61 protein-coding genes (1 of these 61 running past the window's edge) are annotated in these 57,671 nt (G+C 42.0%); 20 read left to right on the top strand and 41 right to left on the bottom strand.

Going from position 1 to position 57,671, the window contains the following annotated elements; genetic code table 11:
• The 19 genes from GO495_RS21890 to GO495_RS21800 form a co-directional block, all read right to left on the bottom strand.
• On the bottom strand, positions 1-964 hold the 5' portion of the coding sequence (locus GO495_RS21890; protein ID WP_157301871.1) for an XrtY-associated glycosyltransferase XYAG1. It extends 173 nt beyond the left edge of the window; the window shows 964 of its 1,137 coding nt (coding positions 1-964); the start codon lies at positions 962-964; the stop codon falls past the left edge of the window.
• A 2-nt stretch (positions 965-966) separates the two neighbouring features.
• Positions 967-2,043, bottom strand: coding sequence for an acyltransferase family protein (locus GO495_RS21885; protein WP_157301870.1), 1,077 nt, complete (start codon positions 2,041-2,043; stop codon positions 967-969).
• A complete protein-coding gene (locus tag GO495_RS21880) occupies positions 2,040-3,125 on the bottom strand; it encodes a glycosyltransferase (RefSeq protein WP_157301869.1) in 1,086 nt (361 codons plus the stop codon). The genes GO495_RS21885 and GO495_RS21880 overlap by 4 nt, the downstream gene beginning before the upstream one ends.
• Before the next feature lie 10 nt (positions 3,126-3,135).
• The gene (locus GO495_RS21875) at positions 3,136-4,119 is read right to left on the bottom strand and encodes an acyltransferase (RefSeq protein ID WP_157301868.1); all 984 of its coding nucleotides are present in this window, start codon (positions 4,117-4,119) and stop codon (positions 3,136-3,138) included.
• Positions 4,088-5,467: a hypothetical protein gene (locus GO495_RS21870; protein ID WP_157301867.1), complete on the bottom strand. Its 1,380-nt coding sequence runs from the start codon at positions 5,465-5,467 to the stop codon at positions 4,088-4,090. The genes GO495_RS21875 and GO495_RS21870 overlap by 32 nt, the downstream gene beginning before the upstream one ends.
• On the bottom strand, positions 5,460-6,599 hold the full coding sequence (locus GO495_RS21865; protein WP_157301866.1) for a glycosyltransferase: 1,140 nt from the start codon (positions 6,597-6,599) through the stop codon (positions 5,460-5,462). The genes GO495_RS21870 and GO495_RS21865 overlap by 8 nt, the downstream gene beginning before the upstream one ends.
• Positions 6,559-7,827: a hypothetical protein gene (locus GO495_RS21860; protein WP_157301865.1), complete on the bottom strand. Its 1,269-nt coding sequence runs from the start codon at positions 7,825-7,827 to the stop codon at positions 6,559-6,561. Before GO495_RS21860 ends, GO495_RS21865 begins: the two co-directional genes overlap by 41 nt.
• Positions 7,814-9,058 carry a glycosyltransferase gene (locus tag GO495_RS21855; RefSeq protein WP_157301864.1) on the bottom strand — a complete coding sequence of 415 codons (1,245 nt, stop codon included), beginning with the start codon at positions 9,056-9,058 and terminating at the stop codon, positions 7,814-7,816. The genes GO495_RS21860 and GO495_RS21855 overlap by 14 nt, the downstream gene beginning before the upstream one ends.
• Before the next feature lie 5 nt (positions 9,059-9,063).
• The gene (locus tag GO495_RS21850; protein ID WP_157301863.1) at positions 9,064-10,554 is read right to left on the bottom strand and encodes an oligosaccharide flippase family protein; all 1,491 of its coding nucleotides are present in this window, start codon (positions 10,552-10,554) and stop codon (positions 9,064-9,066) included.
• A gap of 11 nt (positions 10,555-10,565) precedes the next feature.
• Positions 10,566-11,570, bottom strand: a complete 1,005-nt coding sequence (locus tag GO495_RS21845; RefSeq protein WP_157301862.1) for a polysaccharide pyruvyl transferase family protein — start codon at positions 11,568-11,570, stop codon at positions 10,566-10,568.
• A gap of 13 nt (positions 11,571-11,583) precedes the next feature.
• Positions 11,584-12,765: an acyltransferase family protein gene (locus GO495_RS21840; RefSeq protein WP_170302705.1), complete on the bottom strand. Its 1,182-nt coding sequence runs from the start codon at positions 12,763-12,765 to the stop codon at positions 11,584-11,586.
• Positions 12,765-13,862 (bottom strand): GDP-mannose 4,6-dehydratase, encoded by a 1,098-nt coding sequence (gmd, locus tag GO495_RS21835; RefSeq protein WP_157301860.1) that lies wholly within the window; start codon positions 13,860-13,862, stop codon positions 12,765-12,767. The genes GO495_RS21840 and gmd overlap by 1 nt, the downstream gene beginning before the upstream one ends.
• Positions 13,863-13,895: 33 nt before the next feature.
• On the bottom strand, positions 13,896-15,245 hold the full coding sequence (locus GO495_RS21830) for a UDP-glucose dehydrogenase family protein (protein WP_157301859.1): 1,350 nt from the start codon (positions 15,243-15,245) through the stop codon (positions 13,896-13,898).
• A 9-nt stretch (positions 15,246-15,254) separates the two neighbouring features.
• Complete coding sequence (gene fcl / locus GO495_RS21825; RefSeq protein WP_157301858.1) at positions 15,255-16,196, bottom strand: GDP-L-fucose synthase; 942 nt, start codon at positions 16,194-16,196, stop codon at positions 15,255-15,257.
• 9 nt (positions 16,197-16,205) lie between these two features.
• Complete coding sequence (locus tag GO495_RS21820) at positions 16,206-17,225, bottom strand: mannose-1-phosphate guanylyltransferase (protein WP_157301857.1); 1,020 nt, start codon at positions 17,223-17,225, stop codon at positions 16,206-16,208.
• Positions 17,226-17,261: 36 nt separating this feature from the next.
• The gene (locus GO495_RS21815) at positions 17,262-17,798 is read right to left on the bottom strand and encodes a UpxY family transcription antiterminator (protein ID WP_157301856.1); all 537 of its coding nucleotides are present in this window, start codon (positions 17,796-17,798) and stop codon (positions 17,262-17,264) included.
• A gap of 167 nt (positions 17,799-17,965) precedes the next feature.
• Complete coding sequence (locus GO495_RS21810; RefSeq protein WP_157301855.1) at positions 17,966-20,350, bottom strand: GumC family protein; 2,385 nt, start codon at positions 20,348-20,350, stop codon at positions 17,966-17,968.
• Positions 20,351-20,398: 48 nt separating this feature from the next.
• Positions 20,399-21,070, bottom strand: a complete 672-nt coding sequence (locus GO495_RS21805; RefSeq protein WP_240915294.1) for a polysaccharide biosynthesis/export family protein — start codon at positions 21,068-21,070, stop codon at positions 20,399-20,401.
• A gap of 292 nt (positions 21,071-21,362) precedes the next feature.
• The gene (locus tag GO495_RS21800) at positions 21,363-22,043 is read right to left on the bottom strand and encodes a response regulator (protein WP_157301854.1); all 681 of its coding nucleotides are present in this window, start codon (positions 22,041-22,043) and stop codon (positions 21,363-21,365) included.
• Positions 22,044-22,478: 435 nt separating this feature from the next.
• Here GO495_RS21800 and GO495_RS21795 point away from each other — a divergent pair, with 435 nt between their 5' ends.
• On the top strand, positions 22,479-23,216 hold the full coding sequence (locus tag GO495_RS21795; protein ID WP_157301853.1) for a sensor histidine kinase: 738 nt from the start codon (positions 22,479-22,481) through the stop codon (positions 23,214-23,216).
• A gap of 10 nt (positions 23,217-23,226) precedes the next feature.
• Positions 23,227-23,592 (top strand): response regulator, encoded by a 366-nt coding sequence (locus GO495_RS21790; RefSeq protein ID WP_157301852.1) that lies wholly within the window; start codon positions 23,227-23,229, stop codon positions 23,590-23,592.
• On the opposite strand, the gene GO495_RS21785 is transcribed toward GO495_RS21790, so the two are convergent.
• Positions 23,585-25,144: a T9SS type B sorting domain-containing protein gene (locus GO495_RS21785; RefSeq protein WP_170302704.1), complete on the bottom strand. Its 1,560-nt coding sequence runs from the start codon at positions 25,142-25,144 to the stop codon at positions 23,585-23,587. The two genes, GO495_RS21790 and GO495_RS21785, sit on opposite strands and share 8 nt — an antisense overlap.
• A gap of 402 nt (positions 25,145-25,546) precedes the next feature.
• On the opposite strand from GO495_RS21785, the gene GO495_RS21780 reads away from it, so the two are divergent.
• Positions 25,547-26,305: a hypothetical protein gene (locus tag GO495_RS21780; protein WP_157301850.1), complete on the top strand. Its 759-nt coding sequence runs from the start codon at positions 25,547-25,549 to the stop codon at positions 26,303-26,305.
• 54 nt (positions 26,306-26,359) lie between these two features.
• Here the strand turns inward: GO495_RS21780 and GO495_RS21775 are convergent, their stop codons facing one another.
• Both GO495_RS21775 and GO495_RS21770 read right to left on the bottom strand, forming a co-directional pair.
• The gene (locus GO495_RS21775; RefSeq protein WP_157301849.1) at positions 26,360-26,998 is read right to left on the bottom strand and encodes a class I SAM-dependent methyltransferase; all 639 of its coding nucleotides are present in this window, start codon (positions 26,996-26,998) and stop codon (positions 26,360-26,362) included.
• Between the two features lie 161 nt (positions 26,999-27,159).
• Positions 27,160-28,143, bottom strand: coding sequence for an acyl transferase (locus GO495_RS21770; protein WP_157301848.1), 984 nt, complete (start codon positions 28,141-28,143; stop codon positions 27,160-27,162).
• A gap of 150 nt (positions 28,144-28,293) precedes the next feature.
• Here GO495_RS21770 and GO495_RS21765 point away from each other — a divergent pair, with 150 nt between their 5' ends.
• The 5 genes from GO495_RS21765 to bioB all read left to right on the top strand — a co-directional run bounded on the left by GO495_RS21765 (position 28,294) and on the right by bioB (position 33,404).
• The gene (locus GO495_RS21765) at positions 28,294-28,734 is read left to right on the top strand and encodes a hypothetical protein (protein ID WP_157301847.1); all 441 of its coding nucleotides are present in this window, start codon (positions 28,294-28,296) and stop codon (positions 28,732-28,734) included.
• An 84-nt stretch (positions 28,735-28,818) separates the two neighbouring features.
• Positions 28,819-30,357, top strand: coding sequence for an acyl-CoA carboxylase subunit beta (locus GO495_RS21760; RefSeq protein ID WP_157301846.1), 1,539 nt, complete (start codon positions 28,819-28,821; stop codon positions 30,355-30,357).
• 3 nt (positions 30,358-30,360) lie between these two features.
• Positions 30,361-31,239 carry a UbiA prenyltransferase family protein gene (locus GO495_RS21755; RefSeq protein WP_157301845.1) on the top strand — a complete coding sequence of 293 codons (879 nt, stop codon included), beginning with the start codon at positions 30,361-30,363 and terminating at the stop codon, positions 31,237-31,239.
• Positions 31,232-32,332 (top strand): M42 family metallopeptidase, encoded by a 1,101-nt coding sequence (locus tag GO495_RS21750; RefSeq protein WP_157301844.1) that lies wholly within the window; start codon positions 31,232-31,234, stop codon positions 32,330-32,332. The genes GO495_RS21755 and GO495_RS21750 overlap by 8 nt, the downstream gene beginning before the upstream one ends.
• A 70-nt stretch (positions 32,333-32,402) precedes the next feature.
• Positions 32,403-33,404 (top strand): biotin synthase BioB, encoded by a 1,002-nt coding sequence (gene bioB, locus GO495_RS21745; protein WP_157301843.1) that lies wholly within the window; start codon positions 32,403-32,405, stop codon positions 33,402-33,404.
• Between the two features lie 468 nt (positions 33,405-33,872).
• Here the strand turns inward: bioB and GO495_RS21740 are convergent, their stop codons facing one another.
• From GO495_RS21740 to ytxJ, 8 genes are all read right to left on the bottom strand, one after another.
• Positions 33,873-34,661, bottom strand: a complete 789-nt coding sequence (locus GO495_RS21740; protein ID WP_157301842.1) for an ABC transporter ATP-binding protein — start codon at positions 34,659-34,661, stop codon at positions 33,873-33,875.
• On the bottom strand, positions 34,658-35,431 hold the full coding sequence (locus GO495_RS21735; protein ID WP_157301841.1) for an ABC transporter permease: 774 nt from the start codon (positions 35,429-35,431) through the stop codon (positions 34,658-34,660). The genes GO495_RS21740 and GO495_RS21735 overlap by 4 nt, the downstream gene beginning before the upstream one ends.
• Positions 35,432-35,487: 56 nt before the next feature.
• Positions 35,488-37,254 carry an OmpA family protein gene (locus GO495_RS32095; RefSeq protein WP_205691302.1) on the bottom strand — a complete coding sequence of 589 codons (1,767 nt, stop codon included), beginning with the start codon at positions 37,252-37,254 and terminating at the stop codon, positions 35,488-35,490.
• A 38-nt stretch (positions 37,255-37,292) separates the two neighbouring features.
• On the bottom strand, positions 37,293-38,270 hold the full coding sequence (locus GO495_RS21725) for a hypothetical protein (RefSeq protein ID WP_157301840.1): 978 nt from the start codon (positions 38,268-38,270) through the stop codon (positions 37,293-37,295).
• 12 nt (positions 38,271-38,282) lie between these two features.
• Positions 38,283-38,891, bottom strand: coding sequence for a hypothetical protein (locus GO495_RS21720; RefSeq protein ID WP_157301839.1), 609 nt, complete (start codon positions 38,889-38,891; stop codon positions 38,283-38,285).
• Between the two features lie 458 nt (positions 38,892-39,349).
• Entirely contained in the window at positions 39,350-39,763 is a 414-nt protein-coding gene (aroQ, locus tag GO495_RS21715; protein ID WP_157301838.1) for a type II 3-dehydroquinate dehydratase, read from the bottom strand.
• Between the two features lie 9 nt (positions 39,764-39,772).
• The gene (locus tag GO495_RS21710; protein WP_157301837.1) at positions 39,773-40,336 is read right to left on the bottom strand and encodes a UbiX family flavin prenyltransferase; all 564 of its coding nucleotides are present in this window, start codon (positions 40,334-40,336) and stop codon (positions 39,773-39,775) included.
• A gap of 93 nt (positions 40,337-40,429) precedes the next feature.
• Positions 40,430-40,759 (bottom strand): bacillithiol system redox-active protein YtxJ, encoded by a 330-nt coding sequence (gene ytxJ / locus GO495_RS21705; protein WP_157301836.1) that lies wholly within the window; start codon positions 40,757-40,759, stop codon positions 40,430-40,432.
• A 325-nt stretch (positions 40,760-41,084) separates the two neighbouring features.
• On the opposite strand from ytxJ, the gene GO495_RS21700 reads away from it, so the two are divergent.
• From GO495_RS21700 to GO495_RS21680, 5 genes are all read left to right on the top strand, one after another.
• The gene (locus GO495_RS21700) at positions 41,085-42,437 is read left to right on the top strand and encodes a UDP-N-acetylmuramate--L-alanine ligase (RefSeq protein WP_157301835.1); all 1,353 of its coding nucleotides are present in this window, start codon (positions 41,085-41,087) and stop codon (positions 42,435-42,437) included.
• A 9-nt stretch (positions 42,438-42,446) separates the two neighbouring features.
• The gene (locus tag GO495_RS21695; protein WP_157301834.1) at positions 42,447-43,220 is read left to right on the top strand and encodes a 3'-5' exonuclease; all 774 of its coding nucleotides are present in this window, start codon (positions 42,447-42,449) and stop codon (positions 43,218-43,220) included.
• A gap of 68 nt (positions 43,221-43,288) precedes the next feature.
• Positions 43,289-44,035, top strand: coding sequence for a polyprenol monophosphomannose synthase (locus tag GO495_RS21690; protein ID WP_157301833.1), 747 nt, complete (start codon positions 43,289-43,291; stop codon positions 44,033-44,035).
• A gap of 2 nt (positions 44,036-44,037) precedes the next feature.
• A complete protein-coding gene (locus tag GO495_RS21685) occupies positions 44,038-44,916 on the top strand; it encodes a DMT family transporter (RefSeq protein ID WP_157301832.1) in 879 nt (292 codons plus the stop codon).
• An 18-nt stretch (positions 44,917-44,934) separates the two neighbouring features.
• The gene (locus GO495_RS21680) at positions 44,935-45,534 is read left to right on the top strand and encodes a GNAT family N-acetyltransferase (RefSeq protein WP_157301831.1); all 600 of its coding nucleotides are present in this window, start codon (positions 44,935-44,937) and stop codon (positions 45,532-45,534) included.
• Between the two features lie 46 nt (positions 45,535-45,580).
• Here GO495_RS21680 and GO495_RS21675 read toward each other — a convergent pair whose 3' ends face one another.
• The 3 genes from GO495_RS21675 to GO495_RS32455 form a co-directional block, all read right to left on the bottom strand.
• Positions 45,581-46,843 (bottom strand): MFS transporter, encoded by a 1,263-nt coding sequence (locus GO495_RS21675; RefSeq protein ID WP_157301830.1) that lies wholly within the window; start codon positions 46,841-46,843, stop codon positions 45,581-45,583.
• A gap of 48 nt (positions 46,844-46,891) precedes the next feature.
• The gene (locus tag GO495_RS21670) at positions 46,892-47,125 is read right to left on the bottom strand and encodes a hypothetical protein (RefSeq protein WP_157301829.1); all 234 of its coding nucleotides are present in this window, start codon (positions 47,123-47,125) and stop codon (positions 46,892-46,894) included.
• A gap of 172 nt (positions 47,126-47,297) precedes the next feature.
• Complete coding sequence (locus GO495_RS32455) at positions 47,298-47,432, bottom strand: hypothetical protein (protein WP_276611834.1); 135 nt, start codon at positions 47,430-47,432, stop codon at positions 47,298-47,300.
• A gap of 293 nt (positions 47,433-47,725) precedes the next feature.
• Here GO495_RS32455 and GO495_RS21665 point away from each other — a divergent pair, with 293 nt between their 5' ends.
• The gene (locus GO495_RS21665; RefSeq protein WP_157301828.1) at positions 47,726-48,535 is read left to right on the top strand and encodes an acetolactate decarboxylase; all 810 of its coding nucleotides are present in this window, start codon (positions 47,726-47,728) and stop codon (positions 48,533-48,535) included.
• A gap of 118 nt (positions 48,536-48,653) precedes the next feature.
• Here the strand turns inward: GO495_RS21665 and GO495_RS21660 are convergent, their stop codons facing one another.
• Positions 48,654-49,493: an alpha/beta fold hydrolase gene (locus tag GO495_RS21660; protein ID WP_157301827.1), complete on the bottom strand. Its 840-nt coding sequence runs from the start codon at positions 49,491-49,493 to the stop codon at positions 48,654-48,656.
• A gap of 85 nt (positions 49,494-49,578) precedes the next feature.
• Here GO495_RS21660 and GO495_RS21655 point away from each other — a divergent pair, with 85 nt between their 5' ends.
• From GO495_RS21655 to GO495_RS21640, 4 genes are read left to right on the top strand one after another with little or no spacing between them, the layout of a single operon-like run.
• A complete protein-coding gene (locus tag GO495_RS21655; protein WP_157301826.1) occupies positions 49,579-50,397 on the top strand; it encodes an AraC family transcriptional regulator in 819 nt (272 codons plus the stop codon).
• 6 nt (positions 50,398-50,403) lie between these two features.
• Entirely contained in the window at positions 50,404-50,928 is a 525-nt protein-coding gene (locus GO495_RS21650; RefSeq protein WP_157301825.1) for a DUF4269 domain-containing protein, read from the top strand.
• 2 nt (positions 50,929-50,930) lie between these two features.
• The gene (locus tag GO495_RS21645; protein WP_240915293.1) at positions 50,931-51,794 is read left to right on the top strand and encodes a helix-turn-helix transcriptional regulator; all 864 of its coding nucleotides are present in this window, start codon (positions 50,931-50,933) and stop codon (positions 51,792-51,794) included.
• A gap of 49 nt (positions 51,795-51,843) precedes the next feature.
• Complete coding sequence (locus tag GO495_RS21640) at positions 51,844-52,134, top strand: DUF1330 domain-containing protein (protein WP_157301824.1); 291 nt, start codon at positions 51,844-51,846, stop codon at positions 52,132-52,134.
• Positions 52,135-52,169: 35 nt separating this feature from the next.
• Here the strand turns inward: GO495_RS21640 and GO495_RS21635 are convergent, their stop codons facing one another.
• From GO495_RS21635 to GO495_RS21605, 7 genes are all read right to left on the bottom strand, one after another.
• A complete protein-coding gene (locus GO495_RS21635; protein WP_157301823.1) occupies positions 52,170-52,496 on the bottom strand; it encodes a hypothetical protein in 327 nt (108 codons plus the stop codon).
• 147 nt (positions 52,497-52,643) lie between these two features.
• Complete coding sequence (locus GO495_RS21630) at positions 52,644-53,087, bottom strand: hypothetical protein (protein ID WP_157301822.1); 444 nt, start codon at positions 53,085-53,087, stop codon at positions 52,644-52,646.
• A gap of 97 nt (positions 53,088-53,184) precedes the next feature.
• Entirely contained in the window at positions 53,185-53,409 is a 225-nt protein-coding gene (locus tag GO495_RS21625; RefSeq protein WP_157301821.1) for a hypothetical protein, read from the bottom strand.
• Positions 53,410-53,958: 549 nt separating this feature from the next.
• Entirely contained in the window at positions 53,959-54,327 is a 369-nt protein-coding gene (locus GO495_RS21620; RefSeq protein WP_157301820.1) for a hypothetical protein, read from the bottom strand.
• Between the two features lie 136 nt (positions 54,328-54,463).
• Positions 54,464-54,913 carry a hypothetical protein gene (locus tag GO495_RS21615; RefSeq protein ID WP_157301819.1) on the bottom strand — a complete coding sequence of 150 codons (450 nt, stop codon included), beginning with the start codon at positions 54,911-54,913 and terminating at the stop codon, positions 54,464-54,466.
• Positions 54,914-55,368: 455 nt separating this feature from the next.
• Complete coding sequence (locus GO495_RS21610) at positions 55,369-55,818, bottom strand: hypothetical protein (protein ID WP_157301818.1); 450 nt, start codon at positions 55,816-55,818, stop codon at positions 55,369-55,371.
• A 1-nt stretch (position 55,819) separates the two neighbouring features.
• Positions 55,820-56,914, bottom strand: a complete 1,095-nt coding sequence (locus GO495_RS21605; protein WP_338075454.1) for an RHS repeat domain-containing protein — start codon at positions 56,912-56,914, stop codon at positions 55,820-55,822.
• Between the two features lie 54 nt (positions 56,915-56,968).
• Between GO495_RS21605 and GO495_RS21600 the strand changes: the two genes are divergently transcribed.
• Positions 56,969-57,280 carry a transposase gene (locus GO495_RS21600; protein ID WP_157301816.1) on the top strand — a complete coding sequence of 104 codons (312 nt, stop codon included), beginning with the start codon at positions 56,969-56,971 and terminating at the stop codon, positions 57,278-57,280.
• Positions 57,280-57,624: an IS3 family transposase gene (locus tag GO495_RS21595; RefSeq protein ID WP_157301815.1), complete on the top strand. Its 345-nt coding sequence runs from the start codon at positions 57,280-57,282 to the stop codon at positions 57,622-57,624. Before GO495_RS21600 ends, GO495_RS21595 begins: the two co-directional genes overlap by 1 nt.
• Positions 57,625-57,671 lie beyond the last annotated feature (47 nt).

Genomic DNA, 57,671 nt, shown 5'->3' with positions numbered 1-57,671 from the left:
TAATCCAGCCGAAACCGTTCTCCTCTACATAATTGCATAACCCTACATTATTACTGATCAGTACCGGCGTACCTACATACAAAGACTCTATCACCACTATCGCAAAATTCTCATTGAGGGAGGTCAGTGCAAACAGATCAGATCCTGCCAGGAAGGGGAACTTCTGTTCCGTGTTCATCCATCCTACCCATTCCACATGCTCCTCCATTCCAAGGTCACTTACCATCTTTTTCAGTTGTTGTACATACTCCTCATTGCCTGATCCGGCAATCTGTAAGCGGTAAGGAAAACTCACACCCGAGAGTGCACGAATAAGAATATCCAGTCCCTTCTTAGGATCTATACGGGAAAGGAAACTGATCGTAAACACCGGTCGTTCGTCTCTTTTATATTCACCTGAAGGAAGGTCTACCAGGTTAAAAATATTCGCTCCTTTCCAGTTCTTATTGATATCCAAACATTCATTCCATTCTATTTGCGAGGATACATGCAGATATGTCTTCTTCAGTAATTGTTTACCTATCACAGCATGTATTAACTTCTTCTTCGCCCGGTTATTTGCGTTTAATACATAATCACAGAACATCCCATGCGGAGATAATACCGGCTTCACTCCTCTTAACATAAATATTAATGCAGCACCCAACACTGCAAAATTCCACCACGAATGAATATGTACTACATCATACTGTTTGGCAGTAGACCAGGTATAAGCATATAGCGAAGGAGAAATATGTGTATGATCACCTGTAATACGCTTGAAATATCTGACAGTCACTCCATCTATCATCACAGGTTCTTTCAGAGGCACGTCCAGCTCTTTATTACCATTGGCAGTAGTCGTATATACCGTTACTTCATGTCCAAGCTGCACCAGTCTTTCCGCCAGCCGGGCAATCACTACAATGGGACCGCCATAGATATATGCGGGCTTGTAAGATGGTGCTATAAATAAAATTTTCATTCCTATGCTTTTATATTAACCAATTCCCTTTCAGTAACCCGGGCTGGTATTTTTTTTCGTTTCAATAATAAAGGCAGTACGATCTTCTTTTGAAAATGTATCTCCAGCAGGTAGGCCATGATGAGTGTCATTACTATAAACACACACCAGGCTATTATTCCGTCATGTAGTATAAACTTCACCCCTCTTAACAACGGCACATGCACGATGTATATTCCATAAGAAATGGGGGCCAGTACTGCCATCGGTTCCATCCACGCAAAGTATTTCACCGATAACCACTTTTGTGCCATCATCCATACAATGGCAAATACAATTGCGGCGCTAAAATGTCTGATCTCTATAAAGGGATGTAAACCAATACTGTTACTACTGTTTTTTATTTGTTCATAACTTCCGGCCACATATCCGCCCATTGCAATCAGCAACACTAACATTCCCCACAAAAAAGGGCGGGTACGTTCTGTAAGCGTAGCCTCTGCAATGGCAGCGCCCAACCACCAGATAGGCAGGTACAACAAAGTGAGGTATGCCTTACCCGGATAAAAAGAAAATAATATTGCAGCGCTGAATGAAACCAATACGACTATCAACAGATTCCTGTTAAACTTCGCAGATCCCACTATTGCATAAAAAACATAAAACCATGCTTCATACCCCAGGCTCCACAAAGGATCATTATCTCCGAAAGTGGGATAACCAATCCCGGGCTTTTGTAGTTGAGAATCCTGCAAACCCGCTATATTATAAAAGAAGGTTGCCATATCCGTATGCTCCTGACGCGCACCTGTAACAAGGTTTAATACGATGCTCAATACCATCACGAGAATAAATATGGGATAGATCCTCACAAAACGTTTCCATAAGAAGTCGGCTCTGTCAAATGCTGGTTTTACACTATAATTGTAATGGATCACAAACCCGCTCAGCAGGAAAAACAATATCACCGCTTCCTGACCAAACAGCAGAAAAGGCTGTATAGCATGCGGCAGCATCTGACGGGAATGATGCAATACCACATAGATAGCAGCTAATCCCCGGCACACTTCCAGCGGCCATAATTTGTTTTCTTGTTTCATGCAGGACTGGTTTTAAAAGCTGCAATAGCAGTGAGGGCATTATTCGTCATACTGTCCATTGTTAGTTCCGATTTCACATACTCACGTGCATTATTTCCCATCCGCACAATTTCATCATCTGTAATACGCGCCAGCTGGTCCAGACAACTTTCCATATTCTCAAAGATCTTCCCGTTATAATCATGCTGTATATAACTGTATTCCACACATTGCATTACGGACACAGATCGATTGAATGTAAACACAGGCTTACCGTAAGACATCGCTTCCACAATGGACAGTCCCACCCATCCCGGCTGAAAATAAATATCCGCCATGCTGAATAATTCATCCTTGATCTTCCTGTCGTACAATGCACCGAAATCATGCACATTCTCATACCCCGAAAAATCAGGCTTCAGCTTTCCATCTCCGATGATTACAAAAGCAAATGCAAGCGGGGAAGTATTCTCTATCAGGTTCACCAGTAAGTCCACACGTCTGCCGGGTTCATTAAACCTTGCGCAGTAAATAAGCACCCGTTGTTGTGTTATCTTATACTTCTCTCTTAATGTTTCTTTATCGGCAGTCTGCACCCCTAATATGTCTTCCACACCGGAGATCGTATTGTTCAATGCATGCCCGTTTATATGTGGTGTGAATCCTTTCCATACGGATAATTCTTTTTTCGTATAAAACCAGATACCATCAGACAATGCAATCATCCATCTTAATAAAATATGCGGATGTTTCTCCTCATGTACGTACCTCCTTACAGAGATGCCATGTCCCCATAGAATAATTTTCTGTTTCAGGAAAGGCTTCAATAACAGGATCAGCCAGGTAGTAAGATGTCCGAAGTTCAGCATCAATACCAGCACCTCGTATTTTTTATTCAACAGCGGAAGAGGATTGTACAATACAAATGGACCTTTCATAAAAGAACCTAAAGGAATTACACCCGTTTCTCCTTCCTTGAAATCATTTTTCTTCAGTACTTCCTGTTTCTCATAACAGTAAAGATCTGTTGGCATTTTCTCCCTGAATGAATTGAAGAACTCTTCCCGGTAATGTGGTATGAATGGCTGTAATATGGCGATCATAATAAAAATATTAGTTGCCCATTAAATACTTTCTCAGTACATCACTCTTCGATAAAATTTCAGACACAATAAAACTGAGTATATAAGTAATGATAATGGAACCAAGCGTCAGAACTATTCCTTTTATTGGATGATGTGTTATCTGCATCGCTGTTTTAATACCTTCCAGGAAAACCCCGTGAATCAGGTAAATGCCCATAGAGTTTTTTGATAACTGTTTCATAAAAGGATATTTAAAATCCGCCTGAAACAGCAGGAAAGGAAACAGCACTGCCACAAATAACAACCCTGTAAGAACATTTGGCAGCAGGTATTGTGCAAAGAAAGTAATCACACAAAGTACCGGTATAATGATCTTCGCAGCTAATCCATAACTATTGGCAATTTTGTCGTAGTTGATATAGTATAACATTCCTATCCCGGAGGAAATCAGCGAAGGCAGGAAGTATAACATGATATGCCGTGTGAACCAGGGCGCTGTTGTAATATCTTCAGGCGTATACCATAAGATAACAGCTACCACAACAATCATGACGCTGAGAAAGATGTTGGCAAATACGCTGTGTCTGGCTGCTATTTTCAAAAATCCAAAGAACAGCAGCATCAGGTAAAACAAGTTGGGCAGGTACCATAACTGATAAGAACTTCCCTTAAAAACAAACATCTGTACCCAGTCAATTTCCAGGGGCTCATGTATAAACTTTGCTTTAAACATCCGGATGCCCAGGTAAATGAACGTCCATAGAAAAAAGGGGATCATCAGCCGCTTAAAGCGGGTTCCGGCCATCTCTCCAAAATCTGTTTGTCCTTTACTGATTACCTGGGTTGAAAAAAGGAATAACGAAATGGCGATAAATACAGGGACTGCATAACTATTCAGCGGGTTCAGTTCACGGGTCCAGTAACTACCTGCACATCCATGAATCCATACAACACTGAATGCAGCAATGGGTCTGATAAAATCAAAGCCCGGAATATACTTTTTGACGTTCATGTGAAGCTTTATTTGATATAATATCAGTTACGTCAAAACCATAAATCTTCCTGCTACCTTCATGAATGGAATCAAAAGCCACCATTGTCCCATCCTTTTTCCATCTCGGATGCAGATCACAATGCAATCCGCTACGTGTAAATGCCATCTGCTGAGGAGAAAATGCTTTCAGCACGGCCTTATCCACACCTTCCAGGAAAGGCATCGATTTATTAATGTCCGGCTGCTGGTCCAGCATCTTATAAGTGCCCAGGTCCACACGCATTTGTGTACTGTACTGGAACAGGAATAAAGTGCGGATACCATTTGCATCAGGATAGGTATCGCAGATCATCCAGTCGCGGTTAGCCGGACAAAACATCGGATGCCCGTCCTCTTCTATCACCCCTTTTGCCAGTAAACTGAACTGCGGGTTATCTGTATCTTTAAACAGCAGCCAGTTAAAAGCGGAATTCAATTTCACACCTTCTTTAGGCTTGTATAATAATTTCTTTAAGATCTTCTTCCCTTTTGATACCAGTCCTGTTGGCATCATCTTATATAAAAACGACTGCCGCAATCTTTCTACACCACTCCCTGTTCTTCCCCATATAGCGATATGCTGATCATCCTGCCAGTCGAAATGACTTAAAAATCCTGATGCCAGACATCTGAGACCAGATCCATCTGTGTTCACTGTCATCAGGCGGGTAGTCTCTCCGCCATCTTTCAGTTTATAACGATGCAGAAAGGCCAGCTTGTTCTGTGAAGGATTCAGTAACAGATGTGTGAAGTAATGGCAACGGCCCAGGTTAGGGTTCATCTGGAATTTTGCCACCTCATGTACGGATAAAATCATCTTATGCTCGCGGGTAGTGATATGATGCCTGATGATACCCGATTTGGAAGGCGCTTCATCATTGGCATAAGCATCCGGCAAGCCGGTATAACCATAACCACCTACACGGAATAAACGTGCATAATCAAGACCGAAAGCCCAGCCATCATCTGTAATTACGTGTGCCGGATAATCCAGTATATCTGTACACTCTTCGGTAACGCTATCGTATACCTTGGAACGCCATTCATTGTTTACTTTATCGTTGACGATAAACAGGTCTGTATTGCCAATCCATTGCTGCCTGGCACCCTGCGGATAATTATAGGCATATGTCTCCCCCAGTTTATGGAAGATACCGGCATTGTCAATGAAACCTATATCGCAGGTCACATTCGGGTCCGGAGGAGTGTACATATCATCTATCTTTAACGCCAGTAATTTATCACCGGCACTATTCCATGCTACCAGATCATGAAAACCGAAGAAATAATTTCCTTCTCCTTTTGAAAGTAAAGTTGCTTTATGCATACACCTGTTCTTTTTGTAATATCCAGTTGCTAAAATCTTCTGAACGTTTCTGCCAGCTATGTTCTGTTACATCCAGCGATACACTTTTCAGTTCTCCCTTTGCCAGGATCGAAATCAGGCTGGACAGTGTAGCTGGCTGATTGTTATCGAAGTAATATCCGTCATCTCCGAAAATTTCTTTCGGTTCTCCTATCTTACAGGTAAATACGGGCTTATGAAAGGGGATGTACATGTATATTTTACTGGGGCAACGGGCCCAATCCTGCACGGTATCATTCAACGGAGAGATGAAAGCATCTGCCAGTTCAAAATAAGAACTCAGCATTGTTTCAGGAGCATAACCAAGGAACTCCACATACTGCTCTAAGTTTTTCTCTTTCACATACGTCTTCGCCTCTTCCAGGTGTCTGCCTCTTCCCAGCAACAACAGTTTGATGTCCGGTGTTTTCTTCGCCGCCATCTCTACTGCTTCCAGCATGGTGAATAATCCATAGTTGCGGGTCATGGTACCCATATATATCAGTACAGTGTTATTCTCATACTTTACAGACAGCTCCTTCAGGTATGATTTTGGCGCATCGATCACTTCAGTGCTGTATGCATAAGGAGAGTATAATATTGGCATATTGCGTTTAAACAACTGCTTCGCTTTACGCGCATAAAAATCCTCCAGGTATTTACTGGCACAGATTAGTTTATCTGCATATTTTACGGATAATCCTTCTATAAAATGTGCCAGGATCTTCTTCAGCCCCTTATTGTCCGGTATGCCGGATTGCAGTTCGGAATGTTCAATGATCATTTCGGGCTTAAACTGTAAAGCACTTTTTCTGATCCAGTTGCGGAACCCGAATGCACAGAAATAAATATAATCCGGTTTGATCGTGTTCAGGATTTGTGTTTTCTGCGCTACTTCACCCTTCGCTCCTGCCGGCTGGTAATAATGCAAAGCAATATCGCTGCCACATTCTATACCCGCCCGCTGACGGTTCTCTGCACAATCCATCGCGATAACAGATACGTCCCATCCCATTGCAGATAAGGGATTAGCCATCCCCAATGCCCTTTTCATGGTAGCAATACTTGTGATATCACCCGTTGTCAGGAAGCAGATCTTCTTCTTCTTCATCATTTTTTAAAGAGTAATAAACGGTTATAATAAATGCTATAAAGACCGGTATGATATTTCTGATCTGCGGCAATGGAGAAAAAGGAAATGTCCAGATCAATTGTACGGTATACAATACGATCAAAGGATAATAAGGTGTTTCCATGGCCCTTGGGTCCTTTATCAGGTAAAATGCTCTTTTTAATACCAGGTTAAAGATGTAGAGCATTACCAGGAAGCCTACAATTCCCGCATATAACCAGGCACCTAATAATACAGAGTGACTGGGGATTACACCGGAGTTGTTCAGTGAATTCTCCCTGAACTTGCCCGCATCTGCATCTTTGAACATCATCATGCGGTAATGATTGTCCTTATCCACGGCCCAGGAACCGTGCCCCAGAATAGGTGCGTCTTTGATCGCCTCTATCGCTACAAAGAACTCTCCCCTTCCCTGGGAAATAAGACTGAAAGGGTTATAGGGATTACCCGTTTCTTCCAACTGCGTACCCGCATGTTTTCCACCAAATTCACCGGATAATACTGCATTCACATAGATCATGAATAAGATCTGGAAAGTAATACCCACCAATAATGTCAATCCTATTTTACGGGCCAGTGTCATGTACATCAATTGTTTCCTGAACAGTATGATCAATCCGGTAAACAGGTAAAACAATCCATTGGAACGATAATCCAGACCAACACACATCAGGCCGTACAATATAAACACGGCCACCGTCATCTTATCTTTCCGCTTGTTGTATAAATAGTAAGTCAGGAGTAAAATGATGTTATTGGTAATGGGCGCTATCCTGAACTTAAACGCGGAATAACTTTCTGCAAGGTCGGCAGTATCCTGTTCCAGGTTTGATTGTCCGAAGAGAATAAGCCTGACGACTTCCGCTATCATGAATGCAACAATCACTTTAGGCGTTTCATCAAACATTCTGAACATGAAGGTGAATATTACAATAGCGACCGCCAGCGCTGCCCATCCACGTAACATGTTATTGGTATCTGTATGATTGACCACATCACTCAGCATTTGTACACCAAGGAACAGCGCCATACCGATATGGATCTTTTTCATATCAGGTACGCGATTGTACAGCGTACTTATTCTCTTAAAGGAAAAAGAGTAAAAGAGGGCATATACTTCACTCAGGATCAGCGTCCCTACAAAAGACAGCTTGGCACTGCTCAGTAAAGAGAAGACCACCATCCTTGCGTTGCTCTTATTCACTTTCATCTATAATGCTTTTGTAGAGTTCTTTTACCTCTTTGGCATAGTTGCTCCAGGTATGAGATTTCCTGATGGTAGCGGCTGCATTTTTACCCATGCTGCTGCGTAAGTCCTCATCTTTACTGAGGACAATGATCGCATTCGCCAGGTCTGCCGCATCATCATCTTTTATGAGGTAACCATTTTCGCGATGTTGCACAGGCGCCCCGCTGTTTACAGTAGTGATGACCGGTAATCCGGCAGCCATGGCTTCTTTTACAGACTGTGCAGCGCCTTCCACAAAAGTGGGGAAGATATAAACGTCGCTGTCTGCCAGGAATTTCTTCATCTGGTCCTGCGGCATATGCCCGTGTAACTTAATATCAGGATGATTCCTGAACCAGTCGGGAATAGCTACTTCCGCAGATACATTCCCTATAATATCCAGTGAAAATGCTACATCCTGCAGCATTAATATTTCTATTGCATTGATGATGATATGTGCGCCTTTTCTAAAACCAAAGTTGCCGGTAAAAAGCAATCTCATTTTATCAGACTCATAAGATCTCTTCAAATCATAAAAGCTTGCATCGATCCCTAAATGAATGACACTGATCTTCTCAGCAGGATACCCCTGTTCCAGGAAAGTATCTTTTACATAATCTGAATTTACCAGCAATACGTCTGCCTCTTCACAATCTTTTAATACATTATTCCAGAACCCGTCAGAGATGTTAATGTACTTCGAATTCGTACTCTCACTTTCCAGTTTTCCCAGTTGTCTCTTAATCTCTTTAGGATGAGCAATGCTATGATCTACCACTACCTTCATTCCTTGCTGCCGCGCTTTTTTGATAGCACCGGAACGACCACCGCCACTGCGTACATGAAAGATCTGGCTGTCATTAATATACTTTTTAGACTCTGTCCCAAATGCCTTCCATCCCATAATAGCAGCCGTATCACGCGACAACAGCTTTCTGCTGGTAAGCATAAAAAGGAACTGTATATAAAACTCAGAGAAACTGCATGTTCTGATATCTGTGCGGGGCAATCCTTCAGGAGAACGCTTACGCAAACCGTAAGCGAGGTTGGTCCTGCCTATCAGGCGTCCCATATTATTAATGAGCTTATCGGAAAACAATTTACCAGGTACCCAGCCTGTAATCACCTTTACGTCCACGCCCTGATCTTTAATCGCGATAGCGGATTGAATAAGGTGTAACCTGCCCTGACCGGTAGAAATGATACTCTTCATAAATTTTAGTTTCTCGATAATAATTTTCTGACGCCACTGTTAACAGGTAACCTGTCCAGTATTAAACGGCGGATCTCCTGGAAGGTATCTTGCATGAATACATACACACCTAATCCATACAGCGTACTGCCCACTAGTGAAATAATGATCATCACCGGTACCGGGCTCAATCCTTCATACATAAACCGGAAGAAGTACCAGCAACTGCCATAACTGAGTAAGGCCAGCGGAATAGGTATTACAAACATCTGCAGGGTTTCCTGCAAGGTCCCCCCCAGCAATTTGAATCCTTTATACAACCAGTAAGGACTGATAATTGTATAGTATAAAGAAACAGCGGTAGCGGTTCCATATACGCCCCATTTAAAAGTACCCGCTGCAATCAGCACTACCATAAACAATAAAGAGTAAAACGACTGTTTCGCCATATCAGCGAACTTCCCTTTCAAACGGAACGGTGTAGACCATAACCAGGCTACTGCCCGGAATGCCATCCCTATAGATAAGATCTCTACAAGCGGAGTCGTGTCTACCCATTTTGATGAAAGAAACACTCTTACTATCCAGAAGGCAGTGGCGCCTTGCCATATTGCAAAGGCTGCGCCAAACACAGAAAGATAAGTAACACTCCTTTTGTACATATCTTTCGCACGCTTACTATCCTGTATGGAAGCCAGGCTGGGAAACAATACCGAAGGCAGGTTATTGGCTACGAAACCTATCACCTGTATGGATAAACTGAATGCCATATAGTAGATCCCTACTACCGCTTTGCTTACCCATATCCCCAGTGTAATATAATCTGCCTGGTCCATGATACGCTGTACCACAGAATGTACCAGCGACCAGGAACTGCTTACCGTTAAATACTTCCAGCGCTTCAGATGGATCTTGAACAGGATATTCAGATGAGTGACCCGGTATTTCACAATCAGTGACACTGCGGACACGATCAATGGTGGTATTACAAAACTATACACCCCAAAGCCCATAAAGGCCAGTATCACCGTCATTACCATTGTCATCACGGTTTCCATTACACGTATCAGCGACAATGTCTTGAAGTCAAGGTCTATCCTCATCTTGGTCAGTGGTATCACACTCAACGCATCCATTGGTGTGGTGAATGCATAAAAAGACACCAGGATGAAAATGTTGTGATCATGATATACTTTACTGCCGATGAATCCCAGTATCAGCAACAGGAAAAAAGAAACGATACCAAAGATCCAGGAGATCCCGTAAGATAAAGGCAGCCAGTTGTGAAAACTCTTCTGTCTTCTTACCAGTACATCATTTAAACCAAACTGTTGTATGATAAGACCAATACTGGTAACTGTATATACAAGACTGATCAATCCAAACTGCTCTGGTACCAATAACCAGGCTAATACAATCTGTCCTAAAATACTCGTCAGCTTCGTAGCTCCTGTCTGTAGCAGCATCCAACTGATACTGTTAAAGACATGCTTACCGGAAATATTATTCTTATTCAAGACTTTGTTTCTTAGAATGCCGACTTAATAAATGAAGACAGTTTCTCTGCTTCTGTATCAATGATTTCCATGTTAGGATACATGATACCGTTGTCTTTTTTATGATCAAATCCCAGCCTGTTAAAAATGCCTGCTCTTGGGCTGTTGGTAAACAGACGTGCAGGTTTCCCAAAGGCCAGACTTACAGCACATGAATGCACCCTGTCTGAAATAGTAAAGGCAGCAGATTTATACAATGCCAGGTAAGACAACAGGTTAAAACTCACAAAAGAGTTAGGCTGTGCAAACGTGATATGATTGAACTTGGTAGATACTTCCTGTTGTACTCTCACGATCTTATGCCCGTTCACCATATCCTGTTGTGGACGCAGACGGTTAAAGTGTCTTGAAAAACGGTGATCGATACCAAAGAAATTCTTCTTACGGTCCAGCTCTATATTCGTAATATCCACTTCTCCCTTTACTTTATACACAGGCTCCAGCTCTCTGTAAAAACTGCTGATAAAGAATTTGAAGTCTGCATCCAGCTGATCCACCGGTAACATTTTATTTACAAGGAATGCAGTACAGATACCATTGTAACTGTTCTTCACATATTCTTTGAACTTCTTGTATGTCTCCTCATCGCGGGAAGACAGGAACAATGGCGGATACTTCAGGAAGAACTCACCGGTTTCCTTGCGCAGCTCTTCGGATATACCTGCTGAAGAGGCACTGATCAGTGCATACTGCTGACCGGCAGCTTTCAGATCAATGATCTTATGCTTGTAGTTAGTCAGGATCTGACGGATCATGGGTCCGGAAAAGATGTGCAGGTCGGCCGACTGGTAATTCATCAGATGCAGCGCATTCTGTTTTTGCTTTAAAGACTTTGGACGGAATGCTCTGTAAATAGGTCCTTCTTCCATTAACACGGTCGCATCAGGATACAGTTTTTTGATCAGGACGAATAACGCGCTCTGGTAGAAGCCATCTCCGATGTTATTCCAGGTGGAGTTCTCTACTAATATTTTCATTTTTTGATAAGATTTATTTTACCATAGCCGGCATTACGTCCGGTTGTTTTAATGGAACTCTTTTAGCAGCAGACACAAATGGTTTTTCAACAATAAAATGTAATCCGTATGCTATTATCACTACACCAATCACTGCCAGCCATACATATACAAATGACCTGGGCATCACGTTATTTGTTTCTTTCAATAATATACCGTTTGCAAGGATCAGCAGCGGTGCATGAATAAGGTACAATGTGTAGGAGCAGTCACCCAGCCATTTCAGTTTGCCAAAAGACTGTACAATCCCTTTATCTCTGTAATCCAGCAACAATACCAGCAATCCTGTAAATCCAAAAGCAACGATCTGGTCTTTTAACAGGTTATTGATACCTGAAGTATGGATAAGAGGGATCAGGGGAATGATAACCGCCAGCGGATACAGGAAATACCGCTTGATCTGTACCCTGCCGTTATAAATATCCGCGGCAAAACCACCTACCCACCAGGAAAGTAAACAGGCGACTACCTGGTCGAACAAAACAAATCCCGTATGAAATCCCATCAAATAAATTAAGAAGATCCCACCAAGACCGATTAATGTAAACCAGGGACTTTTCCGGTTAAAGAAAAGCAATACGGGATACAACATATAAAAGTACCACTCGTATTTAAGCGACCAGATACTGCCATTAGACCCAAACACCGGCACATAAGCATCCTGCAGAAAGAAAATATTACCGATCAGAGAAGACCATGAATGCACAAACACGATGTTCTGATTAACCAGCGGAAGCGGTGTCGTATGCGTATAGATCGAATATTGATTATGCGCTACAATACTGTCACAGATGAAAGTCAATGCAAAAACAAAGAGATACGGAGGCATGATCCTCTTTAATCTTTTGAAAAAGTAAGACCCGAAAGAAAACGGAGCCTGCTCTCCTTTACTTAACTGTAAAGAATATCTCAGATGAATGACGAAACCCGATAACACAAAAAAGAATAGCACCATTTCATGTCCGTATTTGAATACAGACATGCCTATTGCCAGCATTTTCTCCGGAGTCGAATAGGTATGTGATAACTGTTTGAAATTATCCCCACCTTCCCATAACAGCCAGCGGGCATGCCCGGTAGCTACATACAAGGCTGCAAGGCCCCGTAACCCATCGAGAAAAGAAAGCGATTTTTTAACGGGTAGCTTCATGATCATTATCCTATCAGGTGTTCAAGTTGTGTTACATTTCTTTTGCGGAACAATTCCACATCAGACAACATCATCTCTCTTACCAGTTCTGCCAGATCGTACTTAGGCTCCCAGCCAAGTTTTGTTTTCGCTTTTGTAGGATCACCTATCAGCAGTTCCACTTCTGTAGGGCGGAAATAAGCAGCATCTACCGCTACTACTTCTTTACCTATTGGCAGAATAAATTCTTTGTTACGGCAGGCAGTTACTACGGCAACTTCTTCTGCACCTTTACCTGTAAATTCAAGTTCTATACCCAGTTCATCAAATGCCATTCTTACAAAGTCGCGTACCGGAGTAGTGATACCTGTAGCGATCACATAGTCTTCTGCCACGTCCTGTTGCAGGATACGCCACATGGCCTCTACATAATCCTTAGCATGGCCCCAGTCGCGGCGTGCATCCAGGTTACCCAGGTATAATTTATCCTGCAGGCCCAGTGCAATGGCAGCAGCACCGCGGGTAATCTTACGGGTAACGAATGTTTCACCACGCAGCGGACTTTCATGATTAAACAGGATACCGTTGCAGGCGTACATACCATATGCCTCACGGTAGTTTACTGTGATCCAGTAGCCGTATAATTTAGCGACTGCATATGGGCTACGCGGGTAGAAAGGAGTTGTTTCCCTTTGAGGTACTTCCTGTACCAGACCGTACAACTCTGAAGTACTGGCCTGATAGATACGTGTTTTATTTTCCAGCTTCAGGATGCGGATCGCTTCCAGCAAACGCAGGGTACCAATACCATCTGCATTGGCAGTATATTCAGGCGTGTCGAAGCTCACTTTCACATGGCTCATCGCGGCCAGGTTATAAATTTCGTCGGGTTGTGTTTCCTGGATGATACGAATCAGGTTGGTACTGTCCGTCATATCGCCATAATGCAGTTTGAAACGGACATCCGGGCTGTGAGGGTCCTGGTACAGATGATCGATCCTTTCTGTATTGATCAGGGATGCACGACGTTTAACACCATGTACCATATATCCTTTTTCAAGCAGCAGTTCTGCCAGGTAGGCACCGTCTTGTCCGTTTACACCAGTAATTAAGGCAACTTTCATACAATTATATTTTAAAGAGGTGATGGTTAAATATTAATACTGTTTTATAGTACCCATTACTGAGCGGGGAGAAATACCGATCCCATAACTGCTGAAGCCATTCTTCTGCAGGAAGTCGAGGTCATAAATATTCCTGCCATCAAAGACAACAGGCTCATTGAGTAAAGTTTTTACGCGGGGCCAGTCGGGCAAACGGAATTCATTCCATTCCGTGATGAGTATTACTGCATCTGCACCAGCGGCAGCAGCGTACATATCCGTACACCACTCTACTTCGTTTCCCAGTTCCCTGCGTGCTTCGGGCATAGCCACCGGATCAAACACCTGTACTTTAGCGCCGGCCTGTAATAAAGAGGCGATCAGTACCAGGCTGGAAGCTTCCCTCATATCGTCTGTATTAGGCTTAAATGAGAGGCCCCAGATACCGAAGACCTTACCGGTCAGCTGACCGTCGAAATGCCGCCATATCTTCTCAAACATCACTTTCTTCTGATCATCGTTCACGGCTTCCACCGCCTCCAGGATGCGCAGCTTATGCCCATACTCTTTGCCGGTTTGTGCCAGTGCCTTTACGTCCTTTGGAAAGCAGGAGCCACCGTAACCAATGCCAGGGTAGATGAAACTATGTCCGATGCGGGGATCGCTGCCGATACCTTTACGTACCATATTCACATCTGCACCTACCAGGTCGCAGAGGTTGGCGATATCATTGATGAAAGAAATCTTAGTAGCCAGTAAAGCGTTGGCAGCGTATTTCGTCATTTCTGCAGAAGCAATATCCATGAATACGATAGGCCGGCCGTTTAACAGGAACGGATGATACAATTGTTCCAGTACGCTCTTTGCACGTTCGGAGTTAATACCTATTACGATACGGTCCGGTTTCAGAAAGTCCTGCACAGCAGCGCCTTCTTTCAGGAATTCAGGATTAGACGCCACATCATAATCCATCAGTGCATCACGGTCCATCATCGCCTGTTTGATCTCGCGGTTCACTTTCACAGCAGTGCCTACAGGTACGGTGCTCTTAGTAACGACCACCAGGTAATCACTCATGGAACTACCTATATCTTTTGCTACCTGTAACACGTACTTCAGGTCTGCACTACCGTCTTCACCTGGAGGAGTTCCTACTGCAATAAATGCCACCGCGGCTCCTTCAATGACAGATGCCAGATCCGTACTGAAAGACAAGCGACCGTTTTCATAATTGCGGGTTACAATCTCTTCAAGGCCTGGTTCATAAATGGGCAGGATACCTTTTTGCAGATTGAGGATCTTTTCTGCATTTACATCCACACAAACCACTTCAGTACCCACTTCTGCGAGGCAGGCGCCTGTAACCAGACCAACATACCCTGTACCTATTACTACTACTTTCATAATTAAGTATTAACTGATTACCAAATGACGTTTGCGTAAAAAATCCGCGTATGCCTGTACCAGTCCATCCTTCAGTTCCACGCTATGATTCCATCCAAGGCTATGTAATTTTGAAACATCCATTAATTTTCTTGGCGTACCATCCGGTTTGGAAGGATCAAACACCAGTTTGCCTTCATAACAAACCACCTCTTTCACCGTCTCTGCCAGTTCACGGATACTCAGGTCTTCTCCTGTACCAATGTTCACCAGCTCTTTCTCATCATAATGCAGCATCAGGTATACGCAGGCATCTGCCAGGTCATCTGCAAACATAAATTCACGGCGGGGTATACCGGTCCCCCAAACGGTTACACTTGGTTTACCCGCTTCTTTAGCTTCATGAAAACGTCTGATCAGTGCAGGCAATACGTGAGAGTTTTCAGGATGATAATTATCTCCAATGCCATACAGGTTGGTAGGCATTACACTGATGAAATTACATCCGTACTGATCACGGTAAGCTTCGCATAATTTGATACCTGCAATCTTTGCGACCGCATAAGGTTCGTTGGTAGGTTCCAGCGGACCAGTTAACAGACTGCTTTCCTGTAATGGCTGTGGCGCCATTTTAGGATAAATGCAGGAACTGCCCAGGAACATCAGTTTCTTCACACCTTGTTTCCAGGATGCATGAATGATATTCGCTTCTATCATCAGGTTCTCATACAGGAACTCTGCACGGTAAGTATTGTTGGCATGGATCCCTCCTACTTTAGCAGCAGCAAGGAATACATAATCCGGTTGTTCCAGTGCAAAGAAATTCCCTACTTCTGCCTGTGAACGAAGGTCCAGCTCACCTGAACTCCTTGTCACGATATTTTTATATCCCAGTAATTCCAACCTTCTTTTTATAGCACTGCCTACCATTCCACGGTGGCCTGCTATATATATTTTATCATTCAGTTGCATAAGTTGATTTTATAGTAATTCAGGTCTGTTTTCTTTTACCCACTGGTGCAGTTGTTTCACATCCTGTCCGTTGCCTTTCTGTAAGATCAGCAATACGTCAGGGGTATTCACCACTACTACATTCTCCACACCCACCAGTGCTACCAGTTTATCTTTTCCTATTACAATGCTATTCACAGGATCGCTTCCTATAAACACTGCCTGGTGATTGCTGTAACGGTAATGATTGGCCAGCGCATGCGCCAGTGCTTCATAACCGCCTACATCACTCCATTCCATGGCACTGGGCACTACTTTCACGATATCGCTCTTTTCCAGTACGGCATAATCAATACTATCCGAAGGAATCGCTTCCATTACAGCCAACGGGATCTCACCTGTTTCCAGCCATGCTGCTGCGGCAACTGCGGCAGCAGCATAAATCACGGGGGCATGTAACGACAACTGTTCCAGCAGTACACCTGCTTTACCACAAAAGATACCGCTGTTCCACAGGTAATCACCGCTTTCAAGCATAGCAGCAGCAGTAACAGCATCCGGTTTTTCTGTAAAGCGTACCACGTCGTGGTCTGCGTATTGAATATAACCGTACCCTGTTTCGGCGTAAGTGGGCTGTAACCCTATGGTTACAAGATGACCCGCCGCGGCCAGCTTTTCGGCAGTAAGAATAGTGTGTGAATACAGATCCGGTGTTCCGATGAGGTGATCTGCGGGTGTAATGAGCAGGATAGTGTCCGGCGAAGTGGTAAAGGCGGCCAATGCAATGGCCGCAGCGGTATTCCGCCCTACAGGCTCTGCTATCAGCGATACTGATAAAGCGCCCGAACCGGCCAGTTGTTCCGCTACGACATCTGCCTGTTGTTCATTCACAATAGCCACCACGCTGTCACATGCAAAACGGTTACGCAACCAGGTGAGTTGTAATAAACTTTGCCCGTCAAACAGGGGTAACAGCTGTTTGGGCGTCTGCCGGTTCGATAACGGCCAGAGACGGGTTCCTGATCCGCCGCATAGTATGATATGTTGCATGGTAGATAGAAAGTATTTATGAATAGGAGGAAGCGCTTACATGGAAGCATTCACCGGAGCAATCGCCTGACTGTTGATAAGGACCATTTCGCTTTTCTTCACAGTAGCCGTCAGCGCAAATCCCATGCTGTACAACACCACTTTCACAGTGTTCTTGGCAGCTTCGATCACTCTTCCACGCTGATACATCAGCGGACCGGAAGTGATCTGGATGAGATCATTCGCATGAATGGGAAAGCTTTCTACCTCCACATCCTGGTACTCGTTCAGAAAGCTCCTGATCTGTTCAATCTCATGATCAGGAATACGGGCAGGTTTACCCAGCCAATAAACGAAGTTGACAATACCGCTTGTTTCGCGAATGGTCGTTTTTAATAATTCAGGAATACGTACAAATACGTAAGATTTGAAAAGAGGTTCTTCGACAATCTTTTTACGGTCACTCCACTGATGCGTGACCCTGTTAATCGGACAATAAGTTTCAACCTGTTTACGAACTAGGGCATCTGCCACTTTCTTTTCCCATCTGGGTTTGGTATACACCGCATACCAGTTGTTTGGATTTGGTTCCATGGGCATGATTTAAATGGTTAATTAATTTAATCGCAATAGCTTGATATGGAATTTATAAAGGCAAAAGAGGGTGGATTGGGTTAACCGGGAGCATAGCTTCGCCTCCTCAGTCACATGAGTGCCTTTTTAATGCATAGAAGGTTATTCAATTTTAAGATATGGTTTGATCAGGATTTGGCATTAAAGAGCTTGTTAAAGCGCTTTTTCCTGATGTTGCCGTTCTTATGTTCGTCTGTATATCCGTAGCCGTAACCAAGTCCGTTCCCGTAACCATAGCCATTGCTATAGCCCGATGCGTAACCAGCTAAACCACGGGATTTAATCCCATTAAAAACGATGTTCAGTTTACCCAGGTCCTGTTGCTCATACAATTCATCAATCATCTTCAGATAGAACTTAGGTGTGCGCTCATGACGTACCACATACAGGGTAGCATCAGCAAACGGGGCCAGTAAGCGGGCATCTGTAACCGGGCCTACCGGGGCCGTATCTATGATAATATAATCAAAAGTAGCTCTCAGTGTGGCCAGCAGATGTTCCAGCCTGCCATTCAATACCAGCTCTGTTGGATTAGGTGGTATCACCCCGCAGGATAAAAGGTGAAAATAGTCATTACCTTCTACCGGTTTCTTCAGGATATCCCCCAGTACGGCATGCCCTGCCAGGTAATTACTGATCCCCGGCTGAACAGATACATTCAGCATCTTACTCACTTTAGGCTTGCGAAGGTCAAACTCCAGCAATACCACTTTCTTCTTCATTAAAGAAAGACTGATAGCCAGGTTGATGGCAATAAAGCTCTTTCCTTCCCCGGAGATGGAAGAGGTGATCAGCAGTGTTTTATGTTCTTCGTTCACACCAATGTAAGACAGCGCGGTACGCAATGCCCTGAATTGCTCTGCAACAGGGGTACGTTTGCCTTCTGTGATCGCAATGGGGTGAGCCTGCTCATCCTGCATGATCTCCGCCAGAATCGGCGCAGAAGTGCCTTTTTCGATGTCTGCCCGGAACATCACCTCACTGTTGAACATTTCCTTGATAGTGATAAACCCTGCTACCAGTGCCAGGCCTCCCAGTAAGGATAAACCCAGTATCATGGACCTGCGTGGACTGAAAGGGAAAGAATCCGCTTCTGCCACATCTACCACCCTGCTGTCTGAAATAGCTGCTGCATATTGCAAAGCCGTTTCCTCACGCTTCTCTAATAAGAAAGTATAAATATTATTCTTGATGGCCTGCTGCCTGCTTACTTCCAGTAACGCTTTCTCTTTTCCGGGTACACTTTGGAGAACGCCCATATACTTCCCATTCTCTGCCGTCAGTTTCTCTTTGCCGGCTTTCAGGTTAGAGCGTAAGTTGCGTACATTTTGCAATACAGCGGGAGTTAACCGGTTGGCCTGGCTGGTCAGACTAGCCAGCAACGGACTGTTTTCCCCTGTTGTTTTGCGAAGCCGTGCCAGTTCCATTTCTGTTTCAGACAGTTTGCTTACAAGTTCCAGTAACACAGGGTCTGTTAACCCCAGTGTAGCCGGTACCATACTTTCCCCCTCTTTCCTGCCCGACACATAATTCTCTATAGAATCAAGCACAGACAGCTGCATATTCACTTCATTCAGTTTACTGTCATTCTCTTTTACACTTTCCAGGAATAACTTGCCCTGTTCACTCAGGTCTACGATACCTTCCTTCGTTTTAAATTTCGCCATTTCAGATTCTACCTGCCCCAGTTCGCCTGTCACGATACGCAGGCGTCCTTCCACAAAATCCATTGTTTTGGTCGCCGTCTTATTCTTATCATCGATAGCGGCCGCATCATACACATGCATGAGTTCATTCAGTATCGCTTCTCCCCTGGATGGCACCACATCATTGTATTCCAGTCCTATTACGTTTGCGAGCTTGTTGATCTGCGATACTTTCAGGTTACCTGCAAATTGCACTGCCAGTAATTTCTCACCGGAGATATGCAGGAAGTAATCATGTTTCCCTGTAAAAACATTACCCGGCAGAAACAACATTTTCCCCCAGGGAGTAGATACGGTATCGTTTAAAGCATATGGTTTACCATCTACGAACACGCGACGGGTAGCCACATCGTATTTCAGCGGCACCAGTTTATTCTCCAGCGGGCCAATCATATCAGGCTGCAGGAATACCGGCTTAACGGGTATCGTTTTATAGAGCACCACATCTTTTATCTGTCCATGTTCAATGACCTCACCATACATGTTCAGATTCCTGATCACTTCTCTTGCCAGTGTTTTTGATTTCAGTATTTCGATTTCATTATCAATCTGTTTACTGGAACCAAAGAGGTCAAGTGTTTCTATCATAGAAGATCCCATTCCTTTCTGATCATCTTTAATCAGTAAAGAAGCAGCGATCCTGTACATCGGAGTAGTATAGCGCAGGTATACGAACGCACCTGCAACGGCCAATGCACCTACCAGTATGAACAGGGGCCAATAAGGCAGATACCTGTTCTTCACCAGTTCAAACAGGTCTGTTTGGTCATCCTGTTGCTTTCGTATGTCTGTTTTCTTTTTTTGCATGTAATTACGGGGCAATGTTTAAAAATAAGATTGGTTAAAACTCAAAGGCTACTTAAGTATCAGCCTGTCCAGGATAATCACCAGTAATGATAAACTACTGAGGACGATCGGTATTACTTGTTTAGCTCTGTCTGAACCGCCAATCTTTGCCTTGTTGGGTTCTACGTATACAACATCATTAGAGCGCAGATAATAATAGGGAGATGAAAATATTTCCTTATTATTCAGATTCAGTCTTTTTACTGTCCGCACTCCATCTGTTTCACGTATTAACAGCACATTATCTTTCTTTCCAAAAACTGTAATATCTCCTGCGAGGCCCAGCGCCTCCATAATCGTTATTTTCTCATTCCCCACATTGACCACTGTTGGTTTCCCAACTTCCCCAAGTACCGTTACACGGTAATTCAGGAAACGGATACTCACTACCGGATCTACCAGTAATTTTTTCTGTTCAAGCTGATCATGCAGATACCTGGTCAATTCACTTTTCGTAAGGCCATCAGCCTTCACCTGACCTAATACCGGGTACTGTATAAATCCTTGTTCACTAACGAGGAAACCTACGGCCTGTGGGCCACTGGTGGATGCACCGCCAATGTTGGCCATACTGGGTGTATTATATATTACTGCATCATCGACATTCATGCTGCTCACTGTGATCTGCAGTATATCATTCTTCTGGATCACTGGTTCGAAATTGCCTGCAACCGGTGCCATGACTGTATCCGGAAGATCTCTGAAATAAACCGAATTCCTGGTACTGACACATGATGAAAAAAAACAGCAAATAAGGATCGGCACAATAATGATAAGGTTTGAACAAGCCTTTCTTAAAAACATCATTCCAATTTAATAGTTGAAGGTTATCTTCCGCGCTTTTTCAGCATTACAATATTAGTACAACAATGATGCGCGAAGTATTACTCACTAGAGTATAAATGCTTCTTATAACACGAATGTGCTTACTAACTATAGTAGTATCTTTTTTGCTGTCGCGGCCGATGTACAGTTAAAGTATATCTAAACAATTATTAATAAAACAGCTGATTAGCAACAAACTAACCAAACTATTGGACCATATTTTAGAAATAAGCTCCGATTTAGTCGCAACATTAAGCTTTTGATATACTTTTTTAAGATGCTGATTTACAGTAAAAACTGTTACGAACAATTTATCCGCCATCTCCTTATATGAGTAGCCTTCTTTTAGCAAAGCCAGCAACTCATACTCCCTTTTGGTGAGTTTGTGCCTGATATCCTCTAATGGGTCTTTATTAATATGGCTGATTAACAAATGTGCTGCTTTGGGTGATAGTGTGCCCCCTTCACTGATCGTGTCTAAGATAGAATGATAGATCTCCATCAGGCGACTGGTCTTTATTATATAACCATTGGCGCCCTGACGTATGGACTCAATCACATAATGTTTTCCATCATGGCCGGAAAGTACAATGATCTTGGACTCAGGATAAATGCGTTTTAATTCCTGCATCCCCTGTATGCCTGATTCTCCGGGTAAAGAAATGTCTAATAAAATCACATTTACATCTTCCCCTTTAAACGGCAGCTCTCGAAATTCTTCCATCGATTTGCATGCAAATACAACTTTGCACTCCTGAAAATCTTCCAGAAACTCTCTGTAGTTATTCAGCTGGAAATAGTTATCCTCTATTATTCCAATGTTGATCATAGGGTCAATGTTAGCAAAAGGTTCGGTTCAATAATTATATGGTACAATTGGATAATTAGTAATCAAAAATGGTTCCAGAAACGAACTGAATCCTACTAAAAAAATAACTACTTATTTTAATAAGGATTACATATTACCACAAAAGCACCTATAGCTAGATAGTTCTTATTAGGATATATTCTATGTAACAAATTGGGTAGGGCATTTGGGATAAGATAGCAACAAACGGTTTATTCTCGCATAAAAGTAAAACAAATATTATAAACTATTAACTAAATAATTATCTAACAATTAGCTATATTGTCGTGAGCAAATGTAAAAAAAAGAGCCAATCATTAAAACAGGGGTGTGGAATTTTAAGATTAAAATAATGTGAACAAATTTCTACATGCACCGATATACCATATGCCATAAAAAAACGTTAACCACTGGAATATGCCGAACTTTAAGACAGTGAATAATAACACTAATGCCGAAGCCACTTCCTCTTTGCTGGATAATACCAGCAATCTTATTGCTATTATTTCGCATGAATTCAAAACACCTTTAACAGCTATTTCATCTGCCGCAGATCTTATTGCTGCCAAACTTCATATAGATAATTACATGGATCCGTTCTATAAAAAGAATATATCCAAAATAACAACAGAGATCTTTAAGCTTAACAGCATACTGGATGAAATCCTCACAATGAGTAATATCATCTCGAACAGTATAGAGATAAAAAAAGAACTTACAGACGTTCATGAAATACTACAGGAATTAAAAGCACAATACTTCACTGACAGGAAAGATGCGCGGACGTTCAAAATTAAAGTGTCCGGTACACACGTTAAAATACTTGCAGATAAAAAACAATTATCTACCATCTTCTCCAATCTCCTGAATAATGCGTTGAAGTTCTCCAATAAAAAAATGCCTGTAGCAGAATTGAAGTATGAGGAACATGCCGTCATTATTACTATAGAAGATGATGGCATCGGCATCCCTGCTGCTGATATCCCGCATCTGTTCCAGCCATTTTACAGAGGTAGCAATGTAGATAACATAGAAGGCACCGGATTGGGTTTACATATCGTCAGGAACTTTGTTACTGCTAACAATGGAGAGATTTTTGTTACCAGTGAACAGAACCAAGGCACTACATTCACATTAGAATTTCCATATCCCTGATATTCCCATTATGAGTAATACTATATTACTGATTGAAGATAAACCTGGATTACTGGATACAGTACAGAGTTTACTGGAACTGCACAATTATGCAGTGATCACTGCTACCAACGGACAGGAAGGCGTAGATCTTGCCCGTATTCATCTCCCCGATCTTGTTATCAGTGATATCTATATGCCAATACTAAACGGCTATCAGTTGCTGGAACAATTTCAACAGGACGAACAACTCCATAAAATTCCTGTAATCATACTCAGCGCTAAAACTGCAGAAGACGAAATGAATCTGGCTTATCAGAAAGGCGCTGCGGGTTACATCACTAAACCTTTTCTCTTTACCAGTTTGCACGAGGCCATGAAAAAGCTGCTTACCTGAGTAACATCAGACTACCGGTAAACTCTTTCTTCTCATTATTCCTGTCATTAAATGTACATACATAAATGAATGACTGTGCCTGATTATTAGCCCCGTCCCATCCTGCATTAGGATCAGTAGTACGGAATACCAGTCCACCCCAGCGATTATATACACTCATCTGGTAGTTCTTCACCGCATCATAAATCTTTGGTTTGAACACATCATTATTCCCGTCCCCATTCGGACTAAATGCCGTCGGTATTACCACCAGGCAATTCTGCCAGGGCGAAGTAATACTGGCATTGCCATCCAGGTTACACCCATTGGCATCCTTTATTTCATACTGATAATAACCGGCTTTCAAATTAGTAAGGGTACTCTCCTCTTTCCACTCCTCATTATACAAACGGTATTTGTAAGGTGCAGTGCCTCCTTCTACCTTTAAAACGATCTTACCATCATTGGTTTCACTACAGCTACAGGATACCGTAGATGCCTGTCTCAGTTGCAATGGCGCAGGTTCTTTCACGGTTACATGAAAACTGTCCCAGCATTCTTCATCTCTTACCATCACCGTGTAATCGCCAGGGTACACATTGGGGAAAACGGGATTATCCAGTCCTTTCACATCATCCATGTAAAAACGATAAGGCGGTATACCACCGGTTACATCCAGTTTGATCTGGTTATTATTATCGCCGTTGCAGGCGGAGGTCGTAACGTTCACTTTTGCATGAAGATCAGATTCAGCAACAATTGCCTGTCCGCCGCCACTGATACCATTTGCTGCTGTAATAGTTACTGTATATACACCGGCAGCCAGGTTTTCTACCTGTGCGGTAGTATAGTTTCCGGGTGTCCACAGATATCTAAAAGGGGCCTGCCCGCTGGTTACTTTCACAGCTACGGTTCCCGTACTCACACGTTTACAACTGGAAGAGGCAGAGAGTTCCGTTTTGAGTATTTCTCTGATAGTAGAAAAATTATCCATGAGTACGGCAGAACCAAAAGTGCTTTTATCGCAGTCTTCCGTAGGGTCTGCCCAGCAAGAGAGATAGGCATAATTTGCAGAAGGCATCAGTACGGCATTATAATGCTTCCAGGTAGTGTCTGTAAACACTCCCGATCTCCATAGTACTTCCGCAGTATCTCCGGGCGTATTTCCCCCGTAAATCACCAGGCTGCCATAACATGCCTTATATAAGTAACTGGGGGCGTAAGCAAGGTCTAATGACAATGAATAAGCCATACCTCCCAACAGTTCTCCGGGTAATTGTTGTGCCAGCCCTTCCTTGTAATTGGGACCACTATGCAATCCTGCATAAGTTTTACCTTCTGACGCGGGAAGTTTAATATTAAAAACACCGGGTAAGATATCAGGCGTGTTGGATGCTGCACACCAGCCTGCTGGTATAGAATCCCTTCCGGGAGAACCTTCAAATGACGGGTTCTTTAAAATGATATTTTGAGCATAAATGGTATTACAGAAAACAATGCTGCTGAAAAGTATAAAGTAATAGCATGCCCTTCCCCATATCTGTATTGATACAGGTTTACACTTGCGGCTCATAGGATACATAAGTCTGATAAATAAGTTGAATTGCCTTTCGATCAATGCCTGACTTGCGGACACAGGTATCATGTCCTCATAGGATCCGTTCTTTCATAGGTAGTAAAGGAATATTGTCTATTCCTTTACATAAATGGTTATAGTAATTGCATTCCCAGGAATAACATAAAGATACAATATATTTTTATATAATATATGGATAATGAGAATTTAACGTATCTGAAATGTAAATGTTCTCTTAAAATTTAACATACGACCGCAGTGCCTTGCATTCCTGCTGTTTTTTTTGGGATTTTAATACTATATTGTAACAAAGGAAATTCGTGCTGCCTATGCCTATACTACTAGTTATAACAGGTGTGCCAGGGAGATATGTAATTTTTAATGATAAAATCCTGTAGTATGAAGAATGAATCACCGTCTGTTACATCTACTTACTTCATTGAGTTAATCAAAGCTTATTTACAAGGAACAAAAACAAGGAAAGAGATCCTGGAAGAGACTACTGAAGTATTAGAATTTGATAGTTTCCTGTTGATGGAAGATGGTATTGATGTTACCTATCTTTTAACGGAAGCGGCCCGTGATATGAGTGAGACTTTCTACCAGGATATCGTCAATAATATTAATTATTCTCCGGATACAGTACCTACCCGTGCCGGTGTTATACATCATCTGCAGAGCCTGATACAGGGTGGGATTTCTAAACAGGACCTGCTGGAATGGGCTACCTGGTACAATATAGACGAAGACCAGCTAAGCGCCGGTATCTTTGATGATTTTACTGTCGAATTTTTCTGTCTCGATTTTCTGCCTGCTCATTTTGCAGAACTAAGCAACAAAAATTTCAGGCAGGTATTACAGCTGTTTGCCATGAATGTGCAGGACCCGCTGAAAGAAAAAATGGCCATGTTACTTTTATTGGAAAAAGAAAGACAAAGCTTCCTCTTCTTTTTGCGTAATCATATTCAAAACTCACATTCTATTGATACACTGGACCTATACCTGATGAAGAAATTCGGGATGGACCACCAGAGTTTTCCTTATATGCAGGAATTGATGGAGATTAATGGGCATCCTGAAAAACTGGAAGCCCTGCTGAAGAAAGTGATGCTCCAAACAGAACCAGACAAACACGACGCTTCTGACGGAGTGGAGTAATATAATATTTTATTTTTCGCTCCGTCAGGAGTGTCGTGTTTGCAGCCCGTAATATTATTTGATAGCCTCTAATGCAACTGCATTTTCAAACCTGCCCTGAGACTCTACCAGTTTAAACATCTCATCTTCAGAATCATTGAACTTTGCAGGTCGTACGCTGCTGAATCCTGCTTTATATAATATGTTGCTGAGAGATAGTGTATCCCACATATACAGGTGTTCACTATTCCCCATGGTATTCTGCAACAGGCCTGCCAGGCCACGTTTCCGTTGTTTCTTACCCAGTCTTGTTTTCTCCAGGAACTTTGTATTCGCCTCATCATCATTGTTAGACAAGTCCTCTACATATTCCCTGGCAGCCTTTTCCAGGTCAGGCACTACACAACGGAAAATCCCTCCCGGCTTCAGATAATTAAATGTGTGGTTTACTGCCGTCATGAAGTCATCATAAGATAAATGTTCCAGTACATGAGAGCAGTAAATACCATCGCAGGAATTATCTGCGATACCGGGTAATCCTTTCAGGATGTCTCCCTGCAGTACGTTGTCCGGAAACGTAACATGCATACGATGTTTTAATAAGTTGCCGATCAGGGGTAATTGCTGAATGCGGAGGGTGGGTGATGCGTCAAAGTTTTTCCATCCTTGGGGAGAAGAGAAACCACAGCCATATTGTACATATAAGCTACTCATGGAAGTATGGATTTAGAAAAGTGGATGAGGATGTCTTTCAGGTTTGTCAACCAATGCTGATGATTCTTATAACGTCGGATATACACCAATATAGGACATATTGGCTATGATGGGCATTACTTATGTGAGTAGATTATCCTACATTATAAAAATAACAAATACTATCCCACCATCAGACTACAACCTCTCAAAGCTGAATTATCAAGTCTGCCCAGCACTTCAAATGTACCATGATCATGTAAACGGCCGATATCTTCTGTTGCGATGAACGCACAGGAATCCAGGTTAGCCAGGTCCACCACGTTAATCACCCCGGCCGCCTGTTCTTCATATAACTGGAAAGGATCATTTTCATCCCGTACCAGCACTTTCATCCAGGGTGGGCAATGAAAAAATCCCTGTTCATAGGAATATGCCTGAGACAACAACTCTGTCATACCATATTCTGCGTGGATGGCCTTGCACCCCAGCCTTTCCTGTAAAAAGGCATGTACCTGCTGCCTTGTCCACTCTTCCCGCCGGCCCTTCATCCCCCCGGTCTCCATTACGATCGTATTTTCCAGGCGCAGGGCATACTGTTCGGCAAAGTCCAGCAAGCCGAAGGTCACCCCTATCAGCAATGTTTTCTGTCCGCGGGATTCCAGCTCCTGTAACTTTTGGGACAACTTGTCGTGTTCGTACAGGTAAAACCCGCTGGCCTCATGCCGGCTGCGTTTTACCATATTCTCCACCATATATACCAGGGAGGAATGTTTACGTTCCAGGTAAGAAGGCAGTAATCCCAGGATCACGAAATCTTCTACAGGACCGTAAAACCGCTCGAAAGTGGCTATAAAGCTCTTTTCGTATAGGCCTGCGTCCTTTACCAGGTGACGGCTGTTAACCGTTTGCGTGGTCCCGCTGCTTTCAAATACCAGCTCCGGTTCAAACGTTCCGCAGGTGACGCTATGTGTTTTAAAGAACTGTATCGGCAGAAAAGGTATCTGGTGTAAGGTCTTTACAGCTTCGGGTTTTATATGAAGCGCATCGGTATAAGCCTGATACAGGGCATTTTCCCGGTACTGGTAACGAAATACTTCCAGGGCAGCCGCTTCAAGGCCCTCCTCCTGTAGTGAAAATATAGATGCTGTATTAATGCCGCTCATAGTCGCCTTCTTTAAAACCGCACAAATTTAGGTTATATCTTTAATTAGGCCGCTTACGTAACAAACAAGACATAAATTACGTTATTATACAATGGCCGGGGTTAGCCTTGCATATTAGCTATAATTAAAAATTTAATGTAGGTTTGTTATATGAAGAAAATGCTTTTTTTATCCCTGTTTGCTTTGACGGCTATCACCGCCTGTAAGAAGGATTCACTGGGTACTAAACCTGTAATTACCTTCAAATCTTACTCTTCCGCACCCATAAGTTCCTCTTATGGACTGGACATTACTTTCGGGGTAAAAGACGGGGACGGGGATATTGAAAACAGCTTCAACTTTGCAGCTATCTATGACACCCAACCAACAGATACTGCATTTGAAAGCCGTCCCATGCCAGGACTGGATGCCCACAAAGGCGCCAACCTTACTGCGGAAGTGGTACTGCACCTGGTAGGTACAGACTTTCCCCAAACAGGCGCCAATCCAATTCCTAAAGACAGCGTTCACTACCTCGTATATATAGTGGATGATGCCAACAATCACAGCGATACCATCGTTACTCCTAAAGTAGAAGTACAATACCAATAAATATTCTTAGGTTTGAAAGCCTGATAATTGAAATTAAACCTTCAATTATCAGGCTTTCAGTCTTTAACACCTCAAAGCGATTCCATGGACAAAATTGAAGAACTACAGCAACGCATCGCTGCCGCCTCCCTTGGTGGTGGAGAAGCAAGGATATCCTCCCAGCATAAAAAAGGCAAACTTACTGCCCGGGAAAGACTCACCCTGCTCATGGACGAAGGCTCCTTTGAAGAGCTGGACATGTTCGTACATAATCGTAACCGCGGTCTTACCACCGACCAGGAACAGTTTCCCGGAGATGGGGTGGTGACCGGCTATGGTACTATCAATGGCCGCCTCACCTACGTATTCTCACAGGACTTTACCGTATACGGTGGCAGCCTCTCCGAACCGCATGCCCGCAAAATATGCAAGATCATGGACCTTGCCATGCAGAACGGCGCTCCCGTTGTAGGGCTCAATGACAGCGGCGGGGCACGTATACAGGAAGGTGTGGTGAGCCTGGGTGGATATGCAGACATCTTCTACCGCAATACCCGCGCTTCCGGCGTCATCCCACAGATCTCTGCCGTAATGGGCCCCTGTGCCGGCGGTGCCGTATACTCTCCTGCTATTACGGACTTTATCCTGATGGTAGAAGAAACTTCCTATATGTTCGTAACCGGCCCTAACGTCGTTAAGACCGTTACCCATGAAGAAGTGACTTCCGAAGAACTGGGCGGTGCGCATACCCATGCCTCTAAAAGCGGGGTGACCCACTTCGCCTGTGCCAACGAGGTGGAATGTATCCAGAATATCCGTCAGCTACTCAGCTATGTGCCACAGAACTGTGAAGAGGATGCGCCCGTATACCCTTATACCCCTTCTGACGAAACAAGGACCGTACTCAATACCCTGATCCCTGAGAGCTCCAATCAGCCTTATGATATGAAGGAAGTGATTGCCCAGGTAACAGATACCGATAGCTTCTTTGAAGTACACCGCGACTATGCAGAGAACATCCTGGTGGGCTTTGCCCGCATAGCCGGTCGCAGTATTGGCATTGTAGCCAATCAGCCGGGACACCTGGCAGGTGTACTGGATATAAAGGCCTCTGTAAAAGGCGCCCGTTTTACCCGCTTCTGCGATGCGTTCAATGTGCCACTGCTGGTACTGGTAGATGTGCCGGGCTTCTTACCCGGAACCGACCAGGAATGGAACGGCATCATCACCAACGGGGCTAAACTCCTGTTTGCACTCAGCGAGGCCACTGTTCCCAAAATCACCGTTACCACCCGCAAAGCCTATGGTGGTGCTTACTGTGTAATGAACTCCAAACATATCGGTGCCGATCTCAATTTTGCTTTCCCACAGGCAGAAATTGCCGTAATGGGACCTAAAGGCGCGGTAGAGATCATCTATAAAAAAGAAATTGATGCCGCAGAAGATCCTGAAGCACGTATGAACGAACTGGTGGCAGAATATACCGAACGCTTTGCCAATCCTTACCTGGCGGCGGAAAAAGGATATATTGATGAGGTGATAGTACCGGACCAGATGCGTATTAAACTGATCAAAGGCTTTGCAATGCTGGAAAATAAAGTTGTAACATTGCCCCGGAAAAAACATGGGAATATCCCGTTATAAATTATGTTCCGGGCACTGCTAAACTTTATCATCTTCTCTTCCATATATGTAGCATGTTGTGCTGTACTGATGGTATGGCAAACCAATACACTGTTCCATATCAGGGATGTAAATGACAACTTTTACATCTTCGTATTCTTTGCGACCATCAGTAGTTATAACTTCCACTGGTACCTGACGCCGGCAGATTATTCCGCCTCTGAGAGGATACTCTGGGGAGCCAGGCATAAGGTGCTACAGTTATCGCTTTGTGCCATAGGTGGTATCGGTGCGGCCTATAGCTTCTGGTTCTTAAAGGCCCACTGGCTGCCTTTGGGCGGCGCTGCCTTCCTTACCTTTCTGTATTCTGCCCCCAAGCTGCCACAGCGGGCTTTTGTATGGCTGCGAAAGATAGCGATCGGCAAAACATTATTCCTTTCTTTTGTATGGACTTACGTAACTACGCTGTTACCTGTATTCATAGCAGGGCAGTCTGTCACCTTTCCTTTAGTGGCCTATACCCTTCACCGGTTCTTCCTGGTATATGCCATTTGTATCCTCTTCGACTACAGGGACCTTGAAGCAGATAAAAAGGAAGGTATCCGCTCGCTCATTACCTACCTCAGCAAGCACAACCTCAGACGTTTATATTATTGCTCATTGATATTCTCGGCAGGTTTTGCATGCTGCTTCCCTTTACCATTAATATTGTTCCTGCTCGCCCCGGTGCTGATAACCGCGCTGCTTACACGTTATACGATGCACACCCGTTCCGATCTCTTTTATTACAGTGTGCTGGATGGCATGGTAATGTTATCTGCACTGCTGCATATCCTGGCAGTAAAAAGCTGCTGGCTAATTCCTTACTTTTGCACAATCATTAACAACAACAGCAATGTCTAAGAAGCAAAAATCCATATTGAGCAAGGAAGCGCTTACGTTCCTGCGCAATTACCTGAACAACCCTTCTCCTACTGGTTTTGAGAAGGAAGGACAAAGACTGTGGCTGGAATATTTACAGCCCTATATTGATGAACATTATGTAGATGCTTATGGGTCGGCAGTGGGTATCATCAATCCCAAAGCACCTTTTAAAGTAGTGATCGAAGCGCATGCTGATGAAATATCCTGGTTCGTAAATTATATATCTCCGGAAGGATTAATCTATGTTATCCGCAATGGTGGCTCCGATCAGCAGATCGCGCCGTCTAAACGCGTGAATATCCATACAGCGAATGGTTCAGTGAAAGCCGTGTTCGGCTGGCCGGCCATCCATACCCGTATGCGTGGTGGTGAAGGCAAAGAACCCCAGCCTAAGGTTGATAACATTTTCCTGGACTGTGGCGCCCGCACCCGTAAGGAAGTAGAGAACCTGGGTATCCATGTGGGATGTGTGGTTACTTTTGAAGATGGTTTTGAAGAACTGGCGCACGACTACTACGTATGCCGCGCTATCGATAACCGTATCGGCGGATTCATGATCGCTGAAGTGGCCCGTATGCTGAAAGAGAAAAAACAGTCCCTCCCTTTTGGCCTTTACATCGTGAATGCGGTACAGGAAGAAGTAGGACTGCGTGGGGCTGAGATGATCGCTAAACGCATCAAAGCTGACGTGGCGATCATTACAGACGTAACCCATGATACCACCACTCCTATGATCAATAAGAATATTGAAGGGGAGATCAAGTGTGGCGGCGGACCTAGTATTACTTACGGCCCTGCTGTACATAATATCCTCAGGGACCTTATTATCAAGACGGCCAAAAAGAACGATATCCCTCATCAGTTGCATGCGGTTAGCCGCAGCACCGGTACAGATACGGACGCTTTTGCCTACTCAAATGACGGTACCCCGTCTGCGCTTATCAGCCTGCCGTTGCGTTACATGCATACCACGGTAGAAATGGTCAAGAAGGAAGATATTGAGAACACTATTCACCTGATTTATCAGACTTTGCTGAATATTACGCCTAAAACGAACTTTAAATACCTCTAAAACAACACTTTGAGGCATTAAATTTTTTTTATACTTTTTTTTGTAGGTTTGCTTTTCAAATTAGATTATTATGCAAGATGTGCAGATCCGTCACGACTGGACCATTGAAGAAATAAGAGAAATCTATAATACGCCTTTGCTGGAGCTTGTGTTCCGTGCTGCTTCTGTTCACAGACAAACACAGGATACTGCGGAAGTACAGGTTTGTACCCTGCTTTCCATCAAAACCGGCGGTTGCTCCGAAGATTGTTCCTACTGCCCACAGGCAGCCCGTTATAATACAGATATCAACGTTCACGGCCTTCTGCAGAAAGATGCAGTACTGGCATACGCGCAGAAAGCCCGCGAAGCAGGCTCTACCCGCTTCTGTATGGGCGCTGCCTGGAGAGAAGTACGCGATAACCGCGACTTTGACCGCGTACTGGACATGGTAAAAGGTGTAAATGAAATGGGAATGGAAGTTTGCTGTACCCTGGGTATGCTTACTGAAATCCAGGCACAGAAACTGGCTGATGCCGGTCTGTACGCTTACAACCACAACCTGGATACTTCCGGTGAATACTACGAACAGATCATCACTACCCGTACATACGACGACCGCTTACGTACCCTCGAAAACGTACAGAAAGCGGGTGTTAGCGTATGCTGCGGTGGTATCATCGGCCTGGGCGAATCTCATGAAGACCGCATAGGCATGCTGCATACGCTCAGCAACCTGGCTAAACATCCTGATTCCGTGCCCATCAACGCATTAACCCGCGTAAAAGGTACGCCACTGGAAAACATGCCTAAAGTAGCCTTCTGGGATATGGTACGGATGATCGCTACTACCCGCCTGGTAATACCTAAAGCAATGGTACGCCTCAGTGCCGGCCGTGCTGAAATGAGCATTGCTGAACAGGCCATGTGTTTCATGGCAGGCGCGAACTCCATCTTCACCGGTGAGAAACTTTTAACTACAGACAATCCTTCCTTCGAAGAAGATCATATGATGTTCGAACTGCTGGGACTGAAAGCAAGAGCCGCTTTCAAAGACCATGAAGTCCAGGAACCAATCATGATAAATAACTAAACATAATAGAGCTCTGTTAGCTCAGTGTTTGTAGCAATCATCTATCTTCTCTATAAAATGGGGGTGACTTTTTAGAAGTCACCCCCATTTTTATATTAGCCCTGGCTAAATGACATTGAATTTTTGGGTATTTCCTGTCATAATAATCTTCTATATATTTTAATGAATTGATAATCAGTAATGAAACGCATTTAAATAGTAATTACTACTTATAACCTACTGACATTCACTGCTTATGGTGATATAAGCCCTATATAAGCCCACTCATAGTCCCCTATAAGCCCTCTATAAGCCCACCTTATTTAGGGTGGGCTTATAGAGGGCTTATATACCAGTTATAAAGCGTTTACAGGAACGTTTAGGTTCTTTCTGTGTTTTGTAAGACGTGCTACAATCACGTAGCTTATTGAAGAGTAGTATTGACCAGGCTCTTTTTTAACAGGGTCTTTTCAGGGAACAGATCTTTAGCTACAAACTAGCCTTTATCTCATCCAGCGTATCGGCAAACGCCTTATTTCTGCGAACATCCTTATGCCAGGCAAGGTCCCTCTCTACCAGGTCTATTTCCTTTTTAATCGTAGACCCGCCTTCTTCTTTACCCAGTATATACACCGTATCAGATATCGCTACGCTCGTCTCAATATCATGAGAAACGATGATCAGCGTATTCAATTCATCCGCCATCGATACCTGCAGCAGCATATCTACTACCTTATCCAGCACACAAACATCCAACCCTGAGAACGGTTCATCAAACAATAAGAATTTAGATCCTTTCAATAACTGCTGCATAATACTGGCCCGCTGACGCTGCCCACCGGATAACTGCTGAGGATATTTATGCAGACATGCAGTAATATCAAATGTTGCCGCCCACTTTTCTATCGCTTCCTTCTCATTCCCTTTCAAGAGAGGGTTCTGACTGGTAGCCATTCTCAGCGACTGATAAATAGTTTTCCATTCAAACAGGTAATAGTGCTGAAACACAACACCCATATCCCCGGCTTCTACCTGCTTGTTCCCATTAATGGTTATACTACCTGAGGTTGGCTTTTGCAAACCCGCCATTAACCGGAACAACTGTGTTTTACCTACCCCGCTTCTTCCTAATAAAGATATCACCTGTCCCTGGCTTACACCAGGACGAACAATGTTCCTGATGCTAAAATTAATATCATGTAGTATAGGAGTACCATCATAGCTCAGGCAAACATCTGTTGCCTGCAAAAGCACATCCTGTTTAGTATATGCTGTCATTTTGTTGCTAAAGTTGTGTAAGGAAATAACCATCTGCGCATGGTTGCCAGTAAGAAATCAAAGAACAATCCCAAAAAGAAAATAACCAGTTGCAGGGCCAGCACGTTTGTTAAATCATTATACTTATTGTATTTAATCAGTAATGCACCAATACCACCTTCACTCATGCTCAACCCTTCTACCATGGTAATCATCAACCAGGCGATAGCAAAATTCTGCTGTAATATTTCCAGTACTTTATCTGCTTTACCTACAATAATGACCTCATATAAAGTACGCCATTTGCTATAACCAAGTGTTTTACACAAGTCATATTCCTGCTGATGAATATTTACGATAACTGATAAAAAAGAAGTGACAAAAAACGGTACTATACCAAAGATCAGTAACCAGAGCTTTAATGCACTCCCATTTTGTGTAAGTAGTGTAAACACGAATATCAGCCCGGCTAAAGTGAGATATCTGCACTTTACAATAAACTCCGCGATACTTCTGAAAAATGGTAACACGGATAAATAAGCAAAACACAAAGTGATAATAATCGCATAGAGCATTGCTTTTAAAGTAAGTGTCAGACTTACCAGCACATTATCTATCAGTAATTTTGTAGTGGATAATTGTATCAGCGCAGCAGCCACTTTACCAGGTTGTGGCATTAATCCGTTAGAGGTGGTATGCCACAATACCAATGCCAGCACTACCTGAAACAACACCATGATAATAAATGTCTGCTTGCTTACTACAGCAAAAGGTTGCAATAACTTTTTCATATAAATAATTAAGGGAAGAATAGCCACTGCGTATTGCAGTGGCTATATAATAATTATTACTCACCCAACACTATTTCCACTCTTCTGTTCTGACTTCTGCCCGCCTCTGTATCATTGGATACCAGTGGCTTAGCAGCACCATAACCTTTTGCTTCCAGACGGCTTGCAATCAAACCTTTCTTCAGCAGGTAATCTTTTACAGCATTGGCACGTTTCTCAGACAAAGGCACATTCACTGCATCAGAACCACTGTTATCGGTATGACCATACACACCTACCTTTAACCCTTCTGCTACTACAGCAGATTCAAATATTTCATCCAGCAGTTTGTAAGAAGAAGTTCTGATTACGGCAGAACCGGTTTCGAACTCGATACTGTAAGATTTAGAAGATACTTCCGAAGTAATTTCAGGCGCATACTTTGTCTCTATCGCTTTGCCTTCCAGCAGTTCCGGGTGATTGGATATCACAGAGAACAGGAAGGATTTATCTACTGCTTTTTCGTACGGCATGAAGGAAGGCATTAAGGCAGGATACATTTTCACCATCAGGTTACCAAAGGTGTTGTACACGGCTTTATACCTGTCTATCTTATCATTACCCAATCCGTAGGTGTTCGCCATATCCTGTAAGTTGAATACTGCAGAACCACCTAAGTTTACTTTCAATCCCTGAATATCCTTTTCTTCCACGCCATTAAAATATTTCAGCCAGTAAGCTGCATCCTGCTCGTTATACAATTCAGCACTTACTTTAGCAGCAAATGCCTTTGCATCATTAAAAGAACGTACCTGGTCGCCCGCCTGTGCCAGTGCGATGATGATATTCTCTACGTCAGTCCTGTGATCGTTAGCCCATTTCCTGATGGTGATCGTTTGATTAGACATCTGTGAAGCATACTGTTTAGTACTGGCGATCGTTACCAGACCACCTTTCTTAACAGCTACGTTTACGTCACCCGGAGTCCAGGTAGCTACAGCATCCACACCTACAGTGGTATCTTTGCCGGTAGTTTTACCATTGGCTACTATCTTACGGCTTTCGGTATAACCAGCGATATATTTATTAGGTGCATCCAGGAAGTCGTTCGCAGCGATGATGTTGACAGCAGCAGCATCGTAGGTAGTTTCATCAGGATTTACTTTTAGACCATTGTCGCCGGCCCATTTCAGGAGTATATTGATATCACCGTCACGTAACACACCAGCCACACATTTACCAATAGCTGACTTAGGATCAACCTTCCATTGCTGAGGGCCCATTACCTGGTCTTCACCAAATGACTTACCATGTGTAACAGGGATGATCACCGGCTGGTATTCGGTACCCAGTGCTTCCAGTTCTTTTGACAAAGAAGTCATGAAAGCAGGCATACCATCACCCATGAATGTGATGAACACACCGGGAGTAGAAGGATTGCTTTTATAGTCCTGTGCAAACTTCACCAGGTCTGCCATTTGCTTGTTACAATCGTCCTGACGGGTATAAGTTACATCCAGTTTCATCTGGTCAAACAAAGAACCCTTTGTAGTACGTACACCGCCATTAGCATAATAACCGGAGAACTGACTGTTCCAGGCCATACGTAACCAACTGATCTGTGTTCCGCCATTGGACGCAACGGTATTGCCAGGTATAGGCAATTTAACAGCATTGTTACTTAAGGATGCTTCGGGTGCATCAGGTAATACTACTTTACCCAATTCTACTGATTCTACTACTTGTTTAGGACGGTTCTGATACCATCTTACGGCCAGGATACCGGCAGCTACTACTGCAACGATAATGAATATTTTCCCAGCCGGTTTTAATTTAATTGCCATAGGTATTTGGATTTAATTATGTTTTTGTAAAAATTTCCTTAGTCTAATAAGCCTTTGTAACGGTCAGGCACAGTCACTCCTTTTAGCCTTCCGCTGTCACTGTTTTTATTCAGTGCAGATTGCGTATAGTTGAAATCCGAGTTCATATTAAAGCTGTCGATCAGCTCTATTGCCTGTGCGGATTTCGCTTTATCTTCCAGCATTTTATCATCCATAAAACGGGAAGTAACATCTATCGCGGATTTAATGTGACCGATCTTTTCACCTATCCTTACTTTCAGTATGGACAAGGCTTTTTCAGCATCCCTGTTTAAGCCATCATCGCCTTTGAATGCTTTCATGGCACTGCTTACAGCAGATAAACCGGTGGTTACGGAATAGTACAGATCCTTCTTTGCTTCCAGATCAAGTTTTGCATCTTCCAGCATAATACCACTCTCTTCATAAGCGGCATCAGCAAAGGATACGAGTTTGTTCAGGTCACCTACTATCGGCGTAACATTGTCTATATATTCCCGGCAACGGATCACATTGTTGGCATACAGGTCCAACTGTCTGTTGTTGGTTTTTTCCTGCTGAAGGATCTTCACTTTCTGCACGTTCAGTTGCAGTTCTTTTTCCTTTTCATTCAGTTTATCCATCAACTCACTTTGCTTACCTTTTAATCTTCCTGTTTGTTTAAACAGTGTATTCCTGTCTTCATATCCCTGATCTATCTTTGCCTGTAAAATGGCGAAGGGATTCAGTTCTATAGCCAGACCAATCGTATAATTGGCAATGAATTCCGATAGATATTTCAGTGCTCTCCAAAACTTTTTATTGGTGAAGATCATCAGTAAAAAAGCGAGTATCACACCGCCAATTATCAGATTGATCAGATTCCAGGTAACGCTCACCAGCCATGGTAAAATATAAGTCGCGAACGCATATCCTATACTTGCAAAGAGAGATATACCTATGATGGTAGTAGCCACATTTTTGGGCTCAGCAAACCAGTTCGTTTTTAGTTCTGTCATTGTTGTGGCATTTTAAAGTATGTGCACTTTGATCTTTTCTATATCCTGCAGCAATTTGTTCTTACTGTTTTCCATAGCTGCGGAATAACCTGCGGCGCTGTGTTCGATCTTCGCTTCGTTCTCTGCTATTTCTTTTGTAAGCGTGTCCATATGCTGTTGCAGTGTGACTATTTCCTGTGAGAGTTTTTGAATACGCTCACTGGCTTCTTCCATTTCCTTTTTTCTGTTTTGTACTTTTTCAGATAAAGCAGCATCGATTGTGCTATGAAAGGCAACGGCATCTGCATCCAGTATCTGCACATATTCCAATGCGGAGGATAATAGTTTGCCCTTGCTTAGACCTTGTACCTGTAGACCCGCAAAGGCAGCACAATAGCGTGCTTTTTCATCTGCAATGGCCTGCATGGCTTCTGTCATTTTTGAAAACTCATAGTAATCGGGACCGGGAAGATTTGCATCCGCAAACAACTTATTAAAGTGTTCACTAAACTTGTTGTTCCCTTCCGTTGCTACTACCTTTTCAGCAGGAGCGTGATTAACCGGAGGCTGACTTGCTGCCGGCTTATCCTCATCAGACAGCTCTACGAAAGCAGACAGAATTTTTTTACCGAATGAAGGCATAGTGTTAGGATTATGAGGTGATAAAATACGTGTAGGTATAGTTGTCCCATCACAACTTGTTGTTGTGCTTTTTTGCTAATGTACTTAAACTGGGAGGCATTAGAATTGCCGTAACAGCAACCTATATAGCTGATCTTTCGTAAGTAGAATAGATGGGGAGATTTGTAGTTTAGCTACTGACAGAGAACCTGTTAAATCTTTCTGGAGGTTCTTATAATCATAACCCTCTTGAGATACCGGGCTATTAAGTGTTTTCATTTTGCGTTGGAGACTAGCTCCTGTTTGTTTGATCAGGTAAAGATATATACTAGTTGGCAATTCTTTAACAGATTCACATATGAATGGTAAAAATACACATATGAATGGCAAAAATCTGTTGTGACCGGCAATATAGAGGTATAAAAGGAAATATAGCTGGATAAACGGATTTAATCTATCTATCAGCTATATTAAATAAGTTATATAAAATACGCTATTCCCAATGCATATCCTTTCATGCCCAACCCGCAAATACTACCTACGCATGCCGCAGCTATCATACTTGTATGACGGAACTCCTCACGTGCATGTATATTACTGATATGCATTTCTACTACGGGTGTTTTAATCGCTGCAATCGCATCACGGATAGCCACAGATGTATGCGTATATCCACCGGCGTTAAACACGATCCCATCATAAGAAAAACCAATCTCATGCAGATGATCAATCAATCCGCCTTCTGAATTACTCTGAAAATAGGTTAATGCAACAGAAGGATATAACGCCTTCAGTTTAACAAAATAGTCTTCAAAAGATTCGTTGCCGTAAATCCCTGGTTCCCGCTTTCCCAGCAGGTTTAAATTAGGTCCGTTAATGATTGCGATCTTCATGATTATAATTTATTTGGTCCCCCATCTGAAGGTGGTTTGTTCAATACCTGCAAGGTCCAGTACACGGTCTACTACAGTAGCCGCTACATCTTCCAGGGTTTTAGGTACGCTGTAAAAGGAAGGTGTTGCCGGACAGATAATCCCGCCTGCTTCTGTAACAGTCACCATATTCCGGAGATGCATCAGGTTGTAAGGCGTTTCCCTTACTACACAAATCAGTTTACGTCTTTCTTTTAATACAACGTCTGCTGCCCGGGTAATCAGATCATTGGAAATACCGGTAGCTATGCGCCCCAGTGTTCCCATAGAACATGGGCAGATGATCATGGTATCAAACCTTCCTGAACCGGAGGCAAATGGTGCGTGAAAATCCTGTTGTGTATATACTTTGAAAGGTAAATCAGTGTAATCTTTTGTGCCTAGTTCTGTTTCCCACACTGTTCGGGCGTTTTCAGTCAGCACAAGGGCTACTTCATCAGTCTGGGCAGCTGCTGCCTGCAGCTTGTTCAACAACTGACGTGCATAAATGGAGCCACTGGCCCCCGTAACCGCCACTACTATACGATGTCTCATGGGGCAAATCTAGTATTATAAACACAAAAATCCCGGGAATTTCCCGGGACTAATTTCTTTGGATAAATAGTATTTGGCTTCTTACTTCCTGCCTCAGTTGGCGTGTGCTTCCAGTTCTTCCATACGGATTCCCCCATGGCTTTCATCGTATACACATTCCCCGTTGCGAATCAATAATACCTGCGGAGATTCATGCCCTATAGCAAAATCTGCTGCCACTTTGTTGGATAAATCACGAAAACGGATCAGGTCCAGGTAGTAAAAGGAAATATTTTCCGGGCCTGCGCCCCTTTCCAGCCTGGACTTAGCAACTGCACTGATAGAGCAGCGCGTACTATGTTTAAAGATAACCACCGGCTTTTCTGCTGATGTTGCTTTAATTTCTGATAACTGCGTTTCTGTAGTTAAAGGTATCCAGTTCATTAACAATCCTTGCTGTTTGCCGTGTGTGTCACCTTGCCAATCTTCATCGGACAGCCTAACTTATTCTGTGATGCACACGATGTTACGAAAGCTGCAAAGATAAAGATAAGAGCAGCCCCGCCCAAAACTTTAAGAAAAGATACTTGCATAAAGGGATGTTTAATTGATAAATGAAATTTCATAGGGAATGGCGATATCGCTTTTTTAATCGTCATTTGTAACGTTACTTTGCAAATATAAAAATTATATTAAATTTTTTATCTATAATATCGGTCCTTTTTCCCTGATTACATAAATATAACGCAAAAACACCGGCATTGTTTATATGACAAAAGTACATTTTATTGCGGTAGGCGGAAGTGTTATGCACCAGCTTGCGATAGCACTGAAAAATAAAGGTTACCAGGTAACCGGCAGCGATGATGAAATCTTTGAACCGGCCCTCAGCAACCTTAAACAGGCAGGTATTTTACCGGCGACCATGGGTTGGGACGAGTCCCGTATCACCCCTGATATCGATTCGGTGATCCTGGGAATGCATGCCAGGGCCGACAATCCTGAACTGATCAAAGCTAAACAGCTGGACCTGAAGATCTATTCCTTCCCGGAATATATCTACAAGGAAAGCCTGCAAAAGAAACGCGTAGCCATCGGAGGCAGTCATGGTAAAACTACCACTACCGCCATGATCATGCACGTATTGAAACAGGCCGGTACTAAATTCGACTATCTCGTGGGCGCCAGGCTGGCAGGATTCTCCCAGTCTGTCAATATCACCGACGCCCCTTTAATTGTATGCGAAGCCGATGAATACCCCGCTTCTGTCATCGAAAAAAGGCCGAAATTCCATTTCCTGCACCCACATATTGCCGTATTAACCGGCATCGCCTGGGACCATATCAACGTATTCCCTACTTACGACAACTACCTGGAGCAGTTTGCCATTTTCTTACACACCATTGAAAAAGGACAAACCCTCATCTATAACAGCACTGATCCTGAACTGGTTAAGCTGGTAAACGCCGAAGGCGGCCACCTCAACCTGATTCCGTACAACGTGCCGGAACATACAATCGTCAATGGTACCACTACCGTTACCTTTGGTGATCACAGCGCTGCCCTGGAAGTATTCGGCGATCATAACCTGCTGAATATGCATGCGGCAAGACTGGTTTGTAACCAGTTAGGCATTGACGATGCGGTATTTCTGAAAGCGATCGCTACCTTTACCGGAGCTGCGAAACGACTGGAATTGGTAGGAAAGAATGATCATTGCGCTATTTACCGCGACTTTGCCCATGCTCCTTCCAAAGTAAAAGCTACCATGGAAGCGCTGAAAGAGCAGTATCCACAGCGTAAACTCATTGCCGTACTGGAATTACATACCTACAGCAGCCTGAACGCTGACTTCATGGTACAATACCAGGGAGCAATGGACAAAGCAGATGTACCGGTCGTATTCTATAGCAGTCATGCACTGGAAATCAAAAGGATGCCCAACCTGGAACCCGATGTGGTAGCCCAGGGTTTTGGCAGGACCGACCTTGAAATCTTTAATAAAAGAGATCATTTACTGGCATTCCTGGACAAACAACAATACGATAACACTAACTTACTCCTCATGAGTTCAGGCGATTATGAGGGATTAGACCTAAATTCGCTGAAAAAGTATCTCTAAATTCTTGTCATGCCCTCATTGCAACTGAAAAGGCCACTGGCCGTTATTGATCTTGAAACGACTGGCACCAATGTGGCCACTGACCGTATCATAGAAATTGCTATTATAAAAGTATTCCCGGACAAGAGCATTCAGTCCAAGGTGAAACGTATTCACCCGGGTATGCCTATTCCGCCATCTTCTACGGCCATTCATGGCATTAGTGACGATGATATTAAAGATGCTCCCACCTTTAAACAGGCGGCCAATGAACTGCGTCAGTTCATGGAGAACTGCGATATTGCGGGTTATAACTCAAACCGTTTTGATATTCCTTTACTGGTAGAAGAGTTCCTTCGCACCGGCCTCGAATTTGACGTGAAAGACCGCAAGTTCGTAGACGTGCAGAAAATCTTCCACCTGATGGAAAAACGTACGCTCGCCGCCGCTTACAAATTTTACTGCGATAAGAACCTGGAGAATGCACATAGCGCCGAGGCAGATGCCCTGGCTACCTATGAGATCCTGGAAGCCCAGTTACTCCGTTACGATCAGCTGCAATCTGAAGTAGAACACCTGGCCGATTTTACCAAAGAAGACGAATATGTGGACTTTGCCAGAAGGATGGTGATGCAGAATGGTGTAGAGGTCTTCAACTTTGGTAAGTACAAAGGACGGCCTGTAAAGGACGTATTAAAGATTGAGCCTCAGTATTATGACTGGATGATGAAAGCCGACTTTCCCCTGAATACCAAGCAGAAACTCACAGATATTTACCACAGTATGATGTTAAAAAAGATTTAATATTCAAAAAACACTTACTTTCTTTAGGTATTATACTAATTTCGCAGCCTTAAACAACAATTTGCTGATTGGAAAAGCTTGTCATCATTCCGACGTACAATGAAAAGGATAACATCCGCAAGATCATTGACGCTGTGTTTTCTCTGCAACAAGATTTTCATATCCTGATTGTGGACGACGGTTCGCCAGATGGTACCGGTAATATCGTTAAATCCATACAGAAAGAGCATCCTCAGGAACTCTTCCTGTCGGAAAGAAGCGGTAAACAGGGATTAGGCACAGCTTATATTCACGGTTTTAAATGGGCGCTGGAAAAGGGATATAACTATATATTCGAGATGGACGCCGATTTCTCTCATAACCCGGCCGATCTGGTAAGGCTATACGATGCCTGTGCCAAGGAAGGGGGCGATGTAGCTGTTGGTTCCCGCTATGTAAAAGGCGGTCGTACAGAAAACTGGCCATGGGACAGAGCAGTACTCTCTTATGGAGCTTCCATATACGTACGTCTTGTTACCTGGATTCATGTAAAAGATGCAACAGCAGGTTTCGTTTGTTACAGACGGCCGGTACTGGAAGCCATCAACCTGGATGCTATCCGTTTTGTGGGTTATGCCTTCCAGATAGAGATGAAATTCACTGCCTGGAAACTGGGCTTCCTTATCAAGGAAGTGCCGATCACCTTTAAAGACCGCAAAGAAGGATATTCCAAGATGAGCAAAGGGATTGTGAAAGAAGGGATTCTCGGGGTATTGAAGATTCAATGGGAAAGCCTGTTCCGCAAGTACGAAAGAAGAGTCAGGAACAGCATATAATAATGAAAAAAGCACTGATACAATTACACCTGTCGGTATTTCTGGCAGGTTTTACGGGTATATTAGGAAAACTCATCACGCTCAACGAAGGTCTGCTGGTCTGGTACAGACTGTTATTCACCATCATCACTTTATACGTAATATTCCGCTGGAAACGCATGCTCTCAAAGCTGTCGTTTAAACAGATCGTGCCCATCGGCCTTACCGGTATCGTGGTAATGCTGCACTGGCTGTTCTTTTACGGAAGCATCAAATATTCGAACGTATCCATAGGCGTAGTCTGCTTTTCTCTCACCAGCCTGTTCACCGCTATTCTGGATCCGCTGATCAACCGCTACCGGATGGATAAAACCGAACTGTTGCTGAGTGGTATCACCTTATTCGGTATCCTGCTCATTTTCCATTTCGATGCGGAATACCGCACCGGTATCATCCTGGGTATCATATCCGCCTTATTTGGTGCACTGTTCACCATCTTCAATAAACGCCTGATCAGCAAACACGATACACCTACCATCACTTTTTATGAATTGTCTACCGGATGGCTGGCGTTAAGCCTGGCCCTCCCCTTTTATCTGCATATATTCCCACAGCCGTTTGAGATACCTGCGGTACATGATCTGCTATATCTGCTGATCTTATCATGGGCTTGTACCGTTTGCATGTTCATGCTGCTGATGAGCGCTCTTACAAAGATCTCCGCCTTTACCGTTAATCTTACTTTTAACCTGGAGCCGGTATACAGCATTATTCTGGCCTTCATCATCTTCAAAGAGAACAGAGAGCTGACGCCTGCATTTTATGCCGGACTTACCTGTATCCTTTTATCTGTGCTGCTGCAAATGCGCCGGGTAACGCGCACCATGCAGAAAGCGGTATAATTATGTACTTTCATACTTATGAAAGAACCCTGGATTACCCACCCAACGATTCTAAAAGGTCAGACAGTTGACCTGATCCCTCTCGAAAAAGAACATTTTGAGGAGTTATACCTTGCGGCATCCGATAAAAAACTATGGGAGCTGGTCCCAACCGACTGTTCAATACGGGAAAAATTTACAGCAGCCTATACTACTGCGCTGACTGAAAGAGACAAAGGCAATCATTACCCTTTTATCATCTATCATAAACAAACCCAAAAGATAATAGGTTCCACAAGACTATTTGACATCTTCCCCAATGATAAAAAACTGGAAATTGGCTGGAGCTGGATAATAGAAAAGTATTGGGGCACAGGAGTAAATCCGGAATGCAAACTCTTGTTACTGACTCATTGTTTTGATGTTCTGAAAGCAAGGCGGGTACAGATAAAAACGGATCAGCATAATATACGTTCCAGGAAAGCAATAGAAAAAATTGGCGGGCAGTTTGAAGGGATTTTAAGGAAGGATAGGATTAAGGATGATGGCACTTCAAGAAGTGCAGCTTATTATAGTATTATCGATGACGAATGGGAAGGTGTGAAAGTAAGATTACAAGGGATGATGAATGAAAAATAAGCCTCTATGTCTTTGCAAACATAGAGGCCGCTTTGTTTATAAATGTTTACACTTCTATTAGCGTATCTACTTTCTGCATAACAGTTTTGGATGTTTTTGCTTTTACTATTTTACTTACCCGTCCTAACATAAAGATACAGATCACGGAAACACCGATAGCCACCCAACCTAATGTATCATAATGTTCCAGCGGACTGAATTTATCTTTCTGAATAACGATCATTCCGCCAAAGGCTGCTGCCACACCTCCGGCAATCTGTTGCAGGGATGAATTGATACTCATAAAGGCCCCTCTGTCCTCCATTTCAGGCACACCGGTAATGAGTGCCATTGAGGGTATCATACGACCCATAATACCAGCTATCATCAATACATTTAACACCATGATGATCCATAAAGGGTTTACGGTGAGATGCGTGTAAACAGCTATCAGGACCATCATAAACAGGGAGGCGCCTGCTGCCAGCCAGAATCTGTCTGTTTTATCACTCAACCGGCCTACTATAGGCATCACGAACAATGATCCGATACCTGATACCATAAACAACAGGGGTAATTGCGCTTCTGTAACACCCAGGTTATTGACAGCAAAGGCACTGCCGAAAGGCATCATCATAAAACCACCAATAGAGAGTAGTGCTGTAGCAGAAAATCCTATACGGTAATTCCTTTTGGCGATCGTATGCCAGAGATGCATCACCGCACTCTTATCGTGCTGTAAGGCCAGATGCCCGGTAATAGGCTGTAAGCGGAGCCCGATCAGGATCATTATGACAATGGCAATGCCTGCTACCAGGAAAAATGGCGCTTCCCATCCCCAGGCATTTGAGAGATAAAGGCCGATGGGGATACCCAACACCTGGCTGGCGCCAAAGCCCATTTGTGTAAATCCCATTACCCGGCCACGCTGTTGTATTGTAAAAATGTCCGTAATAATAGCCATGGAAATAGAGCCGATCACTCCGCCGAACAGCCCTGTGATAATACGGGCTGCTACCAGCATGGGATAAGTGGTAGCAAAGCCGCAGCATAGAGTTCCCACGATAAAACCTCCATAAAAGAATACGAATAATTTTTTACGGTCAAAGCGGTCAGCAAATCCTGCTGTCAATAATCCGGAGATACCAGCACTAAATGCATAGGCAGATACGACCAAACCGAATTGTGCAGGTTTGATGTTCATCGATTTCATCAGCGTATCACCTAATGGCGATAAAATCATAAAATCCAGTATAACCGAAAATTGTGTCAATGTAAGTACCGCGATGACAAATTTCTGATATGGAGAAAACGAGTTTTCATTTTGCATGGTTTGAGAGTTTGTGCTTTTAAGGGATATATTTCGTTAGAAAGAGTTTCAGGTGGTCAATTCCTCACAGGAATAATTCAACCCGGTAATGATCCGGATAATATCTGCATAGCTGAGATGATAGGATATTACACGTAATACACAGTCTACGTCTGTCTGATCAATATTCCACTGCTCAATCAGATGGTGGTCATCCAACGCTGTTTTTACAGCAAACAGATCACTTTCTGTTGCGATATTGGTTTTAAAAATTAGGATATGTTCAGGAATATGATTCCACATAAGTGAGCATTCATTTACTTATCAAGATAAAAAAAACTTATTTTTTCAGCGCTTTTATAACATAATTAAAGGTTTCTTTCATGATCCACTAAAGCTATGTTCATCCTGATGGAATTTTACCAGGGAATAGAGCGGCGCTAATGCTACTGACCAGAAGACCTCCATGGAAATATCATTTAGTAGCAGGAGACACACCAACCGCTTTAGCCAGCCTGTTTATACCGAAATTCTCCAACCCTTCGTTGGTGATCATTTCGATGGCTTTTTCACGAATGCCCTGCATTTTATTCTCGTCGCGCGGTCTCATATACCGCAAATATGAATGAGCGATCGCTGATTTAAAAATATTTTTATTGAAAAAACGTCATTCTTTTAATAAGGCAAAAGAATAATAATTCTGCACTTGAGAAAATGGTATATCGGTAAAAACTATTGAATATCCGGTGAAAGAAATGATTTAGCCGGTAAAAAACTTCACCTCATTTATTAAAAAAGGTACCTCATAACTGAACAAAGCATCCGGAGTATACTGCATATCGAATTAGAAAGCATAGCTTCTTTTAAAATATTATCTTTATTCTCCTGAAACATTATAATACTATGCGCCTTACCAGTAGCTTATCCATTATTATTCTTGCTATTATCACATTATCTGCCACTCCCCCTTCGGATATCAAAAAAGGTATCCCTCCCGGCGGTACTCTCTTCACAGCTGGCGTTGGGGCTGGCCTTATCGGTGGTCTTTACAATGGTTTTTACTCCTATAAATTGCTTAAAAAGCATGGGGATTTTGGTCTTGGTGCGCCTGATAAACTGGATGGAGAGATTATGGTTTTTCAGGGAAAGATTTATCAGACACAAAACAGCGGTAAGACATTTCTGGTTGATGATAAGGAGCTGACGCCTTTTGCCATGGTGAACTTCTTTCATCCTGATATCAGACTAACGCCTGATAAAGCCATGAACAAGGCAGAACTTTTCCATTACCTGGATAGTGTATTAACCAATATAAACGGTATGTACGCTATTCATATCAACGGAAAATTCAGTTATGTAAAAACCAGGGCATTCCCGCCGGTTAAAGAAGATGATCATACACCATTGGCTAATATGCTCAATCTGCAACATTTCTTTGAATTTACGGGCGCTCAGGGCGATTTAATAGGATATCGTCTGCCCTCATTCATGGACAATACGAATATTGCTGGTTATCACTTCCATTACTTGTCAAAGCAAAAAGACGCAGGCGGACATATCATAGATTTAAAAACAGAGAATATAATAATTGAAATTGATATCCTGGATAGTTATACCATACAGGTTCCTGCAACAAAAGACTTCCAGCATTTTGATTTTAAAAAGAACAGAGAAGAGGATATAAAGAATGTAGAACGGGGAGGGAAAAATTAAGGGAAGGCTATTTAGTTATCCTTAGCAGACTGACGCAATTAATGTAAATTGCGTCAGTCTGCTGACCTAATTTGCATTAATTGCGTCAGTCTGTTGCAATATCCGGGTTAACAGATGTTCAACGAATAAACTCCAATACCAATTCCAGAAACTTCCCGGGCTGTTCCTCCGCAATATAATGCCCGCATTCACCAAGACTTACAGATTGAATATCCCCCTGTGCTATTTTCTGCATAGCCTTACCCACATTTACACCTTGCGACTGCTCTCCGCCAATAGCTAAAACCGGGATGCTTAGTTTATGCTGATAGGATTTATTCTGTGCCGCACTTTCAGGGAATGCACGATAGTAATCGAATCCATTACGCAACCTTTCCTTGCCTGTATAAGCGGCTGTATAAATATTGATATCATCAGCTGTAATAGCATCTTTCACGGTTGTCTTACGGGTAAAATACCAGTTCAGATATTCTTTCTCTTTGCCTTCTATTAAAAACTCAGGTATCTCCTCAATAGCATGGAAATAAAATTGCCAGATCTTATTCGCATTTAAAGGCGAAAATACCTCATCCGGAATTAAACCGGGGATACCAGCATCCAGGATTATTAAAGAGCGAAGAATGGGCTCATACTCAAGCGCAAAGGTGGTCGCTACCCAGGCCCCTACATCATGTCCTGCTAAATGAATATTCTTAAGGCCGAGCTGGTCACAGAAGGATTTAATAAACATAGCTACGGTAAGGGTATCCGCAGCAGGCGTAGCATTGACATTCCCCATCCCCGGTAGATCAATTGCAAAAACATGGTAATGTTCAGATAGCGGGGGGAATACCTTCCGCCATATATGAGCAGTCTGCGGCCACCCATTTAATAAAATCATAGGATCTCCGTGTCCGCTTTCGTAATAAGTAACCGGGATATTATCTACTATTGTTTCTTTTGCGCCTGGCAGTCTCATCTTGTTTTAATTGTGAAAGCAAAGTTCCTGTAAACCGGAAGAAGTTAACTTGCATTTATAGCGTATAAACTTGTAACTTTAAAGCATGAACACGCTGAGGCAATTCGAAACTTTGATCATAAATGATTATGAGGCAGACATTTCTCCTTTTGCAGCACATGTGCATACCTATTATGAATTGATATATATCTATAAAGGCAGCGGAGTTCATTTTCTAAACGACAACAACATATCCTATAAAAGCGGAGATCTGTTTTTAATATCTCCGGAAGATAGACATCATTTCGAGGTTAAACAAACTACCAGGTTCGTAGTCATCAAATTTACGGATAGCTATTTTAAAGAAGCTGCACTGGATATTTTCCCTGAGACCATCATGCGACTGAAGTTCTTAAAAGAAGTAAAACTTGAATTTAAAACACCCCACAAGTCCTTATTGCAAAACACCATCCGTAATATTGTTGCTTACAAAGAGTCGGAGAATTTAGCCACTTCCCCCTATATTTACCTGCAGCTTTTATCAGTTTTTGGATTGATTAAAGAAGTTATCCTTAAATATAACGATATTGGATCTTCAGGAGTTCCTGATAAAGAAGGGCTCATCTCGTTTATTCATCAACACATATATGATCCTAAAAAATATCAGGTAAAGAATATAGCTAAGCATTTTAATATCTCAGCTACTTATTTCGGCGATTATTTCAAACGGAATTTCAATGTTAGCTATCGTTATTACATCAATCAATACCGCACCACACTAATCAAAAAAAGGATCGAAGGTGGAAAGGTAAGTATGAAGCAAATTGCTGAAGAATTTGGATTCAATGATGAAAGTCATCTTTCAAACTATTTTAAAAAACGTCATCAGTTAAGACCTTCTGTATATCGGAAGAAAAATATATAAGATCATATGGAAGCAAATAATTTTGATACTATAGAATACTTAAAGAATGGTAATCCCAGGCAAAAGGAAGTCTATGATGTACTAATAAAGAGTGGGATTATGGATGCCCTGCAACAATACGACCCGTTGCTTGTTGGTACCATTCCTATCAATATTGATATTGAAGACAGTGATATTGACATCATTTGCTGTTATGATGATTCATCCGAGTTCTCCGGTAATCTCATCATTATGTTTCAGGACCTGGATGATTTTGAAGTCACTGAAAGTACCGATAATGATGCTATCATAGCACATTTCACTATTGACAACTTTAAATTTGAAATTTTTGCACAGGATATACCCACCAGACAGCAGTCGGCCTACAGGCATATGATGATTGAACACGCCATATTATCTAAACATGGAGAAGCATTCCGGCAGGAGATCATTAATTTAAAAAATCAGGGCATGGAAACAGAACCTGCCTTTGGTATGTTGTTAGGGCTTGAGAATGATCCATATGAGGAACTACTAAACTATGTAATTTAAAAATGAATAGTAGTTTATTTATCCTGGATGCAGATGTTTATACGCTGTATGAATCCGATTTCTATCGCATTCTGGATTTTAAATGTAAATGCAAAACATGTATCACTTCAAAGCCGGAATATAGTGATTCCTTTACAGTGAGCTTTGTAAGGAAAGGGAATTTTGGTTTTAATATATTCAGAAATTCATTTGATTCTTATACCGGCTGCGTATTGATCACCAAACCCGGTTATGAGCGGACAGTCACTCATTCTCATGCGATACCTGATGAATGCACCATTTTTGATTTTAAAAAGGACTTTTATGAAGAACTCGTCAATCAATATGGTTTTATTAAATTCTTCCACAATAATGACGAGCATTCATCCTTCGTAAAAATCAATGCAGAAACCGAATTACTCCATAACCTCATTATTGAAAGCCTGAATAGTAAGGAAAAAAACAAGTTAAAAACGGATGATCTGGTGATGGATTTTGTAAACACTGCTTTCGGGAAGATTACAGACTATACGCCTAATACTAAGATATCTGAGAAACTTAAACAAAACCATCTTTTTACTATTGAAAGAGCCAAGGAATATATTGCACAATATTTTTCGAATGATATATCCCTGATGGAAATTGCAGGGTATTGTTTTGTGAGTCCCTTTCATTTCAGCCGTCTCTTTAAAACCTTTACCGCCTTCTCCCCTCACCAGTTCCTCCTGAATACCAGGTTAAAAAATGCAGAGATCCTTTTGAAAAACACCCCTTTATCCATTGCGGATATAGCCTTTGCTTCCGGCTTTAACAGTATTGAACATTTCAGTGCGGCCTTTAAAAACAAGTTCAAATGCGCGCCATCTAAAATGAGCAAGATTCCTTAAGTCAATCCACTCCTGTCCCTTTAATTTTGTTTTAAATAAAAACAGAAACATGGACGCATATTACATTATCAGCTACGACATCAATGATATGGAAGACTTTAAGCAGTATCCCCCTCTTGCTGTTATTTTAATCAATAAGTATAAAGGAGAAGTGATTATTTCAGATCTGGAAGCTATTGCAGTAGAAGGTACCGCTAAAAGAATGAATGCGCTGGTGAAGTTCCCTTCTGTGGAACTGGCCTTAGCATGTTATAATGATGAAGAATATAAGGAAGTAGCAAAAATCAGGTTGCGATCAACGAGTAACTGTTCTATGATTTTGGCAAAGAGCCTGGTATGATCCTCCGGTAAAAGAAAGGGGCCAGGTGGTCCCTTTTATCCTTTTTTTATCTCAAGGACTTTATTCATATCCAGCTCCAGTTTCTTTGCCACTGCAGAGAATATTTTATCAAATTCGGGATCGAATTCTACATTTTCATCAAACCACTCTTTTGTAAACATCCCATCATATTCATCACCGGTGCTTTCCCCCTGCCATTTCATATTCTTACGAATCAGCCCTGCCCAGTAATCAATTCTCTCTTCCAAAGATTTCTTTGGATACTCTTCCTTTCTGAATTTCTCGAAGGCTTTATAGTCATTTCTTGACTTTTCAGTGAGGAGTTTAAGTGCGTTTTTCTCTTCTTCAGATAATTTATCCATATAATCAATTGCTATTCAAATGGAAAAAAGGATTTGGTTATTTCGTCCGCATCCAATATTGGTATCATTAATTCCTGGCAAACAGTTCCTGCCAGATTCTTTTGCAATAAAGCTCTTATCCCTGTCAATAATAAAAAGATTATACTATTACGGCTCTCTAATGATTGATTCAAAATTAACATAATCCTCAGTATAACCTTCTATATCAAATATGAAGCCTCCTACCATGGATTGCTTAGACAGTTCAATAAATCTATTTAATAAAGAATTATATAACCCGGTAAAATCGTCATCGTCTAATAATTCATCCATGCTATAATACTCATTGGCATAATGGTTTGATCCATATTCAAGAGTACAACCTATTGCGCATCCGGATGTATTGCGAAACTTAAGTAATATCTTTTTATTTTTTACAAAAAGTCCCTCTAATAAGGATAAATCAATTATTTCTTCATCTCCTTCATCTGTTAGCGTAACAACATTCTTTTCATCAATCAAAAGAATAAACTCTTTAGAAATAAATGTCAACCATTTTTTAAAATACTGCGTATCGTACTTAGCAATTATTTTTGAATATCCTATAGCCATAAAATTATCATTTGGGCATTATTATAACATTTCCTTCTCCTATAAATCAATTGATCAACTGAAAATTTCCGATTCATAACGCTACGCTAGCGAAATATTAATACACTAATATTTTATCACCCCCTATTTCCATAGCCCTTAGAGCAAAATCATCTGCAATTTCTATATCTTCACATTGAATTTCAATTGTGCTACCAATAAGAAGAGAGTCAACATTTTCTTTTGATTCTTTTAGTGGTAATTTTAATAAATCCATTTGCAATTTTGTTAACTCAACCTTTTGCATACTTGATTTCCACCCGTTCATTATAATTTTAGACATATCAATCAACTTTTATGGTTATAGGAGATAGTACCATTCCCTTATACTTTCCTGTTGTTCTTGTGCCAGCTTTGAGCGCTTCGAGTCTGATACTCATTTAGTCCAGATTCCTCTTTACCTTCTCTAAATGATTTCTCTAAAATGAGCCACTTGCATTGCATACAAGCCAACTCTTTTATTGATGCCCCGGGTTTATAACACAGGCTATATTTAGTAATCTTGCTAGAATAGAGTTGTGGGGAATGGCTCTGCTGCCATGCCATTCCCCACAACTCTACTCACTTTCTCCCACTAAAAATCATAATTAATCTCATCATTATCTTTAATTGTTATTCTTTCGTTAACAGTATCATCAAGATAATCTAATATTTTAATTACTCGTTTTGTTTCAAGAGTGTAGGAGAATGGCCAATTATTGCACCTGATGAGGATGTATCAAAAATAAAAATAGTGTCTGATGGATAGCTTAAACGACTATCCGTCTTCATCAGGTACCCGAATAAAAAGAGGCTGTATCAAGTACGATATAGCCTCTTTTTATGAACTAACCTATTTAAAAATAAGATATCTATCAAAATGAGTCCAGCCACCTAATATTGGTAGTTCTTGTACTTCATTTGGAATAGCGCCTTCAACGAATTCATATTTACAAACTGTTTTCCAACCATGTGGTATCTCTTCTAGAGGGAAAAAAAGTTGTTGACTTACATTTCTTAAAATAATCTTAGCGCTAAATACACTACCATTCTGTCTAATTATCTCAGTAAAACAATACCCTATAGGAATAACAAATTCTGAATAATCACACAATAAAATCAATTCATTATTATTTAGATTATTACAATCTAATGCTTCAATAAAATTAGCCTTTAAATCCTCCTTGAGTTTTCCTATAATTTTTACTCTTGCATCTTGCATATTATTTATTGCTTTAATGTTGCTGAAGTTGCTACATTTGACTGGACGAGAAGTTAAGGAAAAATACAATATTTCAACATCATGTCCTGTCAACCGTAGCGACTTTATTGGCCTTCTTTATTCTTTAGCTCGTTAATTAAAAAAAATAATCAATGGGGTCTGATACTTTAATTTTAATCTCTCCTTTTACAAGCATTTCTAGATAGTCAATGACTTTTAATATTCTCAAAGCTTCAATTCTCCCTTTCCACACATCCTTTAATTCTGTATCGAAAAGAAGATTGTTTAATTCTTCAACATCAATAATATCCCCTTTACTTATAATTAGGTTACGAGTTTCTTTTATAATTTCATAAAAAATAGTTTCCCTTTCTTCATTTATCAAAAAATCATTTAATTGCAAATGTGTAAATCCTCTAAAAAGGCCCTTCCCATTTTCCTTGAATAATTCTTGCATTTCAATCATCCAATTTGATTTATCTTTTGAATCTAATAAAATCTTATAAATATAAGCCAATGTTATAGCCAGAATATCATCATCAATCCAGAATCCATTTTCTTTGTAATCCACAAAACTTGTAGACATATAATATTATTTATCTTTTATCGAATTATCATAATACAAAAACATAGATGGCCATAACAGTAAGGATATATATAACTATCAACGTTCCACTCAATAGCAAATACTTTTTGATTTTTCATTAATCCTCTTCATTCTTCGTTTGATAAATAAAATTCATTCAATATTCCTGAAATTTATCTCCATAGGCAAGCCATGACCAATCTTAATCTTCGTAGCATTTCTCTCAATTTCAGCGGGTTTTACCCCAACTGATAATAAGATTTTCATACATGGTGGAGAATGTTGCAGTCACCATCCCGGCTGACATCTTCTTAATAAGAAAGGCCAATAGATCTGGTATTCCAGGTGGTGACGCCGTTTGTAAGCGCATGCTGACCGCATGCGCCGTTAAGCTGATCATAGCGATAGATGTAACCTACTAAAATACCAGTATTATCATTTCAATATGATTTCATCTATTCCTCAGGAGCAACTAATTTTCCATTCGCATATTCTTCCTCTTTCAATAACCCACCTTTATCATTATAATATTTCCATACACCAGTTCTTAACGGACTAAACTGAGTAGAAGTACTTCGACTACGGACTCCTGTGGCGGGATCCACTGCCCAACCATGAACAGTATCCAACTTAACAGCATCCATATAACTGCCACTAAAAACTATATTATCATTAGATACTAACCGACGTTCAATATACATTGAGCCTTTACAGCTCTTTAATAAAACTCTCAAATAATAAATCTCGCTTTCTTTTCTAGTTATGGTGTCCGGCTCTTCTTTCAAAAGCAGACCGCGTTGGAGTACATCAAGAAATATATAACTCCTACATAAGTTTACCTTAGTCTGCGCTACTGTGCAGTTAATAAATCCAAACATCAAAGCAAATACTAATAATATTTTCATTTTACTGTAATTTAATATGTGTTCCTGCATCTTTAACCTTATTGGGATTGGCATCGGATTTTAATACCGTTGCCCCTCCATTAACAAATTTCACTTTACTCTTAGTGTTTTTATCTAAAGTACCAATAATATTACTAAGTGCTACATTGGCCTGTCTAACCGCCTCATTGTATTGATCCGCTGTTATATCAGCACCCACCACCTGTGTAACAGACACAGTAACAGTTTTGATATTACCCGCCTGGTCAATAGTTTTTCCCAATTTCGAAAGAGACCCTTTCATCTCATCTCCTATGTCACCCGCTCCAGGAAAATTACTCACTCCTATATAATAATTATTAGATCCCGTAAATGAAGTAAGTGTTGTCCCTGGTCTAATTGGATGATGGTCAAATTGAACAGGCTTGGGTATAATAGGTGCAGGATATTCAATAGTCCCGGAAGATTTTACAAAATCTCCTGTCAAAAAATCCTCTCCTTTATAATCTGAACTAGAAAATGACTCATGGCTCCCATTTGTGTATGCAAAACTCCTTACAGATAAATTCTTATTTAACACCTCGCGCTGTGCTTTAGTAAGTTGATCTTGCTCTACAACCTCAGGTACTGCGGAATTCCCTCTATGATTAAATGTCAGAACATTTCCTGTTATTGTATACCCATCTGACAAGCGAGTCATATAATTATTCTGTACTTTTCCATTAACATCCCTATACCTCATAATTTCAATCTTAGACACCTTGTTCTTATCGTTAAAATACTGATGCACTATATACTCCTCCAACCCATCTAGATCTATAGCCACAATTGGCTTATTTCCTGCAAACTGATATGGGGTATACCAAGGAAAACTTTGTATTAACGGATCTACAGATAAAAAGCGTGCTATTCTCGGATCATATATTCTAAACCCATAATCATACTGATTGCCTTCCCCCTTCACCTCGCCATCATTCTCCTTCCCATTAAACCCATAACGATAAGTACCAAGAGAATAACTTCTATCAGGTTGTAGCATACCAAAAGGATAATAATCGTGAACACTTAGTAATTCTGCTTTATAATGATCACCTTCCTGGACAAGTTTATCACTTATGACTGAGATGCACCAATAAATCCGGACAGTGAAGTTGCTTACATTTGTACAACAATGACTGCAAAAAAGACAAAAAGGACGCGCAGGAAGTATGATGCTGGCTTTAAAGAAGAAGTTTTGAAGATGTTAGCATCGGGACGCCCTGTAGCAGAAATAAGCGAATCACTGGGTATCGGAGTGAACCTGGTCTATCGATGGAAAAATGATAATACCCCTGAAACGGATACAACTAGCAGCGATGGCAGCCCCTCTACGCAATCTGCTCTGCTTATTGACAACGAACGATTAAAGGCGGAATTGCGCCGTACAGAGCAGGAAAGGGACATTTTAAAAAAAGCATTGGGAATTTTCAGCCGTGGGAATTAGTGAAGATCTATGCTGTGATAGATAAGCTGAAGACGGAATATCCTCTGCAGCGCCTCTGTGAAGTATTGATCGTTAGTCGCAGTTGCTATTACGACTGGAAAAATAAGAAAACGTATCAGCTCAATTCTGTAAGTCAATCAATGGAAGACAAGGTAATAGCCGTTTTTAAGGCAAATAAGCGTCGTTATGGCACCCGAAGGATTGTTGCTGAGTTAGGACATCAGGGGATCAAAGCAAGCCCTTATAAGGTCAGGAAGGCCCTTGTGGATATTACGGCCCATACCTTACCACTGATTTCAGTCCATAGTTTACCAGCGTTTCAGTTCAAAGTTTACCATTTTTAATGGTTCGATTTAGGTTATTTCAGTGCAAAGTGTACCACTGCACCAAG

The organism is Chitinophaga oryziterrae, from assembly GCF_009758125.1.
In the GTDB taxonomy this organism is placed as follows: Bacteria; Bacteroidota; Bacteroidia; order Chitinophagales; family Chitinophagaceae; genus Chitinophaga; species Chitinophaga oryziterrae.
Note: the sequence above shows the minus strand (reverse complement) of the source record. Positions and strands in the feature narration are given on the sequence as shown.

What these genes read in the sequence shown, in the direction of transcription:
- GO495_RS21885 (WP_157301870.1), bottom strand. Translation starts at nt 2,043, where the DNA reads ATGAAACAAGAAAACAAATTATGGCCGCTGGAAGTGTGCCGGGGATTA.
- GO495_RS21880 (WP_157301869.1), bottom strand. Translation starts at nt 3,125, where the DNA reads ATGATCGCCATATTACAGCCATTCATACCACATTACCGGGAAGAGTTC.
- GO495_RS21875 (WP_157301868.1), bottom strand. Translation starts at nt 4,119, where the DNA reads ATGAACGTCAAAAAGTATATTCCGGGCTTTGATTTTATCAGACCCATT.
- GO495_RS21870 (WP_157301867.1), bottom strand. Translation starts at nt 5,467, where the DNA reads ATGCATAAAGCAACTTTACTTTCAAAAGGAGAAGGAAATTATTTCTTC.
- GO495_RS21865 (WP_157301866.1), bottom strand. Translation starts at nt 6,599, where the DNA reads ATGATGAAGAAGAAGAAGATCTGCTTCCTGACAACGGGTGATATCACA.
- GO495_RS21860 (WP_157301865.1), bottom strand. Translation starts at nt 7,827, where the DNA reads ATGAAAGTGAATAAGAGCAACGCAAGGATGGTGGTCTTCTCTTTACTG.
- GO495_RS21855 (WP_157301864.1), bottom strand. Translation starts at nt 9,058, where the DNA reads ATGAAGAGTATCATTTCTACCGGTCAGGGCAGGTTACACCTTATTCAA.
- GO495_RS21845 (WP_157301862.1), bottom strand. Translation starts at nt 11,570, where the DNA reads ATGAAAATATTAGTAGAGAACTCCACCTGGAATAACATCGGAGATGGC.
- GO495_RS21840 (WP_170302705.1), bottom strand. Translation starts at nt 12,765, where the DNA reads ATGATCATGAAGCTACCCGTTAAAAAATCGCTTTCTTTTCTCGATGGG.
- gmd (WP_157301860.1), bottom strand. Translation starts at nt 13,862, where the DNA reads ATGAAAGTTGCCTTAATTACTGGTGTAAACGGACAAGACGGTGCCTAC.
- GO495_RS21830 (WP_157301859.1), bottom strand. Translation starts at nt 15,245, where the DNA reads ATGAAAGTAGTAGTAATAGGTACAGGGTATGTTGGTCTGGTTACAGGC.
- fcl (WP_157301858.1), bottom strand. Translation starts at nt 16,196, where the DNA reads ATGCAACTGAATGATAAAATATATATAGCAGGCCACCGTGGAATGGTA.
- GO495_RS21820 (WP_157301857.1), bottom strand. Translation starts at nt 17,225, where the DNA reads ATGCAACATATCATACTATGCGGCGGATCAGGAACCCGTCTCTGGCCG.
- GO495_RS21815 (WP_157301856.1), bottom strand. Translation starts at nt 17,798, where the DNA reads ATGGAACCAAATCCAAACAACTGGTATGCGGTGTATACCAAACCCAGA.
- GO495_RS21810 (WP_157301855.1), bottom strand. Translation starts at nt 20,350, where the DNA reads ATGCAAAAAAAGAAAACAGACATACGAAAGCAACAGGATGACCAAACA.
- GO495_RS21805 (WP_240915294.1), bottom strand. Translation starts at nt 21,070, where the DNA reads ATGGCACCGGTTGCAGGCAATTTCGAACCAGTGATCCAGAAGAATGAT.
- GO495_RS21800 (WP_157301854.1), bottom strand. Translation starts at nt 22,043, where the DNA reads ATGATCAACATTGGAATAATAGAGGATAACTATTTCCAGCTGAATAAC.
- GO495_RS21795 (WP_157301853.1), top strand. Translation starts at nt 22,479, where the DNA reads ATGCCGAACTTTAAGACAGTGAATAATAACACTAATGCCGAAGCCACT.
- GO495_RS21790 (WP_157301852.1), top strand. Translation starts at nt 23,227, where the DNA reads ATGAGTAATACTATATTACTGATTGAAGATAAACCTGGATTACTGGAT.
- GO495_RS21785 (WP_170302704.1), bottom strand. Translation starts at nt 25,144, where the DNA reads ATGAGCCGCAAGTGTAAACCTGTATCAATACAGATATGGGGAAGGGCA.
- GO495_RS21780 (WP_157301850.1), top strand. Translation starts at nt 25,547, where the DNA reads ATGAAGAATGAATCACCGTCTGTTACATCTACTTACTTCATTGAGTTA.
- GO495_RS21775 (WP_157301849.1), bottom strand. Translation starts at nt 26,998, where the DNA reads ATGAGTAGCTTATATGTACAATATGGCTGTGGTTTCTCTTCTCCCCAA.
- GO495_RS21770 (WP_157301848.1), bottom strand. Translation starts at nt 28,143, where the DNA reads ATGAGCGGCATTAATACAGCATCTATATTTTCACTACAGGAGGAGGGC.
- GO495_RS21765 (WP_157301847.1), top strand. Translation starts at nt 28,294, where the DNA reads ATGAAGAAAATGCTTTTTTTATCCCTGTTTGCTTTGACGGCTATCACC.
- GO495_RS21760 (WP_157301846.1), top strand. Translation starts at nt 28,819, where the DNA reads ATGGACAAAATTGAAGAACTACAGCAACGCATCGCTGCCGCCTCCCTT.
- GO495_RS21755 (WP_157301845.1), top strand. Translation starts at nt 30,361, where the DNA reads ATGTTCCGGGCACTGCTAAACTTTATCATCTTCTCTTCCATATATGTA.
- GO495_RS21750 (WP_157301844.1), top strand. Translation starts at nt 31,232, where the DNA reads ATGTCTAAGAAGCAAAAATCCATATTGAGCAAGGAAGCGCTTACGTTC.
- bioB (WP_157301843.1), top strand. Translation starts at nt 32,403, where the DNA reads ATGCAAGATGTGCAGATCCGTCACGACTGGACCATTGAAGAAATAAGA.
- GO495_RS21740 (WP_157301842.1), bottom strand. Translation starts at nt 34,661, where the DNA reads ATGACAGCATATACTAAACAGGATGTGCTTTTGCAGGCAACAGATGTT.
- GO495_RS21735 (WP_157301841.1), bottom strand. Translation starts at nt 35,431, where the DNA reads ATGAAAAAGTTATTGCAACCTTTTGCTGTAGTAAGCAAGCAGACATTT.
- GO495_RS32095 (WP_205691302.1), bottom strand. Translation starts at nt 37,254, where the DNA reads ATGGCAATTAAATTAAAACCGGCTGGGAAAATATTCATTATCGTTGCA.
- GO495_RS21725 (WP_157301840.1), bottom strand. Translation starts at nt 38,270, where the DNA reads ATGACAGAACTAAAAACGAACTGGTTTGCTGAGCCCAAAAATGTGGCT.
- GO495_RS21720 (WP_157301839.1), bottom strand. Translation starts at nt 38,891, where the DNA reads ATGCCTTCATTCGGTAAAAAAATTCTGTCTGCTTTCGTAGAGCTGTCT.
- aroQ (WP_157301838.1), bottom strand. Translation starts at nt 39,763, where the DNA reads ATGAAGATCGCAATCATTAACGGACCTAATTTAAACCTGCTGGGAAAG.
- GO495_RS21710 (WP_157301837.1), bottom strand. Translation starts at nt 40,336, where the DNA reads ATGAGACATCGTATAGTAGTGGCGGTTACGGGGGCCAGTGGCTCCATT.
- ytxJ (WP_157301836.1), bottom strand. Translation starts at nt 40,759, where the DNA reads ATGAACTGGATACCTTTAACTACAGAAACGCAGTTATCAGAAATTAAA.
- GO495_RS21700 (WP_157301835.1), top strand. Translation starts at nt 41,085, where the DNA reads ATGACAAAAGTACATTTTATTGCGGTAGGCGGAAGTGTTATGCACCAG.
- GO495_RS21695 (WP_157301834.1), top strand. Translation starts at nt 42,447, where the DNA reads ATGCCCTCATTGCAACTGAAAAGGCCACTGGCCGTTATTGATCTTGAA.
- GO495_RS21685 (WP_157301832.1), top strand. Translation starts at nt 44,038, where the DNA reads ATGAAAAAAGCACTGATACAATTACACCTGTCGGTATTTCTGGCAGGT.
- GO495_RS21680 (WP_157301831.1), top strand. Translation starts at nt 44,935, where the DNA reads ATGAAAGAACCCTGGATTACCCACCCAACGATTCTAAAAGGTCAGACA.
- GO495_RS21675 (WP_157301830.1), bottom strand. Translation starts at nt 46,843, where the DNA reads ATGCAAAATGAAAACTCGTTTTCTCCATATCAGAAATTTGTCATCGCG.
- GO495_RS21670 (WP_157301829.1), bottom strand. Translation starts at nt 47,125, where the DNA reads ATGTGGAATCATATTCCTGAACATATCCTAATTTTTAAAACCAATATC.
- GO495_RS32455 (WP_276611834.1), bottom strand. Translation starts at nt 47,432, where the DNA reads ATGAGACCGCGCGACGAGAATAAAATGCAGGGCATTCGTGAAAAAGCC.
- GO495_RS21665 (WP_157301828.1), top strand. Translation starts at nt 47,726, where the DNA reads ATGCGCCTTACCAGTAGCTTATCCATTATTATTCTTGCTATTATCACA.
- GO495_RS21660 (WP_157301827.1), bottom strand. Translation starts at nt 49,493, where the DNA reads ATGAGACTGCCAGGCGCAAAAGAAACAATAGTAGATAATATCCCGGTT.
- GO495_RS21655 (WP_157301826.1), top strand. Translation starts at nt 49,579, where the DNA reads ATGAACACGCTGAGGCAATTCGAAACTTTGATCATAAATGATTATGAG.
- GO495_RS21650 (WP_157301825.1), top strand. Translation starts at nt 50,404, where the DNA reads ATGGAAGCAAATAATTTTGATACTATAGAATACTTAAAGAATGGTAAT.
- GO495_RS21645 (WP_240915293.1), top strand. Translation starts at nt 50,931, where the DNA reads ATGAATAGTAGTTTATTTATCCTGGATGCAGATGTTTATACGCTGTAT.
- GO495_RS21640 (WP_157301824.1), top strand. Translation starts at nt 51,844, where the DNA reads ATGGACGCATATTACATTATCAGCTACGACATCAATGATATGGAAGAC.
- GO495_RS21635 (WP_157301823.1), bottom strand. Translation starts at nt 52,496, where the DNA reads ATGGATAAATTATCTGAAGAAGAGAAAAACGCACTTAAACTCCTCACT.
- GO495_RS21630 (WP_157301822.1), bottom strand. Translation starts at nt 53,087, where the DNA reads ATGGCTATAGGATATTCAAAAATAATTGCTAAGTACGATACGCAGTAT.
- GO495_RS21625 (WP_157301821.1), bottom strand. Translation starts at nt 53,409, where the DNA reads ATGTCTAAAATTATAATGAACGGGTGGAAATCAAGTATGCAAAAGGTT.
- GO495_RS21620 (WP_157301820.1), bottom strand. Translation starts at nt 54,327, where the DNA reads ATGCAAGATGCAAGAGTAAAAATTATAGGAAAACTCAAGGAGGATTTA.
- GO495_RS21615 (WP_157301819.1), bottom strand. Translation starts at nt 54,913, where the DNA reads ATGTCTACAAGTTTTGTGGATTACAAAGAAAATGGATTCTGGATTGAT.
- GO495_RS21610 (WP_157301818.1), bottom strand. Translation starts at nt 55,818, where the DNA reads ATGAAAATATTATTAGTATTTGCTTTGATGTTTGGATTTATTAACTGC.
- GO495_RS21600 (WP_157301816.1), top strand. Translation starts at nt 56,969, where the DNA reads ATGACTGCAAAAAAGACAAAAAGGACGCGCAGGAAGTATGATGCTGGC.